The sequence below is a fragment of the Micromonospora sp. NPDC047738 genome, from assembly GCF_040642675.1.
Classification (GTDB): Bacteria; Actinomycetota; Actinomycetes; order Mycobacteriales; family Micromonosporaceae; genus Micromonospora.
The window spans coordinates 1-57,671 of sequence record NZ_JBEYSO010000031.1 but is presented as its reverse complement, the minus strand read 5'-3'; the positions used below and the strand labels follow the sequence as shown (position 1 = coordinate 57,671).

The following is a 57,671-nucleotide window of genomic DNA, read 5'->3' as shown; positions in this document are numbered from 1 at the left end:
GCTGATCTACGAGTACGAACGAGCCGCACAAAAAGACCAGCTCAGCGCACATAACCGAGTTTTGAAACCCCACAGGCGACGATCGGCTGCCCGCGTTCATGCGGACCTTCATGCTATCTGCCCGCAGGGCCACTACCTCGACCAACCGCGTGTCGGAGTCGATCTACGAAACTCCAAAACTGCAGTTAATGAGGGTTGGGCCGTTCGCCAGTGAGGTAGTTCTGGATGGTTGGAGACAGCCAGGCGATGGCCATGCGATCGAGACAACCCGGAAGGTGGGACCCGAACTGGCGAACAAAACGCAGGTAAGGGCGTGGCATCGGACCTGTCGTCGTGCGGGCGGAGGCAGTTGACGGTTGGACGGCCGCCAGCGGATGATCCAGCGATGTGTCGCTCGGGTTAGCAAGCCGGGACGCTGGTTCTAATGGGCAACATGATCGCCGTCATGCGGTGGCTTCGGGAGAGCGGATTTTGATGAAGTTCCTTCTCACGTCGTCGGGCATCTGTAACCCGAGCATCTCCGACGCGCTCGTCGACCTGCTGGGCAAGCCGATCGCCGAGTCCACGGCCCTGTTCATCCCCACCGGTGTCTACCCCTTCTCCGGCGGGGGTGAGAGGGCGTGGAAGGCGATTCACGGCCAGGCTCCCATCCCGCTGTCCCAGCTGGGTTGGAAATCCCTGGGGCTGTTGGAGCTCACCGCGCTGCCGACCATTCGAGAAGAGAACTGGGTCCCGGCAGTCCGGGAGGCCGATGCCCTCCTCGTCTGGGGCGGCGACGTGCTGTACCTGACCTACTGGCTGCGCCAGTCGGGCCTGGCTGACCTCCTGCCGTCGCTGAGTGACACGGTTTATGTGGGGGTCAGCGCCGGGAGCATTGCGGTTACCCCGTACAACTGCGACGCCGAATTCGACCTCGGATTCGTCCCGGACGGCAGCGACATGGCGCAGGGCGCCGACCGGGCGCTGGGGCTGGTGGATTTCACGCTGTACCCCCACCTCAATCATCCGGACATGGAGGACGCCGAGCTGTCCAACATCCAGAAGTGGGCGTCCGGAATCCCGGTCCCGACTTACGCCATCGACGACAACACCGCAATCAAGGTGGTCGATGGCATCGTTGACGTCATCTCCGAAGGCGACTGGAGACTGATCAACCCCTGACCGAGACGTCCCTTCAGCCGAGCCAGCCCTACACAAGGCGGGTCCACAACTCACGAACACAGCAATCGGACGAAGAGACGTGGGCCCCATAGACCCCGACAAGTGGGACCCGAACTGGCCCACAGAACCAGCCATCGGACTCCAGGTCGAAACGCACCTGGGCATCCGGCCGCTTGGGCCACAGGGATGACCAGATGACCAGGTGTGGGTGCTCGGCGCGCAGGACCTGCGGAAGGCTGCGTAGTCGGCGGAGGCCTGCGGGTCCGGACTACTCGGCGGCGAGTTGTGCCACGACGGGTTCCAGCTCCGATTTCACGATGGCTCGGCGGAACACCGTGGCGATACGTCCTTGACGGTCGAGGACAACGGTGTTGGGTAGGCCGACAAGTCCAACCTCGCGAAATTGAAGGGCGACTCGGCCCGGAGGGTCAAACAGGCTAGGAAAGGTAATCCGGCCGTGCGCAAAGGATGTGGCTGCGTCCTTGCCGTTCTGAGTGTTGACGCCAAGGAAGGTCACCTCGGTGTCGCGGCTGGCCTGGTATACGGCTTCGAGGTCGTCGAACTCTGCGCGGCATGGAGCACACCACGACGCCCAGAAGTTGATCACAACCACCTTGCCCGTCAGTGTGGCCGGTTCAAAGGCGCTGTCGTCGAGCAGCGTGCCGGCTAGCTGCGGACCGGCGGGTCGCTTCTCCATGGGGTACACGGTCTGAGGAACGATGGCACCGCCCCTGTCCTTGCCGCCGACCGGTGTCGCGTCCGCGCCGCTCGCTCGATCGCAGCCGGCGATTGCCGTGGTCAGGACAGCGCCCACCGCCGCGATCATGTGTCGACGACGCACCAGCACCCCTGTTCGTCTAATCGAAGGGCATCCGGGTCGGCACACCCGCCGCCACGATAGACGACACGCTTCCTGGCACCGTGGCCCTGGGCCGTCGACAAGCCGGGTGAGACTGAACAAGCCGGGTTCGGCTTCGATGAGGACTTGCCGGGCGACGAGGCGTTTGAGCTTGGCTCGGATTCCTTCGGTGTCGCGGGCGGAGATAGGTGAATATGAAAAGAAAAGGTTTGGGGCTTTCTTTTAACCCTCTTCAGTATTACTGGTTCGCTATCAATCGCCACTCCGGCACACGCGGGCAGCAGTTATCCAGCGAGAGATCTTCCTCGCGTCGCGAGCAGGTGAATACGGGGGACCGGTCGCCCGCGCCCGCCCGCGCCCTGCGGGGAGCGTCCAGTCGACCGAAGCAGCTAGGCGTGCCCCGGCCTGCATCATGCATGGTACGACTGATGGCATATAACGTGAAGCCGACAGAACGGGCTTGCGATGACCGCCGGCAACACCAGGGACCTGCTGCGGGATCACGCCGAGCCGCAGCGTGCCACCTACGTCGAACTCTTCTTCGACGTCATCTTCGTCTTCGCGCTGACCCGGCTGTCGAACACTCTGTTCCACAACCTCACCTGGCTCGGCGCCCTGCACACCGTGATCCTGCTCGCCGCATTCTGGTGGGTCTGGGTCTTCACCGCCTGGACCACGAACCGCCTCAACCCCGCCCAGCCGGCGATCCAGCTCGTCATCGTCCCGATCGCATTAGGCACCCTGATCATGGCAGGCGCGGTCCCCGCCGCGTTCGGCAAGGACGGCCTGGCCTTCGCTGTCACCTACGTCGTCATCCAGATCGGCCGGGCCTTCTTCGTCACGGTCGCGCTGCGCGGGCGGGAGGTGTCGATCGGCTCGCTGCAACAGCTCATCTGGGCCTGCTTCTCGGGCGTGTTGTGGATTGTGGGCGCGTTCACCACAGGCCCGGTCCGGGTGTTGATCTGGCTGTTCGCGGCTGCCCTCGGCTACACGATGACCCAGCTGGATTTCCGGCTGCCCCGGCTCGGCCCGGCCCGGATCGCCACCCAGGTGGTCAACGCGGAGCACCTCGCCGAACGCTACCAGCAGTTCATGATCGTCGCGTTCGGCGAGGCGATCCTGGCCTCGGGCGGGCAGTTCGCGGCGTTCGGCTTCAAGCCGGATCGGGTGATCGCCCTCGTGCTGGCGTTCGCCATCACCGCGCTGTTGTGGCGGATCTACTTCTACCGGGCGGGCCTGCTCCTGCCGGCCGTGATCGCCGCGAGTGCCAGGCCGGCAGTGTTCGCCCGGTCCGCCTCGTACGCCCATCTGCTCATGGCCGGCGGCATCGTACTCAGCTCGGTCGGCGACGAGATCATCATCAACCACCCGTTCGCCAAGCCCAACCTGGTCTGGTCCGCCGTCATCCTCTGCGGGCCGGCGATCTACCTGGCCGGCCGCGCCCGGCTCGACTACCTGTCCTTCAGCCGCGTCGCCCTGTCCAGGGTGATCGGACTGGTCGTACTCGTCGCGCTGGCACCCGTGGTCGCGTTCCTGCCACCGATCCTGATCGCCGTGGTCGCGGTCGTCATCCTCCTCATCATCGCCACCTCGGACACCGTCTCCTGGCGGTTCCGCCCCAGCAAGCCGACTCCACCCCCGCCAGGCGGGCGGTATCGAGGCATGTAGAGATCACAGATGACAGGGCGGCTACACCCGCCTGAGCAGCGCACGCCAACACAGGCAGGTTGTACACCGCTCGTCAATCCAACCAGTAGGCGGCGGTGCTGACGCCGCTGCAAATATGGTGCGGCAACGATCCCCGGTGGCGTTCGGGGAGCCGGCCGAGCGGTGGACTCACAGCACCGCGCTGGAACACCCCGGCCACCGCCGAGGAGATCAACCGGCTGCGGTAACAGCACCTGCCCGGTGCCTCCCGCGGCACCCGCATCCGGCTCATGCGTCGCGTGACCGCCCCGTTCACCGGTCCGACCATCGCCGAGGTAGCCACGAGTTCGTGATCGACGCTGTCGAGACCGGCTTCGCGGTCTGGCGACGGAGTGCTCCAGCCGGCGGAGGACAGGTGGCGTTTACGCGGTACGTCCGGCCATCTCAGCGGGCCATGATCCTCATCGCGTCGGCCTAGGGATGACGGCCGCACGTTCGAATTCGAGCGGACGGCACCGGGCCCAAGGTTCAACCCCACTCGTACAGGGATGCTGGACCGTTCCCAAGCGGAGAAGGCTGCTCGCCAGGCGGCCGTAGCCGTCGCGCACCGCCCGTTGCAGATCGCGCCCGGACAGCACGCTCACCCGGGTGGCGAGGATCTGCACCACCACCAGCGCCGGCATCATCAACAGGGTCAGCCACGCCAGCCCGAGCATGGTGCTCGCCCCGACCACGACCAACGTCGCCACCGTGGTCGGATCGGTGTCCGCGGCACCCGACACCAGGCCCGGCCCCAGGGACCGGATCCCCGATGACAGCAGTGGAGATCGCCGAAGCGACCGGAATTTCGCGCACGACCGCCCAGCGCTACCTGGCCGACCTCGCCGAGAGCGGCAAACTGGAACTGAACCTGCGGTACGGATCGCAGGGGCGCCCAGAACACCTGTACCGGTGGCACGACGCCTCCGGTGCCGGTGGCTCTGCCTGATGCAGCCGTCAAGGTCTCGTACCCCGTGTTCTCCGCCTGAAAGACAAGCAGGATCTGATCCGATTTGAACTGAGGCCCGGCGATGTGGCCAATCGGTGCCGTCGTGAACTCATGCCGTTCGCCGTGGGCCGGTGCTGCCCTGCGGTGCCAAACCGGCGGGTCGCTGCCTTCACTTCACGTGGTCACTGTCCCTCCACACGTCGCGTGGCCGTGCTGGCCTCGCCCCTCGGCCTGGTCGCCCCGCGCGGGGGCCTTGCCTTAACGCGGCGTTTACGTCGCCTTCCTACAGGAATGTGTCCATCGACGGCGATTTTTGAGACAGTTCATCTGTCGCTGCCACGCCGTCAGCCGGGCTCCCCCACCCGGCCGTGGCCGGCGACAGACAGGAGGTCCCCCAGTGGCCCGCATACGCAAGGCCGCCCTCGCCACGGTGGCCGCCGCCGTCCTGACCATCGTCCTGGCCCCGACACCGGCCCATGCCACACCTCCCAACATCCCCTCGTACAGCACCGCGGTGAGTCGGCTCAACTCGCTCACCGTCGCGGCAGAGTCCCACGAGTCCAGCTACAGCCGCGATCTGTTTCCGCACTGGATCACGATCTCCGGTACGTGCAACACCCGTGAGGAGATCCTCAAGCGCGATGGCACCAACGTCGTCGTCGACTCCAGCTGCTATCCGATCTCCGGGTCCTGGTACAGCCCGTACGACGGGGTGACCCGCACGAGCCCCTCGAGCATCGACATCGACCACATGGTTCCGCTCGCCGAGGCCTGGCGGTCCGGGGCGTGGGCCTGGACCACCTCGAAGCGCCAGACCTACGCCAACGACCTGGGCGGCCCCGAGCTGTGGGCGGTCACCGACACCGTCAACCAGTCCAAGAGCGACAAGGACCCGGCCGACTGGAAGCCCCCACGGACGGCATTCCACTGCACCTACGCCAAGGCCTGGATTCAGGTCAAGTGGTACTACAGTCTCTCGGTCGACAGCGCTGAGAAATCGGCCCTGAATTCGATGCTCAGCACCTGCTGACCGCTCGATTCGAGTCCGAAATCCTGGGCACCCGACATGGGTGTGTAGCCACCCGGCAGCGCTCGGACGGCCTGATGATGGGGTCCAGGCAGCGCTCGCTCTTGGGGCCCGTTCGACACACGCACAATTCGCCTGGTCCCGGAGGTGCTAGCACATTCGGTCATGATCAGGGCGCTTTCCAGCAGATCGGCCAACGGCAGGTGACCTGCTGGAGATCCGCGCAGATGCCTGCGTGGTGCACGCGGCAGAGGCCGTAGCCAGTCGTGCGGACCGACCGGCATCGGGTGATCGAGCGGCGGTGTCGGCCGGTCGTCGGCGGGACCCGCCTGATGGTGTGGGGGCCGACATTCTTCAGTGATGGGCGCTCCGCCAACCGTTTGCTGGAAGGTGACCGCACCGGCAGGGTGTGTCGGGTACGCGTCGCACCGCAGTCGGGTGTGCGCTAGAGGACGGGCTGCGTGCGGGCGGAGGGTGTCACAGGCCGATCCTCCACTCCGAGACGAGGTACTCATGCCCGTGACTCCGAGCTACCCCGGCGTCTACATTGAGGAAGTCCCGAGCGGTGTCCGTCCCGTGATCGGTGTGGCGACCGGGGTGGCCGCCTTCGTGGGATACACCCGCACCGGGCCCGAGCACCGCGCCGTCCGGGTGAACAGCTTCGGCGAGTTCGAGCGCCGGTTCGGCGGCGTCGATCGGGACTCCGAACTCAGCCTGGCGGTGCGGCAGTTCTTCGGCAACGGGGGCTCGGCCGCTCTGGTCGTGCGAGTGCCACGCGCCGACGCCCGCGCGGCCTCGGTGACCCTGTTGGACAAGGTGGGCTCCAGCCCGAAGTTGGCGCTGGTGCTGGACGCGGCCAGCACCGGCCAGTGGGGAAGCAATCTGCTGATCGACGTCGACCATGACGGCGCGCCCGATGCCAAGTCGTTCAACCTGAGCGTCTACGACGCCGCCACCGGCACGGCCGAGCGGTTCACCGGTCTCTCCGCGGACCCGACCAGCGCCACGTATGCCGTCACCCTGCTCAACGACCCCGACCGCGGCTCGTCGCTTGTCCGGGCCCGGGCCGGGGCGAGCGGCGCCGGCCGACCGGCCGGCAGCGGTACGGTCGGGACAGCGATCAACGCGCCCACTGTGGATGCGGCGAAGAAGTACCGGCTGACTGTGCAGCCGGATCGGCCCACCAAGCCGGACCCGTCGGACGCCACCAAGACCGTTCCCGCGGTCAGCCCGGTGACCGTCACGGTGCTGGAGAAGGGCGAGCGGCTGCCGTCCTCCCCCGCCGGCGTGGCCGCGCTGCTGCAACGGAAAATCAACACCGCGCTGGGTGGCGCGGACGGAGCTGCGGGGCTGCAGGTTCGGGTTCTGCCCACCGCTGACGGCGGGTTGCGCATCCTCGGCGACGTCGACCCGATGGTGGCGCCGGCGGCCGTGGACGCGGCTTTCACCATCGCGGGGGTGACTGCCGCCGGTGACGTGGCCGACGGCGCGGCCCTGCTCGGCCTGGGCGGCAGCACGGCCAACGTGGGCCGATACACGCCGGTCGGCGCCAAGCGGCTCGGCCAGGGCGACGTGGTTTCCGGCACGGACGGTACGACGCTGCCCGGCACCGCGGCGCTGATCGGTTCCGAGGCCGCCTACTCCGGCATCTACGCGCTGCTCAGGACTGACCTGTTCAACATGCTCTGCATCCCCGATGCGACCCGCGCCAAGCAGGGCGACCCGACTTCCGTCGACAGTGGCCTGGACCCGGAGGCGGTCTGGGCGGCCGCGTACGAGCTCTGCGAGCGACGCCGAGCGGTGTTGCTGGTCGATCCGCCACCGGGAGTGGACGACCCGGACCGCGCGCTGGACTGGATCAACCAGCTCGGCGTCAAGGGGTCCAATGCGGTGGCCCACTTCCCCCGGTTGCGGATCCCCGATCCAGCTGACGGCTTTCAGCCGCGCACGGTCGCCCCGAGCGGCACTCTCGCCGGCCTGTATGCGCGCCAGGACGCCGAGCGGGGCGTGTGGAAGGCTCCTGCGGGTACGGAGGCGCAGCTGCGCGGGGTGACCAGCCTGGTCTACCCGCTGACCGACGCCGAGAACGGCGTGCTCAACCGGCTCGGGCTCAACTGCCTGCGGACCTTCCCGGTGATCGGCACGGTCAACTGGGGTGCCCGGACGACCGCCGGTGCTGACGTCCTGGCCAGCCAGTGGAAGTACACCCCGGTACGCCGGCTCGCGCTGTACATCGAGGAGAGTGTCTTCCGCGGGACCCAATGGGCCGTGTTCGAGCCGAACGACGAGCCGCTCTGGTCCCAGCTGCGGCTCAACCTGACGTCGTTCATGCAGGACCTGTTCCGTAAGGGCGCGTTCGCCGGGCGGACCCCACGCGAGGCGTACCTGGTGCGGTGTGACGCGGAGACCACCACCAGCGATGACCGAGACCGCGGCGTGGTGAATGTGGTCGTCGGGTTCGCCCCGCTGAAACCCGCTGAGTTCGTGATCGTGCGGATCCAGCAGCTCGCTGGCCAGAGCCCGTCCTGAGAGGTGTGAGTCATGGTGCAGTTCGCGGTCAACCCGACGCGCTTCGATCCGTACAAGAACTTCAAGTTCCGGGTGAAGTGGGACGGCCGGTACGTGGCCGGGGTGAGCAAGGTCAGCGCGCTGAAGCGGACGACTGAGGTGGTCAAGCACCGCGACGGCGGGGACCCGTCGACCAGCCGCAAGTCGCCGGGGCGTACGGAGTTCGAGGCGGTCACCCTGGAGCGGGGGCTGACCCACGACGCCGAGTTCGCCCAGTGGGCCGGCAAGATCTGGTCGCTGCACGCCGGGCTCGGTTCGGAGGTGTCTTTGGCCGACTTCCGCAAGGACATCACGATCGAGCTGCTCAACGAGGCCGGGCAGGTCGCTCAGTCGTACCGGTTGTTCCGCTGTTGGGTGTCGGAGTACCAGGCGTTGCCGGAGCTGGACGCCAACGCCAACGCGGTGGCCATCGAGCACCTCAAGCTGGAGAACGAGGGCTGGGAGCGCGACGAGGCGGTCGCCGAGCCGGCCGAGCCGCGGCTCGGCTCGTGACGGCACGGCCGCCGCTGACCGAGGTGGAGTTGGTCTCCGCGTGGGACCGCGCGCTCGGGCAGCCCGCGGCGCGGCGTCCGCTCGCGCTGCTCGGTCGAAAAGACGCTGACCGGCTCCCGGTGGGCGAGGTGGCGGCGTTGCTGCTGGCGACGGCCGGCGGCTGGGCCGGGGGCCGGGTGGAGGCCACCGTGGACTGCCCGGCCTGCCCGGAATGCCTCGAGGTGGGCTTCACCGTAGCCGACTTGCTGGCCGGCGCGCCCGAGTCGGCCGCCGGGTCGTTCACCCTGGACTGGCGGGGACACCGGTTGACGCTGCGCCTGCCCACCCCCGCCGACCTGGCCGAAGCGGCCCGGACGGGGGACGCGGCGACGGCCGAGCGGTGGCTGTTCGAGGCGTGCCTGGTCGCCGCTGACCCGCCGCTGGCCGACCCCTGCGGCGCGCTGCCGGAGGTGTCGGCCGCGATGGCCGCGCGCGACCCGCTCGGGGTGGTCGGCGTCGTGCTGACCTGCCCCGGCTGTGGTACCGCGACCGAGGCCCTGCTGGACGTGCCTGCCTGGGCGTGGCAGGCTGCCGACGCCCGGGTCCGGCGGCTGTTCGGCGAGGTACACCGGCTCGCCTGCGCGTATGGCTGGTCGGAGGCGGAGGTGCTGGGTCTCGGCCCGCACCGCCGCGCCGCGTACCTGGAGCTGGTCCCGTGACCGGCTACCTGGCCGCGCTGGCCGCGCTGGCCGTCGGCACCGCGCCACGGCTGCGGCCCCGCGTGCTGGGCCGGTTCGAGCCGGAGCGGCCCGAGGCCGATGGCGGATTCGAGGCGTACGACGTGCAGCGGGAGAGCCCTGTCCCGCCCCGGCCCGACACGCCGCCGCTACCCGCCGCGCCGCGGGTGGAGGCTCCGGCGCCGCCCGCCGTACCGGTGTCGGCGCCACGGCCGGTGTCCGCCGCGCCGGCCGCCAATCGGGCCCAGCCGATGGCACCGGCCGATGGCGCCGCCACCGCGCCGCCCGCGATGGCCAGCACACCGCCGCCCGTGCTCGTACCGCCGATTCGGCAGGAAACGGAACGGCGCACGGTCGAGCAGGCGCCCCGTGCGCAGCCGACGGCCGCGGCCCGCCAGGACGCGCCGCCAGCACCGGAGTCCCGGCCCACCACCCCGGCTGCGGCGCCGCACCCCGCGCCGCCGGTGGTCGCGGCGGCCGTGATACGCCCCGCACCGCCCGCCGTGCCGGCGCGCGCCGTCCCGGTGGCCCGGGCCGCGGCCCGGGCCGCGGAACGCCCGACTGTGCACGTCCACATCGGCCGGATCGACGTGCGGCTCGCCGCCGGTCAGCGTCCCGCGCCCGCCGCGCCACGGCCGGCAACGCCCGCCGTGCCGGCCCCCGTTGTCGAGCCGGGGCCGGCCCCCGAGCTGGAGGCGTACCTGCGTGATCCCCAGGGCGGGCCGCGATGAGCACCGCGTACGCCCTTGCCGCCGTCACCGCCGTGCTGCGCGGCCAGTTGATGGCGTACCTGCGCGCCACCGGCGCCTCCTCGGCCGTCGGCGGAGTCTCGGTCTCCGCCGGCCCGCCGGACCGGGTGACCGTCGGTAACCAGGAGGCCAACCAGGTCAACCTCTTCCTCAGCCGGGTCACCCGCAACCCGACCTGGGCCAATCTCGGGCCGCCGCCGCGCAGCAGCGCGGGCGAGGACGTCGCCGCGCCGCCGCTCGGCGTGGACCTGCACTACGTGGCGAGCGTCTACGGCCATGACCCGCTGACCGGTGAGATCCTCCTCGGCCATGTGCTGGCGATGCTGCATGAGACACCGGTGCTGACCCGGGCGGTGATCCGTCGCTCGCTCGCGCCGGAGCCGCCGGACCCGACGCTGCCCGCGCCGGTGGCCGACTCCCGCCTCGCCGACCAGGTCGAGCAGCTGCGGATCAGCGTGACGAACAGCCCGGGCGGCGAGGAGAGCTTCCGGCTCTGGTCGGCGTTCAGCGCGCCGTACCGGACCAGCGTCTTCTTCGACGTCTCGGTGGTGCTGATCGACCCGAAGCGCGGGGCGCGGGAACCCCTGCCGGTGCGGTCGGTCGCCTCCGGGGCGGTGGACGTCCGCGGCCCCGAGGTCGACCAGGTACGGGCGGACGGCCCGACCGGCACCCCGGTCACCGCCGGCGCGACCCTGGTCGTGACCGGCCGCAACCTGGCCGGCCCGAGCACCCGGGTACGGATCGGAGCGGCCACCGCCAGCCCGTCCACCCTGTCCGCCACCGAACTGCGGGTGCCGCTTGCGGCCTTCGACCGGCCCGTCCCGGCCGGCATCTGCGGGCTGGTCGTCACCCACTCCGTGGACCTGGGCGACCCGCCCGTGCCCCGGCCGGTGCTCAGCTCGGACGCCGTGCCGGTCGTCTACCAACCGGCGATCACCGTGGCACCCGGCGACGTGGTGGTCGACTCCAGCCGCACCACGGACGGAGTGGCGCTGCGTACCGGCTCGGTCACCGTCACGGTGGATCCCCGCGTCGGGGTGACGCAGCAGGTGACCCTGTCTCTGACCGGGGAGGGCGGCACGGTCCTGCCAGCACCGCCGGGCAACGGGGTCGCGGCGGGCGCCGACAGCACCGACCGGATCCGGTTCGGCTTCCGCGACCTGCCGGCCGGGACGTACCTGGCCCGGCTGCGGGTGGACGGGGTGGACAGCCCGCTGGCCACCGACCCCACCGGCCGGTACAGCGGCCCTTCGGTGGTGGTGTGATGCCCGCGCCGCGTCCCGCCGTCCGCTGGCCCGGCCCGGCCGTCGCCGCCCCCGACGACGACCTGCTGGCCGCGGAGATCGAACGGATCCGGCTGGTGCTCAAGGGCGAAGCCGCGCCCGGCACCCGCGCCGGCAACCCCCACCTGGACCGGATCGCCGCCGGATTCGGGCTCAGCGACTTCGAGCGGGACGTGCTGGTCGCCGCGGTCGCCGGGGAGCTGGGGCTGCTGGACCGGCCGGTCACCTTCGCCTGGTGCCTGCGCGCCCTGCCCGGCGGGCACTGGGACGCCCTGGCCGCCGACCGTCCGCTGCGCGCCGCCCGGCTGGTCGAGGTCGCCGAAGGGCCGCTGCCGCACGCCCCGGTCCGCCCCGACGAACGAATCCTGCACGAGGTGCACGGCGCCGGGCGGCTCGACGAGCGGCTGCGACCGTACCTGGCACCGCTGCCCGCGCCGCCGGCCACCCTGCCCGCCGGCCGTCGGCGGGCCGCGGCGGACCTCTGCGCCGCCTGGCAGCTGGGACGCCGTCCGCTGCGGATCCTCGGCCCGGACCACGCCGACCGGACCGACGTGGTCGCGGCGGCCGCCGCCACGGTGGACCGGCCGGCTCTGCGGGTGGTGGCCGGTGACCTGCCGCGCGCGGTCACCGACCGGGATGCCTTCGCCCGGCTGTGGAACCGGGAGGTGGTGCTCGCCGACCCGGTGCTGGTCGTCGAGCTGACCGGCGACGAGCCGCCCGAGCTGACAAGCGTCGTGGAACACCTGGTGGCGCGGATCATCGGCGACGTCGTGGTCTCCACCCCGCGGGCCGTCCCGCTCGATGGCGTCACCGCCGGGCCGACGGTGGACCGGCCGACGCGCGAGGAACAGCGTGCGCTGTGGCGCGACCTGCTGCCCGGCCGCTCCGGGCGCCCCGCCGCCGAGCTGGCCCGCGAGTTCGACCTGGGGCACCGGGAAATCCTCGCCGCCGCCCGGCCCACCGCCGGCCGGGCCGTCGAGCCGGTAGCGGTCGCCCGGGACCTGGTCCGCGAACGGGTACGCCGCGACCTCGACGGGCTGGCCGAGCGGATCACCGTCCGGGCCGGCTGGGACGACCTGGTGCTGCCCGCCCCGGCCCTGGCCCAGCTGCGTCAGCTGGCCGCCGCCGCGGCCGGTCGGGCGCGGCTCACCGAGCGGGGCTTCGGGCACCGTACCGAGCGGGGGCTCGGGGTCACCGCGCTGTTCGCGGGGCCGAGCGGCACCGGCAAGACGCTGGCCGCCGAGGTGGTCGCCGGGGCCCTCGGGTTGGACCTGCACCGCGTCGACCTGGCCACCGTGGTGAGCAAGTGGATCGGCGAGACGGAGAAGCACCTGCGGCGGATCTTCGACGCCGCCGAGCGGGGCGGCACGGTGCTGCTCTTCGACGAGGCCGACGCGCTGTTCGGCCGGCGGTCGGAGGTGCGGGACAGCCACGACCGGTACGCCAACATCGAGGTGTCGTACCTGCTGCAACGGATGGAGCAGTACCGGGGCGTGGCGGTGCTGACCACCAACATGCGCACCGCCATCGACCCGGCGTTCCTGCGCCGGCTGCGGGTGCTCGTCCCCTTCGGACACCCCGGCCCGGCCGAGCGGGCCGACCTGTGGCGGCGTGCTTTCCCGCCGAAGGTCGCCACCGAGGACCTCGACCTGCACCGCCTCGCCGAGCTGGACCTCACCGGCGGGGACATCCACACCATCGCCCTGCGGGCGGCGCTCGTCGCGACCGGCGAGCACGCCCCGGTCCGGATGCGGCACGTGCTCGACGCCGTGGCCGCCGAGTACGCCAAACACGACCGGCCCGCCGACCCGGGGCTGTGGTCATGACCATCGAGGTTGACGTCCACGAGCTCGTCCTCACCGGGGTCGAGGCACCCGACCCCGCCGCGCTTGGCGCCGCGGTGTCCGCCGCGCTGGCCCGGCTGGTCGCCGAGCGTGGTCTGCCGCAGGCCGCGCCGGTACCCGGTCCGCTGCCGGCCCGGCCGGGGGCCGACCTGCCGGCCGCCCTGGCGGAGGCAATCTGGGCGCAGCTGGGCCGGTCCGCGTGACGGGAAGCGGACCCATGAACGAGCGCGAGGCGGCCGTCCGCGAGCAGCCGGCGGGCAGCGCCCCGGCCCGGGACGAGGCCCTGGCCGAGCTGACCCGGGACCTGGTCGGCCGGTACGCCCCCGCGCTGGGCCTGCGCCCCGACGCCGTCCAGGTGCACCTCGGCGAGGCCGGGCGACGGGCCGCCAACCACGGCGCCAAGGGGCTCTACGCCGACGGCGCGCTCTATCTGGCCCCCGGATACGACCCGCGCCGGTCGACCGGACGGGCGCTGCTGGCCCACGAGCTCGGGCACCTGGCCCAGGCGGGCGAGGCAAGTCAGGGCGGTAGCCAGGCCGCCGCCACGGCGTACCCGACGGAGCACGCGACCGACCCGGAGGCGGAGGCCCGGGCGCTGGCGGAGGCGGCCGCGGCCGGCCAGGCGCTCTGGACACCGGCGGCGCGGCTGCCCGCCGGCGCGGTCGCCGCCGACACCGGCGTGCTCACCGCTGCACCGCGCCCCGGCCCGGCCGCGCCCAGCTCACAGGCGGCCGAACAGGCCGCGACCGGACCGCCGGAAGCGGAACTCAGCGACCTGGTGGACCGCCGCTACCAGGCGGAACGGGCGCGGATCATCGACCTGCTGGACGGGCTGTGGGTCTCCGGCGACGACGTGCGAGGCTGCCTGCGGGTGCTGGACAAGCTGCCCTTCCTGGCCGCCCGCAGCCTGGTGCGCAGCCTCCCCCCGCCGCAGCGCCTCGATCTGGCCCGCCACCTCGACGACGGCCACCACCGGCTCTACCCGCGCGCCGCGCTGGCCGCGCTCGGCGGCCAGCCGCCCGGCCAGCTCCGGCAGCTGGAAACCGGCAACGTGCACGGCCTGAGCACCGAAGGGCTCGGCCCGATCGAGCAGCTCACCGCGGCGAACGTGCTGCGTGCCCTGCGCAGCAGCGTGCTGCGGGAGTTACTGGCCGGTGACCGGAAGACGTACTTCCAGGGCCTGCTGACGCAACGGCCGCCACGCGACGACGACGCCCGGCGCGAGCAGGTCAGCGCGCTGCGCGACGAGGTCGCCGAGGCGACCCGGCTCGACCAGGACACCGACCTGACCAAACGGCAGCGCCAGGCCGAGCGGCTGATCGGCGAACACCGCGACGGCGAGGCGCTGGAACTTCTGGCCGCCCTCGCCCCGACCCCACCCACCGCCGACGCCCCAGCCAGCGCCGGCCCGCCCGAGCCGGGACCGCGACTACGGCACGCGGTACGCCGCCTCGACGAGGCCGGCCACATCGACACGCTCCTGGACCAGCTGCCGTGGGAGGACAAGCGGGTCGACGCGGACCTCGGCCCGCGGCTGCTGGTCGTCCTGGCCGCCCGGGAGGAGCACCAGAACCTGGCCCGGATCGAAGGGCTGCTGTCGTACGGCATCTTCGACTGGGAGATCCGGGACCGGGAGGCCCGCTTCGCGTACCTGCTGCTGCGCAGTCTGCCGCAGGCAACGCAGGACCGGTGGCGGCGGCTGGACGAGGGCCGCTGGTTCGACCGGCTGGAGGAGAACATCCCCGCCGAGGACGTCCTCGGCGGCGCGTACACCGGCGTCGGTACCCTGGCCGAACCGCTCGACCGGGCCCGGCGCAGCCCCGGTCAGGTCGACGCCGAGCAGATCGTCGCCGACATCCACCATAAGGTGCAGGACGGACTCAACGGGAACATCGCCGTCCAGCTGGTGCGCCGGCTCATCGGGCACGACCGGCCCGCCGACGAGACCGCCGACGCGGCGCTACGCGGCCGGGAGGCGCTGCGCACCGCGGTCCGCCGCCTGGACACCCTGCGCGACCTGGACCGCATCCTCGACGCGCTGCCCGACGCGTACCTCACCCACGAGATGTGGCGCCCCGAGCTGCTCGACCTGTTCGCCCTGCGCGACCCCGCCCACCTGGAACGGCAGGTGCGCCAACTGCTCGACATCGGGCTGACCGACTGGGCGGTCAACCCCCGGGAGGCCTGGCTGGCCTTCCAGCTCGTGCGGAACCTGTCGGCGGCCGATCAGGCCCGGCTGGAGGCCGAGAATCCCGACCGGTGGGCCCGGATGCGGTCGGGGATGACCCCGCAGATGCGCGCCTCCCTCGCGGTCACCGCGATCTCCGGTCCCCGCCGGCTGGAGGCCCGCGACCAGCTGCGCGACCGGCTGCGCGACGACCGGCTGTGGCGGGCCGAGCGGGCCGCCGAGCTGCGGTCGCTGATCATCCAGCTGTACGCCCTGGACGACCGGCGTTGGGTGTTCCTGCGCTCGCGTGACGTGCGCGCCGACCGGGTGCCGCAGCTGGCCGTGCTCGTCGACGAGCTGCGCCTCTACCATGCCGAACGCCAGCCCTCCTTCGAGCCGGAGATGTTGCGTACCAACGGCACCCCCACCGTGATCGGCGACCTGGCCCGGCTGGTCGCGGTCGGGCTGAAGACGCTCTTCCTCAGCCGCGCCGGCCTGAGCATGTTCACCCCGCAGATCACCGTGCACGAGTTCGACCTGCACGATGCCCAATGGATCAGCGGTGACCTCGCCGGCGCCCGGCTGCGCGACACCGACCGCGAAGAGGCCAACAAACTGTCTCTGGCGGTCGACGCCCGGCAGGGCATCCTGCGGATCCGGCTGCCCCGGCTGGAGATCGACAGCGTCAACCGCACCTTCACCGGCAGCTCGCTGCGCACCGGCCGGATCACCCTGACCGACCTGGACGTCGTCGCCTCCTTCTCCGACCGCGGGTACGAACGGCCGGTCGGCGGGCAGGTCGGGATGAGCGCGCTGAGCGTCTCCGACGTGGTGTACGCCAGCGACTCACTGCCCGGCGGGCTGCTCGGACTGTCCCGGTTCGGACTGTCCACGCTGGGCTTCCGCACCGGGGCGACCGGCGATGAGGATGTGACCGAACCCAGCCGGCGGGGCTGGATCGGCATCCCGATCATCAACCCGCTGATCCACCTGCTGCACAACGTCATCTCGTTCTACGGCGGACTGCCGTTCCTGTCGAAGATCAGCGACGCGCTGCTCGCCCCGTACACCGCCGGTGCTCCCTTCCTGGCCCGGCAGTTCACCTCGCTGACCGCCGGGGAGATCTTCGCGCCGCTGGCCAACGCCACCCTCGGCCTGCTCACCGACGGGGTGTTCCGCCCGCCCCGCACGGTCGGCGAACGGGCCCAGGACGCGGTGGCGATGCTGCACTCGCTGCAGGTCAGCTTCGCCAGCGCCACCGCCGAGGGACTCTCCTTCGCCGGCATGCAGCAGATCGGCCGGATCGAGGTCGGCCGCACCCTGATCGGCCTCGGCAACACCCTGCCGGCCCAGCTGCGCGCCGAGCGGGAGTCACTGCGGGAACGGCTCGGCCGGGCCACCGGCCCGGACCGCGCCGCGCTGCAGGAGCGGTTGACCGCAGTCACCACCCAGCTCACCGAGCTGCAGCCGCTGGAGCGGGAGCTGCACACGCTGGAGGCACGGCACCGCTGGCACGCCGACTCGCTGACCGAGGCCGAACGGCGCCAGATGATCGACCTGTCCGACCGCCTGCGGCAGTCGACCGGCGGCACCATCGACATCGGCGGCATCCGAGTGACCGGGCTGACCGGCCAGGTCGAGGCAGCCGGGCTGGAGATCGACCCGATCCACGCCGAGGGTTCGATGCCGTCCCGCTCCGGGCAGTACCTGCCCGACGACGAGCTGATATCCCGGTTCCGCCAGGACCGGGCACCGGCCGACCCGGTCGCCACCGCCCGGGCCAGCACCGGCTCGGTCAGCGTCGCCGGCGTACGGCTGCTGCCCGGCGCCGACGGCGAACCGGCCGTCCGAATCACGGCCAATGAACTGCCCACCCCGGAGCAGGTCGCCGCGCAGGTGCGCGCCCTGCCCGACGAACCGGCGTGGGCCACCCGGCGGGCCGAGCTGACCCGCTGGGTGACCGACCTCGGCCGGCTGCGGGACCTGGAATCGCTGCCCGCCGAGCCGGTCGACGCGGCCCGCCGGTACATCCCGCGGCACCGCACCGCCATCCAGGAGCGGAAGCTTCAGCAGCTGCGGGAACAGGCACGCCGGTACTTCGGCCTCACCATCGGCGGGCTCACCGCGACCGGGCTGAGCGCGACCATGGACCCGGCCACGCTGGGCGTCGAACTCCGCCTCGCCGAGGTCACCGCCACCGACCTGCACACCGGCGCGACCACCGTGGACCGCCTCGACGCGCACCGGCTGCGGCTGCGGGCCGACCTGGACACCGCCGACGGCGGGGCCCTGCCCGCGGAACTGGCCGCCCCGGCCGGCGCGCAGGGGCTGCCCGCCGGACGGTCCGCCGTCGGCTTCGGCGTCGGCGACCTCGCCATCACCGGCGTCACGACGCCCAGCACGACCGCCGCCCGGATCGCCTTCACCGCGCCCACCCGCGCCGACGGCCAGCCCGGCGAGGCGATCCACGGCCGGGTGGTCCCCCGCGGCGACGACCTGGAACTGCCCGACCTGGTGGTGGAGCACACCGAACTGACCGGGGCCGCATTCCGCTCCCCCACCCGCCGCTTCTATTCCACCGGCAGCACCCGCATCGGCCGCACGAGCCTGGACGTGCTGGTGCGGACTGGCGCGGCGGCGGGCGGCCGACAGGTCCGCGGCGCGCTGATCCGCACGATGGAGATCGACCGGATCGACGCCGACAAGGTCGGCATGGACGTCACCGACCCCGCTCCCGGCTACTCGGCGGAGGCCACCTCCGGCGCGCTGATCGGGCTCCGACTCCGCGACCTCGACCTGGACCTGTCCGGCGAGGAGATGACCTACTCCGGACGGTTCAGCATCACCCAACTCGACCAGCTGCGGTTCGCCGTGGTCTCCCGGGCGTTGCAGGGCGACCCCACCACCATCACCGGCACGATAAGCGGCCGACCGACCGGATCGGTGCCAGGGTCAGCGGACCCCGGCGACAACTCCAGCTCCGCACGCCGCGACCTGGCCGCCGCCGTCACGGTCGACCTGATCCGCGCCGGCGACCACCAGGTGGATCCGGACACCGGGCGGATCATCAGCGATCGCGTCGACAGCCAGCGGGTCCAGCTGGACGGGCTCACCCTGACCGACACCACGATGCGTACCGCGGACGGCGTGGTCACCGTCCGCCGGGCCGGCCTGGGGGGACGGATCGTCACCGAGCAGGCCGGCGGCCTGCGGTTCGAAGACATCGGGCCCGCCCGCATCGAGCTCTCCGCGATCGACTGGCGGGCCGGTGACGGACGCATCTCCTCCCGTGGCCCGACGGTGCTGGACGGAGTCGCCGTCACCGGCCGCTGGGACAGCACCCCCGAGCGGCGCGGCCCGGACGACAAAATCGTCCCCGGCACCGCCGACCTGGTCGTCAAGCACCTGCACATCGACCGGATCACCGGCCGCGACCTGCGCTACCGCAGCGGCGTCCTGGACGTGGGAATCGGCCGGCCGCAACGGCTCCCGGCCGGCGTACCCGACCTGCCACCGCTGGAAATTCTAGACGTGAACCTGCATGACCTGCACTGGTCGCGGGCCGCCGGGCTGGTGGCCGGCGGGCTCACCACCGGCGCCACCCGGCTGGAGATCGCCGGACGGGTCGACGAGGCGCTGCACGTCGACGGTGCGCTCTGGGCGGCCCAGCTCACCCTCGCCTTCGGCCGGGGCGGCCGGATCGAAGCCCGGGTGGTCGGGGGTGAGGGGCACCTCGGCCTCGGACCCCGACCGGGCGAACACACCCAGCACGTGGGGATCCAGGACCTGGACACCGGGCTGATCCGGATCGGCCCGGACCGGATCGACATCGGCCCGGACGGCGAGCCGGGGCTACGGCTGGCCACCGTCGCGGTGGACGCGCTCAACTGGCAGGGCCAGTCGCTCGGCCTGCGCATCCCTCAAGGTGAGGGCGCGATCAGCCTGATGGGAATCACCGCGCGCGCCAGAATCGACCTGCACCCGCCCGGCACCCCCGGCGGCCGCCTCCGCGCGCTGCTGCTGCGCGAACTGGTGGTCGAGCGGACCCTGGCCAGCGGCCTGCTCGTCGACCTCGGAGACGGTACGACCATCCGGTTGGATCCCGACCGCGAGGCGGTGCTCGGTGAGTTGCGGCTGCGGCCGGCCCCGCCGCGGGACGGGTTCCTGGTGGAGCCGACCCAGACCGCGGAGGGGATGCGGATCCTCGGCGGGCTGGACATCGCCGCGATCAGCGCCCCCAAGGTCGGTTTCGACATCGGCGCCTTCCTCGCCGGCGGCACCGCCGACTTCGGCGCCGCCGGTCTCACCGTGAACTTCCTCGACTACGGCGGCCTACGGCTCGACCTGAGTCAGCCGACCCTCACCGCGATCAGCGCCCAGGTCATCTCCGACTCCCGGCGGGCACTGCGGCTGCTCGGCGCGCCCGCCGGCCGGCCCGAGTACGGGCTGCGGTTCACCTCGATCGGCTACGAGCAGGAACCGGCGACGCCCGGCGGCGCGGCAACCCCCGGCCGACGGGTGACCGCCACCGGCGGGGAGGTCACCGGGCTGACCTTCACCGATCCCGGCCTCGGCCTGCACGTCTTCGTCGAGCAGGGCCTGCTCGGTGACCTCACCCACGACCTGAACACCGGCGCCGGTGAACTGCCCTCGCTGGACATCCGCAACGCCACATTCAGCCTGGACGTCGGCGCGCTACTCGGCGCGCCGACCCCAGCCGCCCGCACCACGAGCGCGCAACGACGCGCCGCCATGGCCACGCAGTGGGACGCCGTGCTGCGGAACCTGGACACCTACCACCTCGGCGAGGTCCTCGACAGCCTCAACGGCCACATCGACTTCGACGTCGCCCACGACGGCTTCCTGTACGGCGAGCGGACCTGGGAGGTCCGGTTGGCCGTCCGCAACGGGGCGCTGGACTACCGGCGGCTCACCGGCGCGCTGCCCTGGTGGACACCGGGCCGCTTCACCCTCGAGGGCGACGACCTGATCTACCGGGTGACGCTGCCGAACGCCGCACCGGAAGCCGCGGGCATGCAGGAGCCGAACAACATCGACCTGCTGCGCTGGCGGCTCACCACCGGCGAGGTCGAGCAGGCCCGAGCGCACCTCATCCGTCTCAACCGGCTGCTGCGTCCGGCCACGGAATCCCGCGACGACCTGATTCACACCATCGCGGACCTGCAGGACGACGAGCCGTCGACGGAGCCGCCCGGCCGGTTGGCGATCCGCAACATCGACGTCGACCTGTCGGTCAACAACCCGCGGGAGATCACCCTGCCACTCGGCGGCGACAACGCGATCGTGCTGGCCCCCGACGCCCTGGTACATCTCACGGTCGGCGGCGCGCTGAGGCGTGGTTCCGCGGGGATCGGCCGGCCGGGCGCCCTGCGGCCCATCGCGCTGCGCAGCGCCACCGTGGCCCGGGTCAACCTGCTGTTCGACAACGTCGGTCTGTCCACCGGCCAGATCCGGATCACCGACCTGACCGACTGCTCGCTGAGCTTCGACGGGCTGAATCCGCAGCTGCTCACCGGCCGCATCACCCGGGCCGTCGCGGAGCACATCCGCTGGAGTCGTCCCACCACTGGAGGCACCCCTTGACCAGTCCGCTCAGCCCTCGTCTGCTCCGCGCCGGCCTGGTCGTCCTCGACCCGGACAGCGGCCGGACCCGACGCGTGATCACCCTCCAGTACAACCCGGACACGCTGACCCGGGGCTTCCAGCTCAAGACCGGCGGCGCCGAGGGCGGCGCGAAAGCCGAGGCGCTGCGGATCACCGGCCCGCCGGTGCAGACCCTCACCCTCGAGGCCGAGCTGGACGCCGCCGACCAGCTCGCCGAGCCCGACGGCAACCCCGACGCGCTCGAACTCGGCCTCACCGCCCAGCTGGCCGCGTTGGAGTCACTGGCCTATCCCGCCCTGACCGCCGTACAGGACGCCGCGGCGCTGCTGGCCGCCGGAACCCTGGAAGTCGTGCCGCCACCGGCCCCGCTGGTGCTGCTGGCTTTCGGACGGCGCCGGCTCTGGCCGGTACGCATCACCGAGCTGACCATCACCGAGGAGGCGTTCGACCCCATGCTGAATCCGATCCGCGCCAAGATCCGGTTGGGTCTGCGGGTGCTGACCGTGAACGACGTGGGCACCACCGGCCGCGCCGCCGGCCTGGCGATGGCCGCGCACCAGCAGCTCGAACAGCTCGCCGGCCGGGCGCGCGGCGGCCGGCTGACGGACCTCGGCATCGGCCGGCTGCCGTGAGCGAGCCGACCGAGATCGACCCGGCGCTGGTGGCCGCCCACAGCCGCGTCGCGGAGACCGTCTTCGCCGCCACCGGCACCGGCGGCGTCGGCACACCGTCGGCCGGGGCGATCCCCCCGGAGAGCCGGTACGCGACGGTCGGCACCGCGGTGACCGTCGACCCCGACACCGGCCAGGAGATCGTCCACCTGCGCCGCCGGTTCGTGCCGCCCGCCGAGCGGCTGGCCACCGCCGGCTGGGAGCGGGTCGCCGACGGCGACCGGGCCGACCTGCTGGCCGCCCGCACGGTCGGCGACCCGTCCGCGTTCTGGCAGCTCTGCGACGCCAACGGCGCCTTCGACGCGGCGGAGCTGGAGCAGCCGGGCCTGGTGGTCCGGGTGGCGTTGCCCGAGGGCTTCCCGGGGGTCGGCGATGCCTAGCGGGGTGCGGCTGCAACTGCTGATCGGGCCGCTGACCTTCCGTGCCGCTCCGTTTGAGCTGGTGGAGGCGTTGCAGGAGGCGCAGGTCACCCAGAACGCCGGGCAGCGTTCAGGGTTCCAGCTCCGCTTCGCCATGGGCCGGGGCTCGCGGGTGGAGCGGATGCTGGCCGACGGCAGCCTCGACCCGCCGACCCGGGTGCTGCTGGTGCTGCACCTCGACGGCCGCCCGCAGGTGCTCTCCGACGGGGTGGTCACCCGGCACGACGTCGCCCGCAGCAACGAGGCGGGCGCGTCCACGCTCACCCTCACCGGCGTCGACGTCAGCCAGATGATGGACCTGATCGACCTGTCGGGGCTGCCGATGCCCATGCCCGCTGAGGCGCGGGTGCTGACCCTGCTCGCCCCGTTCGCCGCGTACGGGGTGGTGCCGATGCTGGTGCCCAGCGTGCTGGTCTTCGCGCCGAACCCGGTACAGCGGGTCCCGGCGGTGCGGGGCACCGCCTTCGCGTACCTGTCCCAGCTCGCCGACGAGGTCGGATACACGTTCTACGTCGAGCCGGGCCCCACGCCCGGCGTGAACACCGCCTACTGGGGGCCGGAGGTCCGCGCCGGCCAGGCCCAGCCGGCGTTGACCGTGAACTCCGACGCCGGGTCCAACGTGGAGTCGCTGTCCTTCTCGTTCGACGGGGTGCAGAAGACCGTCTACCTGCTCACCGCCTTCCCGGAGCAGCTGCGGGTGCCGATTCCGCTGCCGGTGCCGGACGTCACCCCGCTGAATCCGCCGCTGGGCCGGAAGGTCCCGGTCCCGCTGTCGTACCGGCGGATGAACATCGGCCGGTCCAACCCGAGCAGCACCGACGACGCCACCGCGCGGATGGACGTGGTGCAGACGCTCGCCCGGGGCCTGGCCCGCGCCGCCCAGTCCGCGAACGTGATCACCGGCTCCGGCTCGTTGGACGTGCTGCGCTACGGCCGGCTGTTGCAGTGCCGGCGGCTGGTCGGGGTGCGCGGTGCCGGGCGGGCCTACGACGGCGAGTACGCGGTCAAGAGCGTCACCACCACGGTCAAGGCGGGTGAGGTGAAGCAGCGGTTCAGCCTCAGCCGCAATGCACAGATCTCTAACTCCGGAAGGGCACAGGCATGACGACCAGGTACTACGGCAAGTATCGCGGCACCGTGGTCAACCACATCGACCCGTTGCAGCAGGGTCGGATCCAGGTGACCGTCCCGGACGTCGCGCTGCCCCCGTCCACCTGGGCCATGCCCTGCTTCCCGCTGGCCGGGATCCAGGCGGGCATGTTCGCGGTGCCGCTGCCCGGCACCGGGGTGTGGGTGGAGTTCGAGCAGGGCGACGCCGACCATCCGATCTGGACCGGCTGCTGGTATGGCTCGAAGGCGGAGATCCCCGCGCTGGTTGCCTCCGCCCCTCCCCCGACCCCGCCGATCGTGTTGCAGACCCCCGGGCAGGCCACCCTGATGATCTCCGACGCCCCCGGCCCGGCCGGTGGCATCCTGCTGAAGACGCTGACCGGGGCGATGATCTCGATCAACGACACCGGGATCATCATCTCCAACGGCAAGGGCGCCTCGATCACGCTGCTCGGGCCGACCGTGGCCGTCAACCAGACCGCGCTGACGGTGACGTGATGCCCGGACCACTGCTGCATGTGGGAGCCGTCATGTCCTGCCCGCACGCCGGGCCGGTCACCCCGCAGACCGGCAACTCCCGGGTGCTGGTCAACGGGCTGCCGGTCGTCACCGCCACCGACGCGTACCCGGTCACCGGCTGCCCGTTCCAGGTGCCCGTCGGCGCGGGCACCAAACCCCAGCCCTGCGTCCGGATCCAGTGGACCACCCCGGCCGCCCGGGTGCTGGTCAACGGCCAGCCGGCGATGCTCGCCACCAGCGTCGGGCTGGGTATGAGCGCCGAAGGCATCCCGCAGGGGCCACCGACAGTGGCCGGATTCCAGATCAGGGCGGTCGCGTCATGACGTACCCCGCGTTTCCCTGGCGTCCCGACAACCGGGGCCGCTCGGGGCTGGCCAGCCCTGAGCGGCACGTCGCCGACCTGGTGGAGGCGGTGCTGTTCACCATGCCCGGCGAGCGGGTGAACCGGCCGGACTTCGGTGCGGGCCTCGGCCAGCTGCTCTTCGCCCCGGTCGACGACGCGGTGGTGGGTGCCGCCGAACTGCAGGCCCGCAGCGCGCTGCAGCGCTGGCTCGGTGAGCTGATCGAGGTGGACGAGGTCCGCGTCGACCTGGCCGAGGCGGCCGTGCGGGTGCATGTCGGCTACCGGCTGCGCGCCACCGGCCGGCCGGCGGAGGTCTCCATCGCAAGGGGGAACCCATGACCGCACGGTGCACCGACGACGAGCGCCGCGCCGAGATCGCCCGCCCCGGCAGCGCGTTCAACGGCATCGACTGGGTCGAGGTGGACGCGGCCGACCAGAAGCTGCTGCGGGTCGGGTTCCTGCATCCGCTGCCCGGCCAGCCCGGCGGCGTGCCCGCCGGGGCGCCGCTCGCCGCCGCGAACGTGCTGGTCGAGGGCGGGGTACGGATCACCGGCGTCCGGGTGCTCAGCATCGCCGCCGCCGGTGCGGTGCTCACCGTGCAGGTCGACCGGGCGGGCGACTTCTCCCCGTACACGCTGCGGCTGGTGCGCTCGGCGGTGGACGACCAGGTGCCGCCGGGGTTCGACCCGGTGCTGTCCGCGGCGACGTTCTCCTTCAAGGCCAACTGCCCCAGCGACCTCGATCCGGCCGCGGCGGCGGCCACCGCCCCCGCGCCCCGGGCGCCCGCCGCCCCGGCCGACTACCTCGCCAAGGACTACGCCGGCTTCCGGCGGCTGATGCTCGACCGGCTCGCGGCCCTGCCCGGCTGGGCCGAACGCAACCCGGCCGACCCCCTGATCACCGTGGTGGAGGCGCTGGCGCACGTCGCCGACCGGCTGTCCTACCGGCAGGACGCCGCCGGCACCGAGGCGTACCTGGGCACCGCCCGCAGCCGGATCTCGGTGCGCCGGCACGCCCGGCTGCTCGACTACGCCGTCCACGACGGCTGCGCCGCCCGGGCCTGGCTCAGCGTGCGGGTCGCCGCCGGGTCCGACGTCGAGGCTCGCGGGATCCCGGCCGGCACCCCCGTGCTGGCCGCCGACCGGGCCACCCCGACCGTGCGGCCCGCCGACGCGGCCGTGCTGCTGGCCGCCGGCGCCTCCGGCTTCGAGACGTTGACCGCGCTCGCCCCGCGGGCCGACCGCAACGAGATCGCCCTGTACGTCTGGGGCGGCCGCGACTGCCGCCTGCCGGCTGGCGCGACGGGAGCCACCCTGGTCGACCAGCCGGCCACCGGTCTGGCCCGCGGCGACCTGCTCCTGCTCGAGGAGGTGGTCTCCCCGTACACCGGCCGACGGGCCGACGCCGACCCGACGCACCGGCAGGTGGTCCGCCTGGTGTCGGTGCGCCCGGACACCGACCCGGTGCAGGGGGTCAACGTGCTGCACGTGGAGTGGAGCGTCGCCGACCGGCTGGCGTTCCCGCTCACCGTCACCGCCCCCGTGGCCGGTGCGGGCACCGACCACGTGGTCACCTGCGCGGTCGCCCGAGGCAACGTGGTGGCCGTCCAGCACGCCATCCAGGTACGCGGGCAGCTACCGCCCGCCGCCGAGACGCGGTGGCGTCCGGTGCTCACGGCCGAGCCGGTGGCGGCAGCCGTTCCGTTCGCGGCGGACGCGCCGGCCAGCCAGGCCCTCGAGCAGGACCCGCACGCCGCGGTGCCGCTGATCCGGCTGGAGACCACCGAGGGCATCTGGCGGCCGCGCCGGGACCTGCTCAACGCCGACCGGTTCGACCAGGGTTTCGTCCCGGAACGCGAACGCGACGGCCGGGTCAGCCTGCGCTTCGGCGACGACGTGTCGGGCCGCCGGCCGCCCGCCGGCACCGTGTTCCAGGCGAGCTGGTGGCGCGGCGGCGGCGTGTCCGGCAACCTCGGCCACAACGCGCTGACCACCCTGGCCACCGACCGCTCCGGCGTGCTCGGCGTGACCAACCCGCTGCCCGCCGTCGGCGGCACCGACCCGGAGGACATCGAGCACGCCCGGCAGCACGCGCCGGTCGCCTTCCTGAGCCAGGAACGCGCGGTCACCACCGACGACTGGGTGGCCGCGGCGCTGCGGCTGCCGGAGGTGCACAACGCCACCGCCCGGATCCGGTGGACCGGCTCCTGGTGGACGGTGTTCCTCACCCTCGACCTGGTAGGCGGCCAGCGGCTGGCCGACGAGCCGGGCCTGGCCCGCCGGCTGGCGGGCCGGCTCGACCGGTTCCGGGTGGCCGGGTACGACCTGCAGTTGCGCGACCCGGTCGACCTGCCGGTCGAGCTGCGCCTGTGGGTGTGCGTGACCCCCGGCACGTTCCGCTCCGACGTCCGCCGGGCCCTGCTGGACCTCTTCTCCGACCGGGACCTGCCCGGCGGGGACCGCGGGTTCTTCCACCCCGACCGGTTCAGCTTCGGCACCCCGCTCTACGTGAGCCAGGTGCTCGCCGCGGCGGTCGCCGTCCCGGGCGTCACCGACGTCCGGGTCACCGAGCTGCACCCGGTCGGGGTGGCACCCGGGAATGAACTGACCGCCCAGGTGCTGCGCGCCGGCGACGCCGAAGTGATCCGCCTCGACAACAACCCCAGCGTGCCGGAGCACGGCATCCTGCACCTCGACCTGGTGGGTGGACTGTGACGACACAAGTGGGCCGCGGCCCCAACCCGCCCGGCCGCGACGGCATCGACTACCGGCTGGGCCGGCAGGCGGACTTCGCCGCCGACATGGTGGGCGGGCTGGGCGCCCGCCCGGAACTGGCCGGCCTGACCACGCGCGAGGTCGACGACCCGGCGATCGCCCTGCTGCACGCCTGGGCGACCACCCTGGACGTGCTCGCCTTCTATCAGGAGCGGATCGCCAACGAGGGGTTCCTCGGCACCGCGACCGAGCGCGGCTCGGTGCTGATGCTGGCCCGGGCCATCGGCTACGAGCTGCGCCCCGGCGTCGCCGCCACCACCTGGCTCTCCTTCACCGTCAGCGCCACCCCTGGAGCGCCGGACGGCGTGCCGATCCCGGTGGGCAGCCAGGCGCAGAGCGTCCCCGGCCCCGGCGAGCTGCCCCAGGTGTTCGAGACCGTCGCACCGCTGCTCGCCCGGCCCGAACTCAACGCGGTGGGGCTGCGGGTCACCGAACCCCGCGCGCCCCGCTCCGGGGATGCCACGCTGTACCTGGCCGGCACGGACACCGTGCTCACCCCCGGCAGCGCGCTGCTGGTGCTCGGCCCCGACTGGTTCGACGTATGCCGGGTGCGGGCCGCCACGGCGGTGCTGCCGCCGGCCGCGGCCACCCTCGACGGCGGCGAGCTGGTGCCCGCGTACACCGTGGTGGAGCTGGACGCACCACTGGTCGCCCGGGCCCTTGGCACGGAGCTTCGCCAGCAGGTGACCGGGGTGCAGGTGCACCTGCTGGCGCAGCGGGCCGCGCTGTTCGGATACAACGCCCAGCCCTGGACGGCGCTGCCCGTGGCGCTGCGGGTGGGTGAGCTGAACCCGGGCACCACACAGGTGCTGCCCGGCGCGTACGCGACCCGGAAGGACACCTGGGCCGACGCCCCATTCGACAAGGAGGACCGCCAGCTGCACCTGGACCAGTCGTACCCGTCGATCGTGGCCGGCTCGTGGCTGGTGCTGGAGACCGACGGGACGCCGCAGCTGCGCCGGGTGAGCACGGTCGCGGACCTGCCGGCGGCGGACTTCGGGATCGCCGCCCGCACCACCCGGGTCACCGTGACGGGCGGCGACTCGGACACGTTCTCCCGCCGCACCACCGTGGTGCTCGGGGACAGCCGGCTGCTCGATCTCGCCCCGGTGCCGCGCACCGCGCCGCTGGCCGGGGTGGCCACCCTGGAGCTGGCCCGCCCGACGCCCGGCCTGGAACCCGGCCGACGGCTGGTACTCACCGGCGTTGATCCGGCCGGCGCCGCGGTCTGCGAGGTGGTCACCGTGCGGCGGGTTCGCGACGACGCCACGGTGGACCTCGAGGCGACCATCGCGCACGCCTACCGGCGCGACAGCGTCCGGGTGCTGGGCAACGTGGCGCAGGCGACCCACGGGGAGAGTCGGACCGAGGTGCTCGGCGGCGGCGACGCCCGGCAGGCGTTCCAACGCTTCACGCTGCGGCACACGCCGCTGACCCACGTCCCCGCCGCCACCGCCAGCGGATCGCGCACCACCTTGGCGATCTGGGTGGACGGGGTGCGCTGGCAGGAGGTGCCCGCCCTGCTCGGTCAGGCCCCCACGGCCCGGGTCTACACCGTCCGCAGAGCCGACGACGGCACCGTCACCGTCACTTTCGGCGACGGCCGGACCGGGGCGCGGCTGCCCACCGGGCAGGACAACGTGGTCGCCACCTACCGGTCCGGGATCGGCCGCCTGGCCGACCTGGCGCCGGGACGGCTGACCATCCCGCTGTCCCGGCCGCTGGGCCTGATGGAGGTCACCAATCCGGTCCCCGCCGCCGGCGCCGACGATCCCGAGGGCGTGGACCGGGCGCGCCGCAACGCCCCGCTTGCGGTACGGACCCTGGGCCGGGTCGTCTCCCTCGACGACTACGCCGACTTCGCCCGCGCGTTCGCCGGTGTCGGCAAGGCCCGCGCGGACCTGGTCTGGGACGGGCACCGGCAGATCGTCCTGCTCACCGTGGCCGGTCCCGACGGCACGGCGATCCCGGAGGGCGCTGCGGTGCGCGCCGACCTGCTGCGCGCCCTCGACGCCGCCCGGCAGCCCGCCGTGCCGGTGCGGATCCTCGGGCACCGTCGCCGGCGGGTCGCGGTGACGGCCCGGCTGCTTGTCGCACCCGGGCACCGGTTCGCCACGGTCGCCGCGGCCGCCCGGTCGGCGCTGGTCGCCGGCCTCTGCTTCGACGCCCGCGACTACGCCCAGCCGGTCCGCGCCAGCCAGGTACAGGCCCTGCTGCACGAGGTGCCGGGGGTCGCGGCCGTGGTGCTGGAGCTGCTGCACGACGCCGAACAGCCCGCCACCCGGGCCGACGTCATCGCGGCCGCCCCGGCCCGCCGGATGGGCGACCTGTTGCTCCCCGCCGACCTGCTCACCGCGGACACCGGTGACATCACCCTGCTGGAGGCATCGTGAGGGCCGAGGAGATCTGGGCGCTGCTGCCCGCCGCCCTGCGCAGCCAGGACGAGGCGGCCGGCGGTGTGCTGCGCGCACTGGTGGAGGTGATGGCGGAACAGGCCGTCCTGCTCGACGCCGACATCGACCAGCTCGCCGACGACTGGTTCGTGGAGACCTGCGCCGAGTGGGTGGTGCCCTATCTCGGCGAGTTGGTGGGCGCGGGCCGGCTGCACCCGCTGCCGGACGGGACCGCTTTCTCCGACCGGGCCCGGGTCGCCGACACCATCCGGTTCCGGCGACGCAAGGGCACCACCGCCGCGCTGGAGGAGCTGACCCGGGCGAACACCGGCTGGAGCACCGCCGCGGTCGAGTTCTTCGAACGCCTGGTGGTCACCCAGCACGTCAACCACGTCACGACCGCGCCGGCGACCGCGGCGATCCGCGACGCCGAGCCCCTCGAACTGGTCGGCGGCCCGTTCGAGCCGGTCTGCCGGACCGTGGACGTGCGAGCGATGGGTGCCGGGCAGGGCCGCCCCAACATTCCCAACATCGGCATGTACGTGTGGCCGCTGCCGTCCTATCGGCTGGACAGGGCAACCGCCGCCCCGGCCGCCAACCTGCCCGACAGTCGGTGGTGGATCGACCCGACCGGGGTGGACCGGCAGCTCACCGGACCGACGGTGACCGAGCCGGACATCGACCACCGCGCCGACGAAGCCAACGTGCCCGGCCCGCTGCGCCGCCGTCCGCTGCGCGACGAACTGGCCGCGCTCACCTCCGCCGCACCGCCCGCCGCCGAGGAACTGCGCTGGTTCCGGGAGGATGACCCCTCCTTCGTGGTGTGGATCCAGCCGACACCGGGCGACGAGCTGCGCCCCGTACCCCTGGAACACCTGCGGATCTGCGACCTGACCGGCTGGGGGCTGCCAACCGGCAGCCTGGTCCGGGTCGACCCGGTGCTCGGCCGGGTGACGGTCGCGGCCGGACGGCCCGTGCACCGCCTCGCCGTCTCCTGGTGGTACGCCTTCAGCGCCGACATCGGCGCCGGCCCGTACCCCCGCCGCGGTGACCTGGGCCCGGCCGACGGGCCGGTGGACTGGCAGCTCGGGGTGAGCGTCACCGAGCCGCCCAGCCCTGGTGAGGTGGTCGCCTCGGTCGGGGAGGCCGTCACCGCCTGGCATGACTGGCAGGCCGCCCACCCGGGCACGACCGGGCGGATCGTGCTGATGGACAGCCACCGCTACCTGGAGAACCTGGCCGTGCAGGTCGGGCAGGGCAGCCGGCTGAGCATCGTCGCCGCCCAGTGGCCCCGGCCGCCAGAGCGGCCACGCCGGCAGAGCGACCTCGACCCGGTCGGTGTCCGACCCTGCCTGCTCGGCAACGTGTCGGTCACCGGGACCGGCACCGGCGACCGCCCCGGCGAGCTGATCGTTGACGGCCTGCTGATCTCCCAGCCGCTGACCGTCACCGCGCCCGTCGGGGGCGGGCCGGGCCTGGGCCGGGTCGAACTGCGGCACTGCACCGTCGGTCCGTCGGCGGCCGGGCTGGCCGTCGCTGCCGGCAACGACCGGACCCGGGTGCTGGTACACCGCTGCGTCACCGGCGCGCTGGCCATCGGGGGCGGCCCGCTCACCGTGGCCGACACCCTGGTGCACGGCGGGATCGTCGCCCCGGACGCCGAGGCGGACCTGGCCGGGGTGACCGTTCTCGGCACCACCACCGCGCGGGTGCTGACCGCCACCGACTGTCTCTTCGACCAGCCGGTCACGGTGGCCCGGCGGCAGCAGGGCCACGTCCGCTTCAGCTACCTGCGGCCCGGCTCGGTCACCCCACGCCGCTACCGCTGCCAGCCGGACCTGGCCCAGCAGGCCCGCCCCGGCGATCCCGACGTGGCCACCCGCGTCGGACCGGCCTTCGCCAGCACCAGCTACGGCAACGCCACGTACGGCCGGCTCGCCGAAACCGCCGCCGCCGAGCTGCACAGCGGCGCGGAGTCCGGCGCCGAGATGGGCGCGTTCCGGCGCGCCCTGACCCCGCAACGCCTCAACAACCTCGCCCTCGCGCTGGCGGAGTACCTGCCGCTGGGGCGAGTGGCCGCTCCCCTACCCGTCCTGCCCACCGGAGGATACCCACGATGAAGGGCGACATCAGCCGCTCCACCTTCGACCAGCGGCGGCACGCCACGAGCGTACGCAAGCAGCAGGGCCGGGTGGACCTGGACGCGGACTGGAACGAGCAGCAGGACATCCAGGGGCATCTGCGGGCGACGGCGCTGACCGACGTGGTCGGCGTGGCTGGCGCGCCGCTGGTCGACGGGGCGTTCGCGCTCACCGGCGGCGCCGACCTGAAGCTGTCGGCCGGCCGGTACTACCTCGACGGGGTGCTGTGCGAGAACGACGCCCAGGTCTCCGTCTTCGCCCAGCCCGACGTCCCGGCGGCCGGGCCGTTCGTGCGCAAGCTCGACGGCACCTGGCTGGCCGCCGGCGCCGCGGTTCCCGCCGGGGTGTATGTCGCCTGGCTGCAGGTGTGGTCCCAGCACCTGACCGCCATCGAGGACCCGAGCCTGCGCGAGGTAGCTCTCGGCGGCCCGGACACCACCACCCGCCTGCGCACCGCCTGGCAGGTGCGGTTGTTGCAGGCCGGGCCGCCGAACGCCCCGGTCGGCTGCGCGGACACCCCGCCCGGCTGGGCCGAGCTGACCGCCGCCTCCACCGGCACCCTCGCTGTGCGCGCCGACCCGACCGGCACCTCCGGTGGCGACTGCGTCATCCCGGCGGGGTCGCCGTACGCCGGGTTGGACAACCAGTACTACCGGGTGGAGATCTTGGCCGGTGGCGCCCCGGGCACGGCCACCTACGTCTGGTCCCGGGACAACGCCTCCACCCTGGCTACCTGGGAAAGCATCGACGTCGACGTGCTGACCGTGAAGGTCCCCGGGCGGGACGGCAGCGCCGGCTTCGCCAACGGCTCCTGGGTGGAGCTGACCGACGACACCCGGGAGCAGAACGGCGTGCCCGGCACCCTGGTCCAGGTCGACCGGGTGGAGAGCGACCGGATCGTGATCCGGCCCGCCACCGCAACCGGCAGCCTCAATCGGGCCGACTTCCCGAAACGGCCGCGGGTGCGCCGCTGGGACGGGCGGGGCACCGTCCCGGCCGGCGGCGCCGAACTCGACCTGGAGCTCGGCATCAAGATCCGCTTCGCGGCCTCGGGCAGCTACCGGACCGGAGACTGGTGGTCCTTCCCCGCCCGGTCGGCTGTACACGACGTGGAGTGGCCGCGGGTCGGCACCACGCCCGTGCCGCAGACCCCGCACGGTCCCCGCCGGAGGCACGGCCGGATCGGCATCGTCGCGTACGACGGCACCCAGTGGAGCGTGCTGCGCGACTGTCGACCGGTGTTCGCCCCGCTGACCCGGCAGCTCACCCTGAGCCTGCTCGGCGGGGACGGCCAGGAGGCCGTGCCGGTGCCGGCCAGCCCGGCCACCCTGGTGCCGCTCGGCCACGACCTGGTGGCCGGCGTCGCCATGGGGGGCCAGCCGGTGGCCAAGGCCCGAGTCAGGTTCAGCGTCACCACCGGCCAGGGCAAGGTGACCTCCGGCGCCACCACCGCCGCCAGCGTCACCGTCGAGACGGGCACCGACGGGCGGGCCCGCTGCGCCTGGCAACTCGACTCCGGCACCGCCACCCAGGAGGTCACCGCCCAGCTCCTCGACGAGGCCGGGCAGCCCACCCACCTACCGCTGACCTTCACCGCCAGCCTGGCCCGCGCCGACCGGGTGTCGTACGACCCGACCGGGCGTCCGGCGCTGGCCGGGGCGACCACCGTGCAGGCCGCCATCAACCAACTCGCCGCGAGCGCCACCGGCGGCTGGGCGACCCTGACCATCCGGCCGGGTATCGACTGGGTGCGGGCCCTCAACACATTGCCCGCCGGGGACGTGCTGATCTGCTTCGCCCCCGGCCTTTACACCAGCGACACACCGGTCACCTTTACCGGCCGGGCCAACATCCGGCTACTGGGCAGCGGCCCGGCCAGCCGCATCGTCGTGGAGGGCCACGAGTACGCGCTGATGTTCGACAACTGCGGCTCCGTGTCGGTGTCCCACCTGGCGGTCGAGACTCCCGGCCGGGCGGACGACGGTGGCCGACTCGGACCGGTCACCGCGGTCAACTGCGCCGAGGTCACCGTCGAGCACGTCCAGCTCGCCGGAGTGGCTGGCGCGTCTGCGCACAGCACCTGCCTGACCGTCCGCAACGACCAGGGCACCCCGCCCGGCCGGGTTCGGGTACTCGACTCGGACTTCCTCATCGGCCATGGCCAGCAGGGCGTGCTCCTGGTCAACCCCGACCACGCCGTCATCACCCGCTGCCGCTTCTCCTGCCCGCCCCGCCCGGACTCGCTCACCCTCACCGAGCTGGTCCAGGACGAGAAGTTCCGCAGCGAGCTCGCCACCCAGCTCGTCGGCCGGCTCGTCCTGGACCGCGACAACCTGCTGGTACGCGGCGAGTGGAACACCGTCGTGCGGGTCGGCCAGTGGGCCGTGCGGATGAACTCGATGGTCCCGGAGAGCGAGTGGAAGACGCTGAGCGCGATGTATCCGCCCACCGCCGAGGACGTCCGCAGCAAAGAGACCGCCGGGGCGTACGTGCTGCGGCTGGCGGACCTGGCCACCGAGGACCCGGGACGGTTGCCGACCTACAAGCGGCAGCTCACGTCGTTGAAGGGGCGTCTCGGCGGGACCGCCGGGCGGATCTTCGACACCGACGAGGGACGCAAGACCCTGCGCGACTACCTGATCGGCGAGGGGATTGACGTACGGCGCGGCGACGACCTCGCCCGGGACCGCCGCCAGGTCGCCCTGCCCGCCGCTGGTGCCAGCCTCCGCTTCGACTCGGCCGTGTCGCAAGGGGCATGGGAGGCGGCGGTCGCCGCCTCGCCGCCGTCGCGTCCGGTGCAGACGCCCTCCGCCGCCGCCAGGCACCTACGTAGCGTCGCCGACCGCATCCTGGTGGAGCCTGCCTTCGGCGAGAAGTACGCCGGCACCTACCGGCAGGAGCTGATGGCGGCCGCCGAGGTTTCGGTGGCCGCCTGCGGGGTGGTGATCGGCGGCGGGACCGCCGTCGGGGACGTCGAGGTCTCGAACTGCCGCTTCGACCAGGTCGCCGAGGGCGTCCATATCGGAGTGTCGTACCGCAAGGGGCCGCCCATCCAGGGCCGCACCATCCGGGTCACCGGCAACGACATTCACCTCTACAAGCCCTGGTGGCGCGGCGCGGCCTCGACCCGCGGCATCAAGATCGGCAGCATGCGCAACGTGTTCGTCTCCGACAACCGGATCTCGGTGGCCGCCGGCGCGGGGGTCGGCATCTGGGCGTTGTCCGCGGGCGGCCCGATCATGGCGATCCGCGACAACCTGGTGCAGAACTGCAATCCCGGGATCATGTGCAACCCGTCCTGGAATGGCCAGCCGGCCAAGCGCCTGTGGTCGGTCACCGACAACGTCTCGATTGACGGGCCGCTGCAGATCGGCGGTGGGGCGCGCAGCTCCGGCAACGTGAGTTGAGCTGTCATATGGACGACTGCACGGCCACGCCGATCGGCCTACGCTGTCCATGACTGCCAAGTCAGCACGGTTGCGGAGAGCAGATGCGATCCAGGGGTTCAAGTCCTCTTAGGTAGTCGCCAAACGGCAAGGCGGGTCCCGCAGGGGCCCGCCTTGTCCAGTTTCTGATCGCCCAGATGGGGCTTTTCGACGCCCCACCGCCAGTCCGCCAGGCCAGCCCCTCCCGGCGACGGCACGTGACTGCAAGTAGACGTCGGAGGCTCTGCGGAAGGTAAGCGCCCGCCAGCCATCCCACTTCGGTGCATAGGCCAGGTTCGGACCCTCGGGCACGGAATTGACGGGCGCGGCGAGCATCGGGGCGACAGGCCGGCGCAGCATCAGCCCACCCGGCGACGTCTCCCACCGCCGGGCCGGGCTTACCCCCTCCGGCCCTGTCCGCCCCGACCGCGAGCGCTGCTCATGTCCCGTCCCTCCCCCGACATCGTCAGGCAGCGGGACCGGGCCTCGGGCGCAGATCAGGCACAACGAATGCATGCGACCTGCGCGTAACGAAATCAAGTTGTCCACCTCGGTGTGCCTGCCCCGACCCCGATCGCCCTGCGCAAACCCGCCTCGGCATCTTGTCCGGGCTGCCTCGGCGGTCGTCCACCCGACAACGTCGCCGCTCGGGGCCCGGAACCCGGTTAGCGTCGCGGAAGTTGTGACCGTTGTGCACAGCATGATTCGGGAACACGAGGAAGGAGACCCAATGGTGAGGCTCAAGCTCTGGTCTGCTGGCGTTGCCGTCGCAGTCGCCGGCCTCGTCGTCGCGTCGACACCCGACGCGGCGACGGCGGCAACCAGCAAGACCCGCGCCGAGGGCATGACTGTGATCGCCACCGGGCTCGACAATCCGCGGGGCCTTGCCGTGACGCCCGAGGGAGTCGTGCTCGTCGCCGAGGCCGGCAGAGGTGGCCAGGCGCCATGCTTCGTCGGCGGGCAGGACCAGGTGTTCTGCCTGGGAGCCACGGGCGCGATCACCGCGGTCCGGGGACACCAGCAGAAGCGGGTGGTCACCGGGCTTCCGTCGCTGGGCACGCCGACCCAGTCCGAGGTCCTCGGACCGCACGACATCGCGCTGACCCCAGCCGGGCCGCTGGTCACCATCGGCCTCGGCACGGACCCGCAGCGCCGGGCCCAGCTGGGTACCGCCGGGGCGCTCATCGGCCAGACCGTGCGGCTTGGGCCGTCGGGCGCAAACTCCTTCGCCGACCTGGCCGGCTGGGAGGCGGCGAACAACCCAGACAGCGACCAGCCCGGCGCCGGGCCCGACAGCAACCCGTACGGACTGGTGCCATACCGGGATGGAGCCGTGGTGACCGACGCGGGCGGCAACACCCTGCTGCGTCTCGACCGCAGGGGCCGCATCTCCCCGCTCGCCGTGTTCCCGACCACCCCGACGCCGAGCCCGTTCGGCGGACCGAACATCCCGATGCAGTTCGTGCCGACCACGGTGACGACGGGTCCGGGCGGCGCGCTCTACGTCGGCCAGCTGACCGGATTCCCGTTCCCTGTCGGCGGGGCCAAGGTATGGCGTGTCACGCCCGGCCAGGCTCCCACCGTCTACGCCGAAGGCTTCACCAACATCGCCGACATCGCCTTCGACCACAAGGGCAGGCTGCTCGTCCTCGAGATCACCGCCAATGGCCTGCTCAGCGGCGACCCGACCGGCGCGCTGATCCGGGTGGAGCGCGACGGGTCGCGCAGCGAACTCGCCCGGGCCGGCCTCATCACGCCCACCGGTCTGGCGGTTGCCCGGGACGGCACCATCTACATCTCCAACAAGGGCACCATGGTCGGGCAGGGCGAGGTGCTGCGGCTGCTCGTGCGCTAATGACCCACTGAGCAATCGCCGGTAGGGCCCGCTCCGTCAACGCCGCCCACCGCCCGGCCTCACGGCGTCGGCCGGGCGGTGGGCAGCCAGGTGAGCACGGCCGAGCGGCTCCCCCATCGGGCGTGCTGTACAACCTCGCCCCACTCCTATCCCTCGGGCCGGCCTACTCACGCATCTAACAAGGACAACGCGAACTCATCCACCACACCCTCGTCTCCCGCGACCTACGCCTCGCCAGCGTCGACAGCGCCGACAGCATGGCCTGGGCGGCCTGAATGGCCAGCGGCTGATTCCCTTCAGGATCAGCATGTACCGGGTGCCCAGCGGTCCGGTGATCAGGCGGGCGGTCTTCTTGCTGGAGTGCAGCGCATCCAGAGTGAGCATCATCCCGGTCACGTCCAGGGGTGCCAGCAAGTCGGCGATGACCGCGCTCTCGCCGCGCTTGTCCGTGACCTGACGTGACCCAGGATCACCCCGCGATCGTGGGGTGACCGCAGCGACGAGGAACACGTGCCCGGTCGGGGTGCGGCAGCTCTCCACGAGCCCGTCGGCGGTGTTCGCCCAGCCGCCCGGCATTCGTACTGACGCGCAAACCTGTTCTCAACCGCGCGCGAGCTTCTCGAAGAGCTCGACTCGGACGATGCGGTCCGATCTTCGGCGCGCAGCGGGGATGTGCCTACTCGGCGGTGGCCGGCGCGATGAGCTGCTCACCGAGCTCACGCGTGACTGGAATTCCAGCGACCGAAGCAGCCGTGGATCCTGCTTCTTGCCGATCGTGCCGATGACTTCCTGTCGCTGTGCCGCCTTGCATCGAGAACGCGATGATGCACGCCACGCGCGGTCACGGGCTGGTTAATCAATCATGGCCCGCAAGCCGTCGCATTGGAAGATGTTGACCTTCCAGCAACGGTCCCGCGACCGGACACCAGCCCCAGCAGCGTCGCAATGGCACTGCTGTGCCGGGCACCCCTTACGTGCGCTGCCGTTTGGCCACGGAATAACCATTCTCGACGGTCACTCACGGGGCCATGGTTCGCGGCCCACCGGCATCCCGACCGTCCTTTGTTTGGCACCGCTCCATCGCGTCGGTACGACGGCGAGGCAGCCGAGGTGTTCGCCGGTCGGATGCACACCGCCGGCGGACCCGGCGGGTTCGCCGCCGAGGCTGCTCGCCGGCCGGGCGGTGGCCGGCTTCGGCGGCGATCCTGGTGTGTCTGGGCACCCTCGTCAAGGCGTACGACCTCAACATGCAGGAACCATGCAGGAACCAGGCGCCAAACAGGCGCGCGGAATGCTTCACTGTCCGTCGTTACATTCCTCAGATCGATGGGATTGCAAGTGAAAAGACGGCTTTCTCGTATCACCGCGGTCGCTGCTTCTCTCACCGCGGCCGTCACGCTGGGAATCGCAGGCCCGGCAAGCGCCGACGATGGCATCGACTGGGATCACCACTGGTCTGTCCCGGGCGGCGATGTCTACGTTGAGGAACACGGCGACATTGTGATGGTGTGCGACACCAAGGCCGATGGTAAGGGCGTTCACGGCCTTGTGAAGGATTATTACACGGGAATCATCGCGTACGAGTTCGACGAAACTGCGGGTGCGTTTACCTGCATCAAACTTTCAGCCAGCATGGGGGGACGCTACAACTTGGTCGAAGGCCATTACTACGGCGTCTCGTTCTACGTCGGCGACTCCCATGAAGTCGGCTTCTGGACTAATGATCACTGAGGCATTCATAGTGAGCCGTTCTCATCCTGCGTAGCGGTTCGCTTCGGCGATCGTGCAGGACGAGGATGGCCTGCACGATCGCGGTGGCTCGGCCTGGCAGTAGCGCAGCTTGGCGAGGACTTCCAGGTTTTGAGCGTGGCGATGGTTCGTTCGCCGCGGGCGCGGATCTTCGCGTGGGCCCGGTTGACGGCCTTCTGCCGCCTGACGACCAGAGATCGTCAGCGTGGATGCCGTGTGCTGGCGCGATGGCGTTGTGGGTCTGGGCGCTCAGGTGGTGTAGACGGCGTTCCAGAGGGTGAGCCAGGCCTGGGCGCGGGGCCAATGTGGAGACCTGAAAGTGCGGCTGGAGTAGTAGTGTTCGCAGGCCGCCATTGGAAACCTCATGACATGTACAGCACCGCGAGGTGCAAGACCATGAATTCGCCCCGCCACCGGTCGGACCGGTTGGTTCTGGGTCGTTCACCCCAGGACGAGGCGGTGGAGGAACTCGCCTCGGAGCAGGGGTGGCAGCGTGTCGAGGAGGTCGCCGAGGAGGGTGCACGCCAAGTGCTCTGGATCGTCAGTCCGGGAACAAGCCTCACTTACACCGAGGACCCCGTGTCGCATAACGCCTATGCCCTGTTGGTGGGCGAGGACCGCCCTCAACCGGGGTTTTTCAGGTCGAAGTAGCTACTTCGACCTGAAAGTAGATCGACGAGGCTGGCTGCGCGCTGCGTGGTTGGCCTCGTTGTCGTTGATCAGGGTGGGCAGGTCGGTGCGGCGTAAGGGGATCTGATGCTTCGTACGCGGAACGTGCAGCCGTCGTTGTGGGAGTCGGTACTCCCGGAGGTGTGGTGCCGCCCGGGCAGGTCACTGTGGCATCGCCCGTCCTCACGGTTTTGTCGGGCGTCGCTTTGCGCTATCACGCGTCGGGAACAGCCGAACAGCCATGGCAGTCAGCCTGGCCGGCCGATGCCCTGACACCTCGTCCCAGCCGCGATGGCGGACAGCCGCCGGCCGGGCACGAAAACGCCGGGGAAACAGGCGACCGGGTTGTATCTCCCTCGACCGACCGGATCCATTCCGGCAGCGCCAACGTAAGGAGTATTGCCATGGTGAACGGGAGTGATCCCGGAAGCGTCGGCAGGCGTGCGTTTCTGCGTCGGGCGGGCCTGACCGCCGGCGCCGTCGCGCTTCTTCCGATGCTGGGCGGCTGGGACGGCGCCTCCGCCGCGCCGGCTTCGACCCCGCCGTCGTCCGGTGGCGACCCGGACGAACTCTTCAGGGCGGGCCTGTTCGTCGAGGCGGATCGGGGCTACGCGCGACTGCTGCGGGAGGATTCGGGAAATGCGCATGCGCTGGCGCAGCGTGGGTACATCGCCCTCCTGTCCAACCGGTTCGCCGATGCCGAGACGTACCTGTCCAAGGCTGTCAGCTCGGCTCCCGACGATATTGCCGCACGGCAGCGGCTCGCGGAGTGTTTCGTCCGCCAGGATCAGCATGCCCGCGCCATCCCGCTGTTGCGGAGCACGGGCCGGCCACGTGACGAGGCGTTTGCCGAGTTGTACGCCCATCTGCCCGACGCGCCGTGGCAGGTGCACGGCGCACAGCGCACCCGCGTCCCGTTCCTGGGTGTCGATCCCCTGCCGCACGTCCAAGCTTCCGTCAACGGCGGAAATCCCAAGCGGTTCTATCTTGACACCTATGCGACGCTCGACCTGTCCCAGGACGTGGCGGAGGAGGCGGGACTTCGGGCGGTGGCCACCACTTCAGGGGTGGCCAGCAACGGACCGGTCACCATCTACCTGGGCGTCATGGACTCGTTCCGGCTCGGGGACATCGAGTTCCGCAACATTCCGGTGCAGTGGATCGACGCCCAGCGGCCACCCCTTCCCGACGGCTCGCAGGCGGCGGGCGTTATCGGCACAACGCTGCTCTACCACGCGCTCTCCACGATGGACTACGCCAACCGCGCGCTGGTGCTGCGGCGCAAGACCGCAACCCAGCTGCGCGATTTCCGAGCCCAGGTTGGGCACCCGGGGCTCGACAGGTTGCCGCTGTGGTTGGCGGGTGATCACTACCCATGCACGCTGGGCAGCCTAGGTGACTACGGGCCGCGGATCGTCACCCTGGACACGGGCGGCACGCTCTATGGCGTCGACACGACCGTGGAGATAGCCGAGCGGGCGGGCATCGAGGTGGACTACGCCCATCCGCAGGAGTTCAACGGGAGCACCATCTATCCGATCACCCCGGACCGGATCAGCCTCGGGAAGGCGGTCGGACATGAGGTAAGCGGAATGGCGGTGACAACCACCTGGCCGGGCTTCCCGGGCCCCGGCCAGTCCGCCCTGTTCGGGTTCGACATCATGGCGAACTTCACCCACAAGTTCCTCAAGCCGTTCGCCATCACATTCGACTACACCCACATGCACTTCTACATCACCCGGCGGTGACACCGCCGATGGTGATCCGCCCTCGGTCTGGAGCCGCACGGCTGCGGCAGGCGGTGTACGTACTCATCGACGGAGGCCGTCGTCATCCGGCCCGGCCGGGAGCGTGACCGTGACGACGAGGCCGCCGTCTTCCCGGGCGGTCGCGGTGGCCCACCCACCGTGGGTGGCCGCCACCGACCGGACGATGGACAGGCCGAGCCCGGCCCCCTTGGCCGTGATCTGGCGGTGATCCCCTAGGCGGCGGAACGGTTCGAACAGCGCTGGAACCTCGTAGGGTGGCACGACGGGTCCGGTGTTGCTCACCTCCACCTCGACGTGACCGTCGTCGCGGGTGCGGGTGACGACCCGGACCCAGCCATCGGGCTGGGTGTTGTACCGGATGCCGTTCTCGACGAGGTTATGCACGATCCGCTCGAGCAGCAGCGCGTCGCCCGTGGTAGGTGCCTCGTCGAGCTTGTCGTGCAGAGTGATGCCCGCCCGGCTCGCCAGCGAACCGGCCTGGGCCACCACGTACGCGGCGACGTCCGCCAGGTCCACCGGGCGGCGTTCGGTGAGTTCCTTCTCCGAGGTGGCCAGCAGGAGCAGGCCGGTGATGAGCTGTTCGTGGCGGGCGTTGATCTGCAACAGGCTCTCGCCAAGCTGCCTGGTGTCCTCCGAAACGGTCCGGCGGTTCATGGCGAGCTCGACGAGGGCGCGACCAACCGTCAGCGGCGTGCGGAGCTCGTGCGAGGCGTTGGCGACGAACCGTCGCTGCCCGTCGAAGGAGCGGTCGAGCCGCTCCAGCATCGTGTTGAAGCTGTCGGCGAGCTCCTTCACCTCATCGTCCGGGCCGCGCAGCGCGATGCGCTCGTGCAGCCCACCGCCGGCGGCCGGGGCGGCCGCGATCCGCCGCGCGGTCTCGGTGACCTGATGGAGCGGGGCAAGCACTCGGCCCGCGACCAGCCAGCCGAACGCCGCAGCCGCGGCGCCGACCAGACCGAGCGCGATGCTGCCCTGGGTAAGCAGCGACGTGGCGGCCGCTTCGCGCAGTTGCCGCTGCTGGTCCTGCATCCATCGCATGGCATCGGTCTCGGGCAGCGGGGCATCGACATCGGGGGCCGGTGAGGCGGCCGGGCTCGGCGTGGCCTTGACGGTCATCAGTTGCAGATTGGGTCTACCCAGCTGCTGGTTGAAGAGCGCGTACGTGGTGCCGAGGAGCACGACACCGGCGACGAGGAACAGGCCGCCGTAGATGAGGGTGAGCCTGGCCCGCAGGGTGATCCGGGACGGCAGAAGTTTCCGGGCGGTCATGAGATCCGGTATCCCACCGAGGTGACGGTCTCGATGACCGGTGGGTCGCCGAGCTTGCGTCGCAGCTTGAGGATGGTGAGCCGGACGGCCGGGCTGAACGGGTCGGCATGCTCGTCCCAGACCTTCTCCAACAGGAACTCAGCCGAGAGCGGGGCGCCGTCGGCGCGCAGCAGTTCGGCCAGGACCCCGAACTCCTTCTTCGACAGCGGGATGTATGCGCCGTCGCGGAACACCTTGTGCAATGCCGGGTCGAGGGTGATCCCAGCACGGCGCAGCACCGGCGGCGCGGCCGGCCGGCTGCGCCGCCCCAGCGACCGCACGCGGGCGGCGAGCTCGGGAAACGCGAAGGGCTTGACGAGATAGTCATCCGCGCCGAGGGACAGCCCAGCGACCCGATTGGTGACCTCGGCCGCTGCGGTCAGCATCAGCACCCGCGTGAGTGACCCGGACCCGACGATTTCCCGGCACACGTCGTCTCCATGCACGACCGGCAGGTCGCGGTCGAGCACGACCACGTCGTAGTCGTTGACGAACAACCGTTCCAGGGCGGCGTCCCCGTTGTATGTGACGTCCACCGCGTGCGCGTCCCCGCGCAGCCACTCGGCGATCGCGTCCGCGAGCATCGGCTCGTCCTCCACCACCAGCACGCGCATGTTCTCTGGTTCCTTCCCTGTCCCGGTGCACCACGGTGCATGGTTCCCGATCTGGTGTTTCCTCGGCGTTGCCGACCGGATGCTCAAGCAGCAAACGGCAGGGAAACGGGCCGTCGCGTTGGATTTCTCTCGACCGGGCCGGCGCTGGTGCTGGCCTCGATCCAAGGAGACGAACGTGAGGGTGAAGCTGACCGGTGGCGCGCTTGCGGTGCTGCCGCTGGTGCTGGCCGTGGCCCTGGCCGGATGCGGTTCGGAGGACGGCGGCGGCACGGTGGCCTCGGCTGGGGACGGCACGAGGGCCCAGCCCAGCGCCGCGGCGAGTCTGAGCCGGGAAGAGATGGGTGTGAAGTTCGCGCAGTGCATGCGCGAGAACAGCGTCGACATGGCCGATCCCGAGCCGGGCAAGGGCCCGCAGGTCCGAATTGGCGGTGGCACGAGCGAGGAGACCGTCAACAAGGCGATGGAGGCGTGCCGGCAGTACAACCCGATGGCGGACGCGTCCGGTGGCAACGCGCAGATGGACGAGAACAATCGCAAGTTCGCCACGTGCATGCGCGACAACGGCGTGGAGCAGTTCCCCGATCCCGAGCCCGGACAGATGGGTGTCCGGATCGACGGGAAGATCGCCGAGGATCCGGACTTCGCCAAGGCCCAGCAGCAGTGCCAGAGCATCCTCGCGGGAAGCCGGTGATGGCCGCTACCGCGGTCGAGGCACCGGCGGTGGAGCGCCTGCCTCGACGCCGGGGCCGGCGGGGAGCTGCCGTTGCCGCCGTGGCCGCGCTCGTGGCCGGCGCGGCGGTGGTCATCTGGCTCGGCATCGCTGGCGGCCGATCATCGGGCGACGCGGCGGCTAACACGCTGCCGCCCGACACCACCCAGGTGACCCGGCGAACGCTGAAGGATGCGCACACAGCCGACGGCGAGCTCGGCTACGGCACCACGAGCACCGCCACCAGCCGGCTGCCCGGCACCCTCACATACCTGCCCGACACCAGCGCGCGGATCACCCGCAACCAGCCCTTGTACAAGCTCAACAACAAGCCGGTGACCCTGATGTACGGGCACACGCCCGCGTACCGGAACCTCGCGGCCGGCGTCGAGGGCCCGGACGTCAAGCAGCTCGAGCAGAACCTGCGTGCGCTGGGCTACTCCGGATTCACCGTTGACGAGGAGTACACCGAGTCGACGGCGACGGCGGTCAAACGGTGGCAGGAGGACCAGGGCCTGGACGAGACCGGCGTGGTCGAACTCGGCCGCGTGGTGTTCGCGCCCGCCGCGATTCGCATAGCCGGACTCCAGGCCGCGCAGGGCGACCCCGTGGCACCCGGTCAGCGGATCCTCAGCTACACCGAAACGGCGAAGGCCGTCACGGTCCAGCTCGACACCGCCGACCAGCGGATGGCGAAGAAAGGTGCGGCGGTGACGGTCACGCTGCCGGACGACAGCTCCGTCGGTGGGCACATCTCTGAGGTGACCACGGTGATCCAGCCCGGCGAGGCACAGGGCGACGACCCGAAGACCAAGGTCGAGGTGGTCGTCACGCTCGACAACCAGAAGGCCGCCGACGCCTACATGCTGGCCTCGGTCGACGTGACGTTCACCGCGGCCGAGCGGAAAAACGTGCTCACCGTGCCAGTCGCCGCCCTTCTCGCCCTACGTGAGGGCGGCTTCGGCGTGGAGGTTGTCCAAAAAGACACCTCCCGCTACGTCCCGGTCCGCACCGGCCTGTTCTCCGACGGCTCAGTGGAGATCTCCGGTGACGGCATCGCCGAGGGCACGACAGTGGGGATGCCGAAATGATCTCTTTGACAATGGCGAGCAAGGTGTACACCGGCGGGGTGGCCGCGCTCACCGATGTCTCCCTGCACATCGGCGCCGGCGAACTCGTCGGCATCGTCGGTCCGTCCGGCTCCGGCAAGTCCACCATGCTCAACCTGCTCGGCACGCTCGACCGCCCCACCACCGGGCAGGTGCGCATCGACAATTACGACATCGCCCGGCTGCGCGACGCCGAGCTGTCCGCGCTGCGAGCGAGCCGGATCGGCTTCGTCTTCCAACAGTTCCACCTCGCCGCCGGTGTCCCCGCGCTGGACAACGTCGCCGACGGGCTGCTCTACTGCGGGCTGCGTGCCAGGGAACGGCGGCGCCGAGCCGCCGCCGCGCTGGCACGGGTCGGTCTCGCCCACCGGGCAGATCACCGGCCGCACGAGCTGTCCGGCGGTGAGCGCCAGCGGGTGGCCATCGCGCGGGCGGTGGCCGGCGACCCGCCGCTGCTGCTGGCCGACGAGCCCACCGGCGCCCTGGACTCGGCTTCCGGTGCCGGGGTGATGCAGCTGCTGCGCGAGCTGCACGCTGCGGGTACCACCGTCGTGATCATCACCCACGACCGGGAAATCGCCGATAGTCTGCCCCGTCAGGTACGCATGCGCGACGGCAGGATCATCGCCGACTCAGGCCCAGCGGTACGGTGATGGCACATCCGCTGCGTCCGGCCCGGCTGTGGCCCGGCGACCTGGTCAAGGTCGGCCTCGTCGGACTGCGCACCAGACCGCTACGGGCGTTCCTGTCCGCGCTCGGCATCGCCATCGGTATCGCCTCGATGGTCGCCGTGGTCGGCATCTCGTCCTCGTCGCGCGCGGAACTCGACCGCACCCTCGACGCGCTGGGGACCAATCTGCTGACCGTGTCTCGAGGCAGGACGCTGGTAGGTGAGCAGGCGACCCTGCCCGAGACGGCTGAGGCGATGATCGGCCGGATCGACCCGGTGCGGCAACTGTCCGCCCTGGGCCGCCTCGACGACGTCAAGGTGTACCGGACCGACAAGATTCCCGAGGCGCAGACCAACGGTATCGCCGGGTACGCCGCCCGCCTCAACCTGCTCGACACCGTCGGAGCACGCATCCGCAACGGGACCTGGCTCAACACGGCGACAAGCACCTACCCGGCGACCGTGCTCGGCGCGGCAACCGCCGAACGGCTCGGCATCGGCCACGCCGGACCCGACACCCAGGTCCTCATCGGCGGCGAGTGGTTCACCGTCGTCGGCATCCTCGAGCCGACACCACTCGCCCCCGACCTGGACACCGCGGCGCTCGTCGGCTGGCCCGTCGCCGAAGCCAAGTTGCACTTCAACGGGCACCCGACCACCATCTACACCCGCTCCGAGGAACGCCAGGTCGGTGCGGTCCGAGACGTGCTCGGCCCGACCGCCAACCCCGAGGCACCCAACGAGGTCGAGGTGTCACGTCCCTCCGACGCGCTGGCCGCCAAGCAGGCCGCGGGCGAGGCGTTCACCCGGCTGCTGCTCGGTCTCGGCGCGGTAGCGCTGCTCGTCGGCGGCGTCGGGGTGGCCAACACCATGGTGATCTCGGTGCTCGAACGGAGGGCCGAAATCGGACTGCGCCGCTCGCTCGGCGCGACCCGAGGGCAGATCCGCACCCAGTTCCTCGCCGAATCACTGCTACTGTCCGCCCTCGGCGGGGCGGGCGGCGCGTTGCTAGGCGCTGCCGGCACCGCCAGCTACGCCCTCTACCAGCAGTGGGCGACGGTCCTACCCTCCTGGGCGATACTGGGCGGGGTCGGCGCCACCCTGGCCATCGGCGGCCTGGCCGGCCTGTACCCGGCCATCCGCGCGTCGCGGCTGTCACCGACCGAGGCGCTGGCCACACCCTGACCGCCGGACTCCGGTGGCTGCCGGACTCGTGCCACAGCCACCGGAACGGCGCAGGCGGCGCTGATGCCCTTATGTTCTGTCAAGCGGTTCGTGGGGTCGGATCTACGGGATCGAGCGGCGGAGCAGGTGGTCGGGCGACCTCCCCGCGGGCGGCACTGACCCGGCCGGGTGTGGCTGTGTCCCGATAGTGGCCTCGCCGATGCACCGTCACAGTCCTGATCACCGGCGTCCGGTCGGCGTCACTGCCTTGACCCCGCACCGAAGGAATCCCCAGTTTGTCCACCGTCGCCTCGACCGATTTAACGCCGTGGATGAGGAGATCATCCTGGGCGTGGACACCCAAACGACACGCACGTCGCCGCGGTGATCACCGTGCTGGGCGCCCTGCTGGGCACCCGCGCCTTCCCCACCACCACCGCCGGCTACACCGACCTGCTGGCCTGGGCCAGCGAGCACGGCCGACTGCGGCGCGCTGGCGTGGAGGGCACCAGCTCACACGGCACCGCCCTGACCCGCCACCTGCACCGCGACGGCGTGCAGGTCATCGAGGTCAACCGGCCCGACCGTGCCGTGCGCCTGCCGGCGCTTGAATGGCGTTGGGTCTAGACGAGCACCGGGTGGTTGGCGCGGAACACGTTGTGCGGATCGCGGGCCCGCTTGATCTCCCGCAGCCGCGCGAGCGCGCTGCCGGAGAAGGACTTCTCCGCCGTCTCACCAGGAGACAGCAGGGTGTACGGCTTGCGGCCGCTGATGTAAGCCTCTAGATCGGCCACGACCTCGGCCTGCTTGGCGCGCGTCGCATCGGCCACGTGCGGCAGGCCGAGACCCAGCAGGCCCAGCAGGTACGGCTCAGCCACCGCGCCGCTCGCACCGGTCCCGCCGCCCGGCTCGGAGAGTGCTCCGCCCAGGTGTCTGATCTGGATGCTGATGAGTGGTTCGACCGGCTTGGCCAGCAGGAGCTCCACCGCGTCCGTGTCCAGGCCGGTGAGCAGCTCGGCACGAGTGATGGTGGGGGCCGGGTCGGTGGGCTCGGCGGTGATGTCACCCAGGTCGGCAACCGGGACGACGCCGCGGCTGTCGGAGATCGGGCCCTCGATCTTGTCGAGGCGAGCCAGCAGGTCCTCCCCCTGAGCCGCCTCACCCAGGTAGGCCAGATCCAGCGTGACCATCGGTGATGCGCCGGGTGGCTGGAGCCGGTTGATCCAGACACTGAGTTCACGCGGCGCCTCGGCGGTGATCTCCAGGAATGCGTCGTATACCTCTCTGGTCCGGTGGTCCGGCCAGATGACGCGCCCGCCGTACATGGTGGGCACGGGGTACAGTGCGAGTTCGAGGGCGGTCACCACCGCGAAGTCCCCGCCACCGCCGCGCAGCGCCCAGAAAAGCTCGGGATCGGACTCGGCGGTCACCCTGCCGGGCTCGCCATCGGCGTCCACGATGTCGATGGCCCGCACGCTGGCGGAGGCGAAGCCGTACTTACGGCTGAACCAGCCAACCCCACCGCCCAGGGTGTAGCCGGTCACGCTGACCCCCGGCGCGCTGCCGGACAGGCCGGTCAGACCCAGCGGACCGGCCGCCGCCAGTACCTGCCCCCACTTCACGCCCGCGCCCACCCGAGCCACGCGCTCCTCCGCGCGTACCTCCACCTCGTTCAGCAGGCCGGTACGCAGCAGGATCAGGCCTTCCACATCACCGGAGGCGCCATGCCCGCTCGGCTGCGCGGTCACCGCCATACCCGCCCGCCGTGCGTATCGCACGAGCGCCGCCACGTCATCGGCATCCGCGGCCTCCACCACAGCCGCGACCGGCTGCCTGACGGTGAGGTTCCACGCAGTGGCCGCCTGCTCAAAGCCGTCGTCATCAGGCGGGAGCACGCGCCCCTTGAGGACACCGCGCACATCGTTGATCGTCATAGTCGTTTCCCTCTTCAAGTTCTCGGAAATGCACCTGCCGGACCACGCGGTTTACGCGACGAGCAGGAGCACACTGATCGCCAGCATCACCACGGCGCCGATCAGTCCGGCGAGCACAGTGGCGATGTTGCTGAGCATGAGTTGTCCCCTCAATCCCCGATTGGCCCTCGGCGGGGCGATCGCATCAGGCGGGCTGCGGGGCGGGCGTCGCCGGAGCGGCCGCGACCTTGCGGGTCTCGCGCATCATCAGCAGGCCGTTGACCACCATCAGCGTCGCGGTCAGGCCGTGGACGCCGAGCGCGGTGGCCACGGAGCCGTGGTGGGCCAGCACGTTGGTCATGTCGCCGTACGCGGCGAGGGCCTCCACCAGCAGCACCCAGCCCAGCGCCCGGCGGTGGCCCGTCACCAGCAGGATGCCCAGGACCAGGGCCAAGACGACGTCGCGGATTCCCTTGATGATCAGGAAGCCGTCGCCGTCGCCGGACGGCCAGCTCGGCAGGCCGAAGCCCGGCGCGGTCGTCTCTGGGCTCAGGATGAACTCCGTTCCGAACCAGAGGATGAAGAGGATGAAGGCGGCGGCCAGGGCGGTGTTGATCTTCTTCAGCGACATTGTTCTTCTCCTTGCGCGTCTTCGGTGAGCTTGGTGAGTCGTGCGTGGGGTTTGGGGTCTGGTCAGGCGGCGCGGATGCGGCGGATGTGGCGGGCGTAGCGGGGGCGGCCGATGACGTGCCAGATGCCGCGCACCGGCGCGGGAAGGGCGGAGAGGAGGGTGGCGCGCTCGGCCGGGTTCGCGTCCTCTAGGACGAGGCCGAAGAGCGTGAGCAGGGTGAGCTTGGGCGTGTTGGCCACCAAGTGGTCGCCCAGGGAGGCCCACTCCTGCTCGGTGATGTGCTCGGCCGCGAGCGGAAGAAGAGTGGCCTCCTCGTCGTCGAGGTGTTCGAGCAGGACCGCCCGGTGATCGGCTAGGGCGGACACGAGCGTGTCGCGCTCGTCCGCTCCAGCGGTGGCCTCCCACGCCGGGACCGCCGCGTCCAGCCTGGTCAGCGTGGCCGCGACGCGCTCGTGCTGGGCCTCCATGCGCAGGACGATGTCCGCCTCCAGATCTACCCGGGACAAAAGCGGCGGCCACAGCAACTCGTCCTCGCCCTCGTGGTGGTTCTTCAGTCCCAGCCGGTAGTCGCGGAAGTGGTCGGCGATCACCTTGGCGCGAGCTGTGTCGCCCGGGGCGACCGCCGCGACGAGCTCCATCAGCAGCCGCGACTCGCGGCGGAAGGCGCGGTGGACGATCTCCATGTCCTGGGTGTTGACGCTCATCTGTTCCTGCCCCTTCATCTGTTCTGTTCGACGTGCTCAAGGCTGCTCCCGGGGGTTTGGAAGGCACTTGGAGCCGACTTGGAACGCGTGTGGCGGCCGCGCGTACGATGTGTCACCTCATGGTCTTGATCAGGGTGTTGGGCTCGTTCGCGGCCGAGGCCGGCGGCGAGCCCGTTCCCCTCGGCGGACCGCGGCAGCGCAGCGTGCTGGCCCTGCTGGTGGCGGCGCGCGGGCAAGTCGTGCCGGTCGACCGGATGGTCGAGGACCTGTGGCGCGGCGAACCGCCGTCGCGCGCCCTGGCGTCGCTGCAGGCGTACGTGTCGAACCTGCGCCGCCTGCTGGAACCCGGCCGCCCGCCGCGGGCCCCGGCCCGCCTGCTGGTGAGCGCGTCGCCCGGCTACGCACTGCGGCTGCCGCCCGGGGCGGTGGACGCATGGCGCTTCGAGGAGCTGCTCGACAAGGCCCGTACGCTCACCGATCCCCGTGACACCCGCGCCCGACTGGACGAGGCGCTGGCGCTGTGGCGCGGACCCGCGTTCGCCGAGGTCGCCGACGAGCCGTGGGCCGCCGCCGAGACCGCCCGGCTGAACGAGCTGCGCCTGGTCGCCCGCGAACTGCACATCGCCGCGGGACTGCGGCTCGGCGACCCCGGGGCGGTGGTACCCGAGGCGGAGGGCCTCACCCGCGACGCTCCCCTGCGCGAGGAGGGCTGGCGCATGCACGCCCTCGCGCTGTGGAGCAGCGGCCGCCAGGCCGACGCCCTCGCGGCGCTCCGCCGCGCCCGCGCCACCTTCGCCGACGAGCTGGGCCTCGACCCCGGCCCGCACCTGGTGGCCCTGGAAGAGGCGATCCTCACCCAGCGCACGGACGTCCTCCGCGCGGCCGTCCCTCCGCCCCCCGCGGACACACCCCGGCCCCGGGCAACCGCGCCGCCGCCTCCGAACAACGGGCCCCGCGCGACAACGTTCGTGGGGCGGGAGCGCGAGCTCGCGGCGCTGGTGGCGGCCGCCGGGGAGGCCACCGCCGATGGGGCGCGCGTCGCGCTCGTCACCGGGGAGGCGGGGCTCGGCAAGTCGACGCTGCTGGAGCACCTCGGCGCGCGACTCGGACAGGACGGGTGGCTCGTGGCCGCCGGGCGCTGTCCCGAGGTGGACAGCGCGCCACCCGCGTGGGCGTGGGTCGAGGCGCTGCGGAAGGTGGCCGTGAGCGTTCCTCCGGGAGAGTTCGCGGACGACCTGGCGCCGCTGCTCTCCGACTCCGCGCCGGTGGACGATGACGCGGCGGCCGGGCGGTTCCGGCTCCGGCAGGCCGTGTGGAACTGGCTCGCGGCGGCCGCCGCCGAACGGCCGGTCGCCGTCGTCCTGGACGACCTCCACTGGGCGGACGCCGCCACGCTGGAACTGCTCGGCGGCGGCGTCGGCGCGCGGGCCGCGATCCTGGTCGTCGCGGCGTACCGCGCGGACGAGAGCGAGCGGCTCACCGAAACGCTGGGGTCCCTCGCCCGCACCGCACCCCTCCGGCTGGATCTGCCCGGACTGAAAGGCGACGCCGTCGCGGAGCTCGTACGTGCCGAGTGCGAGGCCGACGACGCGACCGTGGCCGGGATCGCCGAGCGAACCGGCGGCAACCCGTTCTATGTGCGGGAGAGCGCGCGGCTGCTGACCGGCGAGGGCGCGCTGGTCGCGCTCTCCGAGGTCCCCGAGGGCGTACGGGACGTGCTGCGGCGCCGACTGGCACGGCTCCCCGAGAGCGGCGTGTCCGTCCTGCGGCTGGCGGCGGTGGCCGGCCGGGAGAGCTCGGTGGACGTGCTCGTGCAGGCCGCCGACTCCGACGAGGACAGCGTGCTGGACGCGCTGGACGCGGGCGTCATCGCCGGGTTGCTCGACGAACCCGAGCCCGGGCGCGTCCGGTTCGTTCACGCGCTGGTCAGGGACACGCTGGTCACCGACGTCACCCGGTTGCGGGCCACCAGGATGCACGCCCGGATCGCCGCCGCCCTGGAGGGCACCGGCGACGTCGCGGCGCTCGCCCATCACTATGCGCGAGCGGGATCACCGAAGGCCGTCGCTTATTGCGTACGGGCCGCCGAACTGGCCGAGGCGCGCTACGCCCACGACGTGGCGGCCGCACTCCTCACCGACGCCGTCACCAACTCCAGCGAACCGGACGAGCGCGTCGGCCTGCTCGGCAGGCTGCTGCGCGCGCAGATCAGGGCCGGGGCCGTCGCTGCGGCCAGGGACACACGCGAGCAGGCCGTGGAGTACGCCGAGTCGATCGGCCGCGACGACCTGATGATCGCCGCGTTCACCGCCTGGACCGAGCCCACCCCCTGGCGGGCCCGCACGTACGGCACGGTCGACCGTCCCATCGTCGGCCGCCTCAGCCGCCTGCTCAAGCGGACCGACCTCGCCCCCGACGTGCGGTCCCGGCTGCTCATCGCGTACGCCAACGAGCTGGTGGGCGAGGACGATCCGACGGTCATGGCGGCGGCGCGGGAAGCACTCGACCTCACCACCGATCCCCGCCTCCGGGCCGCAGCGCTCCTGGTCCTGGCCAGCGACCCCGGGCGGGAGGAGTACGCCCGCGAGCTAGTGGAGATCGGCGTCGAGCACGACCTGCCCGTCTACCGCGTGACCGGGCTGCTCAACCAGGCCGCGAACGCCGCCGCAGCCAACGACCCCGCGACCATGCGCCGCGTGACCGGGGAGGCGCTCGACCTCGCGCGCGCCTACCGGATGCCGGAGGCGATCAGCGCCGCCGAGATCGCGCTGGCGACCCTGGTGCTCATCGAGGGTCGGTTCACCGACGCCCAGCGCCTCTACACCGAGGCCACCGCACACATGGAACGCGCCGGATCGGTGCACGCTGGCTTCCTCCGCCTCGCGCTGGCGGCGATCTGGCTGAACGACGGCACGCTCGGCGACCACCTGGACGAGGTGCGCGCTCTCCACGAGGCGCTCGGCCCGATGGTCGCCGACCTGCTCGCGCTCGCCCTCCACGCCGCCGGCCGCAGCGACGAGGCACGCAGGTCACCGAGCCCGATCCGGCCCGACTTCTTCTTCACCTTCCTGACGAGCCTGCGCGCGATGGCGATCGTCGCACTGAACGACCGCGACGCCGCCGCGGAGATCTACGCGGACCTGCTCCCCCACCGAGACGGTCCCCCTGCCGGCGCGGAGAGCCTGTCGCTGGCCCTGCGTCCGGTCGCCCACACGCTCGGCGAACTCGCCCTCCTCCTCGGCCGAGACGACGAGGCCGCCGCCCACTTCGCCCAGGCCGCCGCCATCGCCGACCGGTGGAACGCCCCCCACTGGTCCGCCGACGCCCGAACACACGCCGATCTTGCCCTCGGCGTCCCTGTTTCGCCCCCACAGGAACGCTGAAAGCAAGAACGGGATTGGGGTGCCTCAGCTGCCTTGAGGGCTACCGTCATCACCAGGGGCATGTTCCCGCTCGCGTGTGGGAATGTGCCCGAAACATGATGAACAGGGACGAAATCTAAGTCCGTACAGGTATGCACGACGCGTGCGGAACGCGGCACACGCCGCGAACAGGCCAAACGCGACTACGACGCCTCGCCGACGGCCCGCAGCGGCACAGCGAACTCGCCAACCGCATCGCCGGCGTCAGCCAGAAGATGCTCACCCAGACCCTGCGCACGCTGGAATTCGACGGCTTGGTCACCCGCACGGTCACGGCCTCGGTGCCGGTCCGCGTCGACTACGAACTCACTCCGCTCGGCCATGAACTGTTCCCGGTCATGATCGCGATCAAGAACTGGGCGGAGACACACATGGACCGCGTCTTCGAAGCCCGCGCCCAATTCGACGCACGCCCCCTAAACCTCCTCAAAGACGGCGCAACATCTCCGCTCATCGGCTAGATGTGCGCACTGGATCACCGTCTGTGGCCGCGCGGACCGCGATCTTTCAAACGTGATGTGACCGAGTCGCTCGTCTGACCGACATCCCTGGGGCGGGATCACCGCCCGGGCTTTCGATGCCCGGCGGCGACCAGCGCTGTTGGAGCGTCCTTGGTGCGGGGGCGGGCTGTGACTCCCAGCGATAGTTGGCAACGGGCTGGGCTTCAGCCTCGGGGTTCCGAGGCCCTCACAGCAGTGTGGACGTACGTAGGGTGCTGGAAATGAGGCCGGGACGGGGCCCGGGCGCTGACCTTCGGGTGAGCAGGTCATGCGCCTGTGGGAGGTTCCGAGTGGTGCTGCGGAGGGTTCCGGCCACAGCACCACCGGTTGGGACGTCTTGGGTTGTGGTCAGTGTTGGATGGTGAGCACGTGTGAGGCTTGAGCGGCCGCCGAGCCGTTGCACAGTGTCTGACTTCCGGTGAATACCCGGCTGGTTGAGCAGGTTTCGTTGTCAGTGATGGTTAGGGTGACGGTGTAGGTGCCGGGCCGTCGGTAGGCGTGCGTGGGGTTGGATCCGCCGTCGTCGAGTCGTGTGCCGTCGCCGAAGTCCCAGGCGAATTGCGCGATATGGCCGTCGGGGTCGGTCGATGGTGATGCGTCGAACCGTGCGGCGTTGCCGGCCCGGGGTACATCGGCGACGAACGCTGCGGCGGGACCCTGGTTTGGTGTCAGCGTGAGCGCTTGGAATCCGGGGGTGATGCCGCCGGTGGGTAGAGGCGATCTTGCCACCTGGCGAAGTCCCCCGTCCGTGCCGATCGCGAAGATGTGCAGGTCGCTTGAGTCGACGTTGGACACATACAAATGCCGCCCGTCGGGGGAGGCGACGATCCCGAGCGGTCCGGCTCCAGCCTGGAACGGCGACCCGGTAACCGGTGTTAGAGAGCCGTTGTCATTGATCGTGTAGGCGGACACGTTCCGCTGCGTGTCAGGGCGGGTCAAGCCGGGGCTGGCGATGTAGAGGTGATGCCCGTCCGGGGTGATTGCGGCGCCTTCGGTGTTCTCGCCGGCGGCAAACTTCTCCCCCGGCACCGGGGTCAGGGTGCCGTCCTGGGCAATGTGGTACCCGAATACCGCTCTGGCCCCCTGCCCGGCAAGGTACAGGAGACGCCCGTCGGGTGAGATCGCCATCTGCGCGCCGGCGCCGCTGGTGAACGTTCGGCTGACCTCGCGCAGCGTGCCGTCTCTGTCGATGGCGAAGCCGATCAGGGCGTTGGGGCCGTGGTCCGTCGGGCGGCCGTGCCCGACGTAGAGGAACCCGCCGTCGGGGGTCACCGCGACACCACGCGGCGAGTCGAACCCGGTCGGCAGCGGGTCGGCGACCAACGACAGTGTCCCGTCACCGTGGATCGCGAATGTCGAAATCGTGCCGGAGTCAATGTTGGAGGTAAACAGCAGGTTCCCGGCCGGCGTGATCGTGATGCCGAACGGGAATAGGCCGCCTGTCGCCACCGGCGACGACAGCGCGGTGAGGTTGCCTTTCGGGCCGATGGAATAGGGCGTTACCCCGTGGACACCTCTGTTCATGACGAACGCCGTACGGCCATCCGCAGTGATCACCATCCCATTTGGATCACTGCTGGTTGCCAAGAGTTTGGCGGGCTGACGCGGCGTGCCGGCGGGACCGACCGGAAAGATCGAAATGTTCGCCGAATCAGCGTTCGTCGAATACAACACGCGGCCCGGTGGGCCGGACGTCGAACCCGCAGCCGCAGGCGACGGCGTGGCTGGCGCCAGGGTGACGCCGACGCTGAACACGACGCAGAGGAAAGCTGAATGAGAACGCATGCGGACTCCTTATCCCAGGTTGCGCTGATTTACTCTGATTCACGAAAGCGTGCCTGGAAGGGTTCACCGCCACCTGCCAGTTCGGCTATGCCAGCTGGTTACGTCATGGTCGAAGGAGATCGACAACCGGCGACTGAACACGGCGTCGCGGGAGTTGCCCCTGTTAGTCGTCGGGTTCCGGGTGGACGAGACGGTGCGGGTTGGTGGCGGGATTATCGGGGCCGTGGTCGCTCGGCAGTTCGTGCAGCCGTCGGCGTAGCCCAGGGTCGGTGGTCAGTGCCCAGGCGGGGCCGGCGGGGTGTTCATCGTGGATGCCGGTGTCCGGCATGAGAACGCGGTGCTGCGCCGTCAGATCGCCGGATCGGTCCGCTACGGGCCCGCGGACCGGTTCTGGCTGGCCGCCCTCTCCGGCCTGATACCCCGCTGCCGCTGGCGCGAGGCCTTCCCGGTCACGCCCGGGACCCTGCTGGCCTGGCACCGCAGGTTCATCGCCTCCAAGTGGGACTACAGCGCCCGGCGCGCCCGCACCGGACGCCCGCCAACCAAGGCAGCACTCAAGAAGCTGATCCTGCAGCTCGCTCGAGACAACGCAAAGTGGGGGCACAGGCGGATCCAAGGCGAGCTGGCCCGACTCGGTCACCCCATCGCCGCCTCCACGGTCTGGGAGATCCTCCACGCGTCGGGCATCGACCCGGCCCCACGCCGTACCGGCCCGACCTGGCGCCAGTTCCTCACCAACCAGGCCCAGGGCATCATCGCCGTCGACGTCCTACATATCGACACCGCCCTCGGCAGGCGCCTCTACGCGCTGGCGTGCGAGCGGGTCATCGGCAGCATCCGGCGCGAGGCCCTGGACCATGTGCTCATCATGAACGAGGCCCACGCCCGGCACGTCCTGGCCACCTACGAGCGGCACTACAACGAGCACCGCCCCACCGGGCCCGCAACCAACTCCCGCCGGCCGCTGACCAACAGCCCATCGCCGTACACGAACTCGAAAGCCGCCGACTCCTGCGTACCCGCATCCTCGGCGGCGTCATCAACGAGTACCGCTATGCCGCTTGACCTGCAGCGACGACTTTCCGAGCCCTACAGCCGCCTTTTGGTCACGGCCGCAAAGTTTCACGCGCAGTATCGATACATCTAGACGGGTCAATCAGGGTCCCCTACTGTGATCGCACGACCTGAGACCGCTCTCTATACGATCCGTTCGGCGGCGGACGCGTGAAGTGTGCTCGACGACGCAGGTCGACGTCGCGGCATCCTCAGCGGCGGCGCGCGCCCTGCCTGGCGAACTTGGTCAGGAAGGGGCACTGGTGAAACGACAGCCCATCGTTCGATGGCAGCCAATGGCGGCCGCCCTGCTTCTGGTCGCCCCGGGACTCAGCGTCCTCGCCGCGGCGACCCCGGCCGCGGCAGCGCTCAACCCCGCAGACTTCCAGCAGGTCACGCTCGCCAAAGGCGTGGCCGAGACCGGTGAACCCATGGCACTCGCGGTGCTGCCGGACCGCTCGGTGCTGCACACCGCGCGCAACGGCACCCTGCGCCGCACCGACGCCGCCGGCAACACGTCGGTGATCGCGAACATCCCCGTCTACACGCACGACGAGGAGGGCCTGCAGGGCGTCGCCGCCGACCCCAACTTCGCCAGCAACCGCAACATCTACCTGTACTACGCGCCGCCGCTGAGCACCCCGGCCGGCGATGCGCCTGCCACCGGTACCGCCACCGACTGGGCGACCTGGGCTGGGGTCAACCGCCTGTCCCGGTTCACCTTGAACGCCGACTACACGGTGAACATGGCCAGCCAGGTCACCGTCCTGGAGGTGACGACCAGCCGTGGCATGTGCTGCCACGTCGGCGGTGACATCGACTTCGACGCGGCCGGCAACCTGTACCTGTCCACCGGCGACGACACGAACCCGTTCGAGTCGTCCGGCTACACGCCGATCGACGAGCGCACCAACCGCAACCCCGCCTACGACGCGCAGCGCTCCGCCGGCAACACCAACGATCTGCGCGGCAAGGTGCTGCGGATCAAGGTCAACGCCAACGGGACGTACTCGATCCCGGCCGGCAACATGTTCGCGCCGGGCACCGCCAACACCCGGCCCGAGATCTACGCCATGGGCTTCCGCAACCCGTTCCGGATGAGCGTCGACAAGGCCACCGGCATCGT

Annotated in this window: 41 protein-coding genes and 2 pseudogenes; 34 read left to right on the top strand and 9 right to left on the bottom strand. The window is 71.4% G+C overall.

Annotation, left to right across the window (positions count from 1 at the left end; translation table 11 throughout):
• Positions 1–474 precede the first annotated feature (474 nt).
• On the top strand, positions 475–1,161 hold the full coding sequence (locus tag ABZ783_RS31375) for a Type 1 glutamine amidotransferase-like domain-containing protein (RefSeq protein WP_357444643.1): 687 nt from the start codon (positions 475–477) through the stop codon (positions 1,159–1,161).
• Positions 1,162–1,429: 268 nt separating this feature from the next.
• Here the strand turns inward: ABZ783_RS31375 and ABZ783_RS31370 are convergent, their stop codons facing one another.
• On the bottom strand, positions 1,430–1,975 hold the full coding sequence (locus tag ABZ783_RS31370; protein WP_357444640.1) for a TlpA disulfide reductase family protein: 546 nt from the start codon (positions 1,973–1,975) through the stop codon (positions 1,430–1,432).
• Positions 1,976–2,485: 510 nt separating this feature from the next.
• Here ABZ783_RS31370 and ABZ783_RS31365 point away from each other — a divergent pair.
• Complete coding sequence (locus ABZ783_RS31365) at positions 2,486–3,688, top strand: low temperature requirement protein A (RefSeq protein ID WP_357444637.1); 1,203 nt, start codon at positions 2,486–2,488, stop codon at positions 3,686–3,688.
• Between the two features lie 440 nt (positions 3,689–4,128).
• Here the strand turns inward: ABZ783_RS31365 and ABZ783_RS31360 are convergent, their stop codons facing one another.
• A complete protein-coding gene (locus ABZ783_RS31360) occupies positions 4,129–4,416 on the bottom strand; it encodes a hypothetical protein (RefSeq protein ID WP_357444634.1) in 288 nt (95 codons plus the stop codon).
• A gap of 62 nt (positions 4,417–4,478) precedes the next feature.
• Here ABZ783_RS31360 and ABZ783_RS31355 point away from each other — a divergent pair, with 62 nt between their 5' ends.
• The 22 genes from ABZ783_RS31355 to ABZ783_RS31250 all read left to right on the top strand — a co-directional run bounded on the left by ABZ783_RS31355 (position 4,479) and on the right by ABZ783_RS31250 (position 38,507).
• A complete protein-coding gene (locus ABZ783_RS31355; protein ID WP_357444631.1) occupies positions 4,479–4,655 on the top strand; it encodes a helix-turn-helix domain-containing protein in 177 nt (58 codons plus the stop codon).
• A gap of 397 nt (positions 4,656–5,052) precedes the next feature.
• On the top strand, positions 5,053–5,685 hold the full coding sequence (locus tag ABZ783_RS31350) for an HNH endonuclease family protein (protein WP_357444628.1): 633 nt from the start codon (positions 5,053–5,055) through the stop codon (positions 5,683–5,685).
• A gap of 510 nt (positions 5,686–6,195) precedes the next feature.
• Entirely contained in the window at positions 6,196–8,211 is a 2,016-nt protein-coding gene (locus tag ABZ783_RS31345) for a phage tail sheath C-terminal domain-containing protein (protein ID WP_357444625.1), read from the top strand.
• Between the two features lie 12 nt (positions 8,212–8,223).
• Positions 8,224–8,742 carry a phage tail protein gene (locus ABZ783_RS31340; RefSeq protein WP_357444622.1) on the top strand — a complete coding sequence of 173 codons (519 nt, stop codon included), beginning with the start codon at positions 8,224–8,226 and terminating at the stop codon, positions 8,740–8,742.
• Positions 8,739–9,440: a hypothetical protein gene (locus tag ABZ783_RS31335; protein WP_357444620.1), complete on the top strand. Its 702-nt coding sequence runs from the start codon at positions 8,739–8,741 to the stop codon at positions 9,438–9,440. The genes ABZ783_RS31340 and ABZ783_RS31335 overlap by 4 nt, the downstream gene beginning before the upstream one ends.
• Complete coding sequence (locus tag ABZ783_RS31330; protein ID WP_357444617.1) at positions 9,437–10,189, top strand: hypothetical protein; 753 nt, start codon at positions 9,437–9,439, stop codon at positions 10,187–10,189. Before ABZ783_RS31335 ends, ABZ783_RS31330 begins: the two co-directional genes overlap by 4 nt.
• Positions 10,186–11,472, top strand: a complete 1,287-nt coding sequence (locus ABZ783_RS31325) for a DUF4255 domain-containing protein (RefSeq protein WP_357444614.1) — start codon at positions 10,186–10,188, stop codon at positions 11,470–11,472. The genes ABZ783_RS31330 and ABZ783_RS31325 overlap by 4 nt, the downstream gene beginning before the upstream one ends.
• The gene (locus ABZ783_RS31320) at positions 11,472–13,316 is read left to right on the top strand and encodes an ATP-binding protein (RefSeq protein ID WP_357444611.1); all 1,845 of its coding nucleotides are present in this window, start codon (positions 11,472–11,474) and stop codon (positions 13,314–13,316) included. Before ABZ783_RS31325 ends, ABZ783_RS31320 begins: the two co-directional genes overlap by 1 nt.
• Positions 13,313–13,537: a hypothetical protein gene (locus tag ABZ783_RS31315; RefSeq protein WP_357444609.1), complete on the top strand. Its 225-nt coding sequence runs from the start codon at positions 13,313–13,315 to the stop codon at positions 13,535–13,537. Before ABZ783_RS31320 ends, ABZ783_RS31315 begins: the two co-directional genes overlap by 4 nt.
• 14 nt (positions 13,538–13,551) lie before the next feature.
• Positions 13,552–21,105 carry a DUF4157 domain-containing protein gene (locus tag ABZ783_RS31310; protein ID WP_357444606.1) on the top strand — a complete coding sequence of 2,518 codons (7,554 nt, stop codon included), beginning with the start codon at positions 13,552–13,554 and terminating at the stop codon, positions 21,103–21,105.
• Positions 21,102–21,758, top strand: a complete 657-nt coding sequence (locus ABZ783_RS31305; protein WP_357444603.1) for a hypothetical protein — start codon at positions 21,102–21,104, stop codon at positions 21,756–21,758. Before ABZ783_RS31310 ends, ABZ783_RS31305 begins: the two co-directional genes overlap by 4 nt.
• On the top strand, positions 21,755–22,177 hold the full coding sequence (locus tag ABZ783_RS31300) for a hypothetical protein (RefSeq protein ID WP_357444600.1): 423 nt from the start codon (positions 21,755–21,757) through the stop codon (positions 22,175–22,177). Before ABZ783_RS31305 ends, ABZ783_RS31300 begins: the two co-directional genes overlap by 4 nt.
• Entirely contained in the window at positions 22,170–23,321 is a 1,152-nt protein-coding gene (locus ABZ783_RS31295) for a hypothetical protein (RefSeq protein ID WP_357444597.1), read from the top strand. Before ABZ783_RS31300 ends, ABZ783_RS31295 begins: the two co-directional genes overlap by 8 nt.
• A complete protein-coding gene (locus tag ABZ783_RS31290) occupies positions 23,318–23,824 on the top strand; it encodes a phage baseplate assembly protein V (RefSeq protein WP_357444594.1) in 507 nt (168 codons plus the stop codon). The genes ABZ783_RS31295 and ABZ783_RS31290 overlap by 4 nt, the downstream gene beginning before the upstream one ends.
• Complete coding sequence (locus tag ABZ783_RS31285; RefSeq protein ID WP_357444591.1) at positions 23,824–24,168, top strand: hypothetical protein; 345 nt, start codon at positions 23,824–23,826, stop codon at positions 24,166–24,168. Before ABZ783_RS31290 ends, ABZ783_RS31285 begins: the two co-directional genes overlap by 1 nt.
• On the top strand, positions 24,165–24,527 hold the full coding sequence (locus ABZ783_RS31280) for a GPW/gp25 family protein (protein ID WP_357444588.1): 363 nt from the start codon (positions 24,165–24,167) through the stop codon (positions 24,525–24,527). Before ABZ783_RS31285 ends, ABZ783_RS31280 begins: the two co-directional genes overlap by 4 nt.
• The gene (locus tag ABZ783_RS31275; protein ID WP_357444585.1) at positions 24,524–26,902 is read left to right on the top strand and encodes a hypothetical protein; all 2,379 of its coding nucleotides are present in this window, start codon (positions 24,524–24,526) and stop codon (positions 26,900–26,902) included. The genes ABZ783_RS31280 and ABZ783_RS31275 overlap by 4 nt, the downstream gene beginning before the upstream one ends.
• Positions 26,899–29,355 (top strand): putative baseplate assembly protein, encoded by a 2,457-nt coding sequence (locus tag ABZ783_RS31270; protein ID WP_357444582.1) that lies wholly within the window; start codon positions 26,899–26,901, stop codon positions 29,353–29,355. Before ABZ783_RS31275 ends, ABZ783_RS31270 begins: the two co-directional genes overlap by 4 nt.
• Entirely contained in the window at positions 29,352–31,475 is a 2,124-nt protein-coding gene (locus ABZ783_RS31265) for a phage tail protein (RefSeq protein ID WP_357444579.1), read from the top strand. The genes ABZ783_RS31270 and ABZ783_RS31265 overlap by 4 nt, the downstream gene beginning before the upstream one ends.
• Complete coding sequence (locus tag ABZ783_RS31260) at positions 31,472–34,903, top strand: DUF6519 domain-containing protein (RefSeq protein WP_357444576.1); 3,432 nt, start codon at positions 31,472–31,474, stop codon at positions 34,901–34,903. Before ABZ783_RS31265 ends, ABZ783_RS31260 begins: the two co-directional genes overlap by 4 nt.
• A 748-nt stretch (positions 34,904–35,651) precedes the next feature.
• A complete protein-coding gene (locus ABZ783_RS31255; protein WP_357444573.1) occupies positions 35,652–36,776 on the top strand; it encodes a ScyD/ScyE family protein in 1,125 nt (374 codons plus the stop codon).
• 1,326 nt (positions 36,777–38,102) lie between these two features.
• On the top strand, positions 38,103–38,507 hold the full coding sequence (locus tag ABZ783_RS31250; RefSeq protein WP_357444570.1) for a hypothetical protein: 405 nt from the start codon (positions 38,103–38,105) through the stop codon (positions 38,505–38,507).
• Positions 38,508–38,528: 21 nt separating this feature from the next.
• On the opposite strand, the pseudogene ABZ783_RS31245 reads toward ABZ783_RS31250, so the two are convergent.
• Positions 38,529–38,716: pseudogene (locus ABZ783_RS31245) on the bottom strand (transposase family protein); the annotation flags it as partial.
• Between the two features lie 882 nt (positions 38,717–39,598).
• Between ABZ783_RS31245 and ABZ783_RS31240 the strand changes: the two are divergent.
• Complete coding sequence (locus tag ABZ783_RS31240; RefSeq protein WP_357444567.1) at positions 39,599–40,942, top strand: aspartyl protease family protein; 1,344 nt, start codon at positions 39,599–39,601, stop codon at positions 40,940–40,942.
• Between the two features lie 63 nt (positions 40,943–41,005).
• Here the strand turns inward: ABZ783_RS31240 and ABZ783_RS31235 are convergent, their stop codons facing one another.
• Positions 41,006–42,232, bottom strand: coding sequence for a HAMP domain-containing sensor histidine kinase (locus ABZ783_RS31235; protein ID WP_357444564.1), 1,227 nt, complete (start codon positions 42,230–42,232; stop codon positions 41,006–41,008).
• Positions 42,229–42,885, bottom strand: coding sequence for a response regulator transcription factor (locus ABZ783_RS31230; protein ID WP_357444561.1), 657 nt, complete (start codon positions 42,883–42,885; stop codon positions 42,229–42,231). The genes ABZ783_RS31235 and ABZ783_RS31230 overlap by 4 nt, the downstream gene beginning before the upstream one ends.
• Between ABZ783_RS31230 and ABZ783_RS31225 the strand changes: the two genes are divergently transcribed.
• The 5 genes and pseudogenes from ABZ783_RS31225 to ABZ783_RS31205 all read left to right on the top strand — a co-directional run.
• A complete protein-coding gene (locus ABZ783_RS31225; RefSeq protein ID WP_357444558.1) occupies positions 42,884–43,576 on the top strand; it encodes a hypothetical protein in 693 nt (230 codons plus the stop codon). The genes ABZ783_RS31230 and ABZ783_RS31225 overlap by 2 nt on opposite strands.
• Positions 43,576–44,685 (top strand): peptidoglycan-binding protein, encoded by a 1,110-nt coding sequence (locus tag ABZ783_RS31220; RefSeq protein WP_357444555.1) that lies wholly within the window; start codon positions 43,576–43,578, stop codon positions 44,683–44,685. The genes ABZ783_RS31225 and ABZ783_RS31220 overlap by 1 nt, the downstream gene beginning before the upstream one ends.
• Positions 44,682–45,356, top strand: a complete 675-nt coding sequence (locus ABZ783_RS31215) for an ABC transporter ATP-binding protein (protein ID WP_357444552.1) — start codon at positions 44,682–44,684, stop codon at positions 45,354–45,356. The genes ABZ783_RS31220 and ABZ783_RS31215 overlap by 4 nt, the downstream gene beginning before the upstream one ends.
• Positions 45,353–46,558, top strand: coding sequence for an FtsX-like permease family protein (locus ABZ783_RS31210; protein ID WP_357444549.1), 1,206 nt, complete (start codon positions 45,353–45,355; stop codon positions 46,556–46,558). The genes ABZ783_RS31215 and ABZ783_RS31210 overlap by 4 nt, the downstream gene beginning before the upstream one ends.
• A gap of 342 nt (positions 46,559–46,900) precedes the next feature.
• Positions 46,901–47,164: pseudogene (locus tag ABZ783_RS31205) on the top strand (hypothetical protein); the annotation flags it as partial.
• Here ABZ783_RS31205 and ABZ783_RS31200 read toward each other — a convergent pair.
• From ABZ783_RS31200 to ABZ783_RS31190, 3 genes are all read right to left on the bottom strand, one after another.
• Entirely contained in the window at positions 47,161–48,471 is a 1,311-nt protein-coding gene (locus ABZ783_RS31200) for an FAD-binding oxidoreductase (protein ID WP_357444546.1), read from the bottom strand. The pseudogene ABZ783_RS31205 and the gene ABZ783_RS31200 overlap by 4 nt on opposite strands.
• Before the next feature lie 184 nt (positions 48,472–48,655).
• Positions 48,656–49,081, bottom strand: a complete 426-nt coding sequence (locus ABZ783_RS31195; RefSeq protein WP_357444543.1) for a DUF4267 domain-containing protein — start codon at positions 49,079–49,081, stop codon at positions 48,656–48,658.
• A gap of 62 nt (positions 49,082–49,143) precedes the next feature.
• A complete protein-coding gene (locus tag ABZ783_RS31190; RefSeq protein WP_357444540.1) occupies positions 49,144–49,785 on the bottom strand; it encodes a hemerythrin domain-containing protein in 642 nt (213 codons plus the stop codon).
• A 119-nt stretch (positions 49,786–49,904) separates the two neighbouring features.
• Between ABZ783_RS31190 and ABZ783_RS31185 the strand changes: the two genes are divergently transcribed.
• The gene (locus ABZ783_RS31185; RefSeq protein WP_357444537.1) at positions 49,905–53,168 is read left to right on the top strand and encodes a BTAD domain-containing putative transcriptional regulator; all 3,264 of its coding nucleotides are present in this window, start codon (positions 49,905–49,907) and stop codon (positions 53,166–53,168) included.
• Between the two features lie 131 nt (positions 53,169–53,299).
• Positions 53,300–53,668 carry a helix-turn-helix domain-containing protein gene (locus ABZ783_RS31180; protein WP_357444534.1) on the top strand — a complete coding sequence of 123 codons (369 nt, stop codon included), beginning with the start codon at positions 53,300–53,302 and terminating at the stop codon, positions 53,666–53,668.
• 387 nt (positions 53,669–54,055) lie between these two features.
• Here ABZ783_RS31180 and ABZ783_RS31175 read toward each other — a convergent pair whose 3' ends face one another.
• Positions 54,056–55,492: a beta-propeller fold lactonase family protein gene (locus tag ABZ783_RS31175; protein ID WP_357444531.1), complete on the bottom strand. Its 1,437-nt coding sequence runs from the start codon at positions 55,490–55,492 to the stop codon at positions 54,056–54,058.
• 307 nt (positions 55,493–55,799) lie between these two features.
• Here ABZ783_RS31175 and ABZ783_RS31170 point away from each other — a divergent pair, with 307 nt between their 5' ends.
• Positions 55,800–56,639: a hypothetical protein gene (locus tag ABZ783_RS31170; protein ID WP_357444528.1), complete on the top strand. Its 840-nt coding sequence runs from the start codon at positions 55,800–55,802 to the stop codon at positions 56,637–56,639.
• 202 nt (positions 56,640–56,841) lie between these two features.
• The coding region (locus tag ABZ783_RS31165; RefSeq protein ID WP_357444525.1) for a PQQ-dependent sugar dehydrogenase at positions 56,842–57,671 on the top strand (830 nt) is incomplete at its 3' end.

What these genes read in the sequence shown, in the direction of transcription:
- ABZ783_RS31310 (WP_357444606.1), top strand. Translation starts at nt 13,552, where the DNA reads ATGAACGAGCGCGAGGCGGCCGTCCGCGAGCAGCCGGCGGGCAGCGCC.
- ABZ783_RS31220 (WP_357444555.1), top strand. Translation starts at nt 43,576, where the DNA reads ATGGCCGCTACCGCGGTCGAGGCACCGGCGGTGGAGCGCCTGCCTCGA.
- ABZ783_RS31260 (WP_357444576.1), top strand. Translation starts at nt 31,472, where the DNA reads ATGAAGGGCGACATCAGCCGCTCCACCTTCGACCAGCGGCGGCACGCC.
- ABZ783_RS31325 (WP_357444614.1), top strand. Translation starts at nt 10,186, where the DNA reads ATGAGCACCGCGTACGCCCTTGCCGCCGTCACCGCCGTGCTGCGCGGC.
- ABZ783_RS31355 (WP_357444631.1), top strand. Translation starts at nt 4,479, where the DNA reads ATGACAGCAGTGGAGATCGCCGAAGCGACCGGAATTTCGCGCACGACC.
- ABZ783_RS31180 (WP_357444534.1), top strand. Translation starts at nt 53,300, where the DNA reads ATGCACGACGCGTGCGGAACGCGGCACACGCCGCGAACAGGCCAAACG.
- ABZ783_RS31235 (WP_357444564.1), bottom strand. Translation starts at nt 42,232, where the DNA reads ATGACCGCCCGGAAACTTCTGCCGTCCCGGATCACCCTGCGGGCCAGG.
- ABZ783_RS31375 (WP_357444643.1), top strand. Translation starts at nt 475, where the DNA reads ATGAAGTTCCTTCTCACGTCGTCGGGCATCTGTAACCCGAGCATCTCC.
- ABZ783_RS31290 (WP_357444594.1), top strand. Translation starts at nt 23,318, where the DNA reads ATGACGACCAGGTACTACGGCAAGTATCGCGGCACCGTGGTCAACCAC.
- ABZ783_RS31225 (WP_357444558.1), top strand. Translation starts at nt 42,884, where the DNA reads ATGTTCTCTGGTTCCTTCCCTGTCCCGGTGCACCACGGTGCATGGTTC.
- ABZ783_RS31345 (WP_357444625.1), top strand. Translation starts at nt 6,196, where the DNA reads ATGCCCGTGACTCCGAGCTACCCCGGCGTCTACATTGAGGAAGTCCCG.
- ABZ783_RS31195 (WP_357444543.1), bottom strand. Translation starts at nt 49,081, where the DNA reads ATGTCGCTGAAGAAGATCAACACCGCCCTGGCCGCCGCCTTCATCCTC.
- ABZ783_RS31185 (WP_357444537.1), top strand. Translation starts at nt 49,905, where the DNA reads ATGGTCTTGATCAGGGTGTTGGGCTCGTTCGCGGCCGAGGCCGGCGGC.
- ABZ783_RS31215 (WP_357444552.1), top strand. Translation starts at nt 44,682, where the DNA reads ATGATCTCTTTGACAATGGCGAGCAAGGTGTACACCGGCGGGGTGGCC.
- ABZ783_RS31340 (WP_357444622.1), top strand. Translation starts at nt 8,224, where the DNA reads ATGGTGCAGTTCGCGGTCAACCCGACGCGCTTCGATCCGTACAAGAAC.
- ABZ783_RS31240 (WP_357444567.1), top strand. Translation starts at nt 39,599, where the DNA reads ATGGTGAACGGGAGTGATCCCGGAAGCGTCGGCAGGCGTGCGTTTCTG.
- ABZ783_RS31200 (WP_357444546.1), bottom strand. Translation starts at nt 48,471, where the DNA reads ATGACGATCAACGATGTGCGCGGTGTCCTCAAGGGGCGCGTGCTCCCG.
- ABZ783_RS31280 (WP_357444588.1), top strand. Translation starts at nt 24,165, where the DNA reads ATGACGTACCCCGCGTTTCCCTGGCGTCCCGACAACCGGGGCCGCTCG.
- ABZ783_RS31315 (WP_357444609.1), top strand. Translation starts at nt 13,313, where the DNA reads ATGACCATCGAGGTTGACGTCCACGAGCTCGTCCTCACCGGGGTCGAG.
- ABZ783_RS31285 (WP_357444591.1), top strand. Translation starts at nt 23,824, where the DNA reads ATGCCCGGACCACTGCTGCATGTGGGAGCCGTCATGTCCTGCCCGCAC.
- ABZ783_RS31320 (WP_357444611.1), top strand. Translation starts at nt 11,472, where the DNA reads ATGCCCGCGCCGCGTCCCGCCGTCCGCTGGCCCGGCCCGGCCGTCGCC.
- ABZ783_RS31275 (WP_357444585.1), top strand. Translation starts at nt 24,524, where the DNA reads ATGACCGCACGGTGCACCGACGACGAGCGCCGCGCCGAGATCGCCCGC.
- ABZ783_RS31365 (WP_357444637.1), top strand. Translation starts at nt 2,486, where the DNA reads ATGACCGCCGGCAACACCAGGGACCTGCTGCGGGATCACGCCGAGCCG.
- ABZ783_RS31190 (WP_357444540.1), bottom strand. Translation starts at nt 49,785, where the DNA reads ATGAGCGTCAACACCCAGGACATGGAGATCGTCCACCGCGCCTTCCGC.
- ABZ783_RS31250 (WP_357444570.1), top strand. Translation starts at nt 38,103, where the DNA reads ATGGGATTGCAAGTGAAAAGACGGCTTTCTCGTATCACCGCGGTCGCT.
- ABZ783_RS31230 (WP_357444561.1), bottom strand. Translation starts at nt 42,885, where the DNA reads ATGCGCGTGCTGGTGGTGGAGGACGAGCCGATGCTCGCGGACGCGATC.
- ABZ783_RS31295 (WP_357444597.1), top strand. Translation starts at nt 22,170, where the DNA reads ATGCCTAGCGGGGTGCGGCTGCAACTGCTGATCGGGCCGCTGACCTTC.
- ABZ783_RS31175 (WP_357444531.1), bottom strand. Translation starts at nt 55,492, where the DNA reads ATGCGTTCTCATTCAGCTTTCCTCTGCGTCGTGTTCAGCGTCGGCGTC.
- ABZ783_RS31255 (WP_357444573.1), top strand. Translation starts at nt 35,652, where the DNA reads ATGGTGAGGCTCAAGCTCTGGTCTGCTGGCGTTGCCGTCGCAGTCGCC.